General features: G+C 38.3%; 32 protein-coding genes (2 of these 32 running past the window's edge). 18 read left to right on the forward strand and 14 right to left on the reverse strand.

From position 1 onward, the window contains the following. The 5 genes from BM383_RS12475 to BM383_RS12495 all read right to left on the reverse strand — a co-directional run. Nucleotides 1-1,049, reverse strand: partial view of an alpha-N-arabinofuranosidase gene (locus BM383_RS12475; protein WP_093025473.1) — the 5' portion only. 508 nt of this gene lie to the left of the window's left edge; 1,049 of the gene's 1,557 nt are visible here — the first part of the coding sequence; the start codon lies at nt 1,047-1,049; its stop codon lies off the left edge, out of view. Nucleotides 1,050-1,109: 60 nt separating this feature from the next. Then, complete coding sequence (locus tag BM383_RS12480) at nt 1,110-2,693, reverse strand: RagB/SusD family nutrient uptake outer membrane protein (RefSeq protein ID WP_093025474.1); 1,584 nt, start codon at nt 2,691-2,693, stop codon at nt 1,110-1,112. A 12-nt stretch (nt 2,694-2,705) separates the two neighbouring features. After that, a complete protein-coding gene (locus BM383_RS12485; RefSeq protein WP_093025475.1) occupies nt 2,706-5,828 on the reverse strand; it encodes a SusC/RagA family TonB-linked outer membrane protein in 3,123 nt (1,040 codons plus the stop codon). A 294-nt stretch (nt 5,829-6,122) separates the two neighbouring features. Beyond that, entirely contained in the window at nt 6,123-7,688 is a 1,566-nt protein-coding gene (locus BM383_RS12490) for a RagB/SusD family nutrient uptake outer membrane protein (protein WP_093025476.1), read from the reverse strand. A 22-nt stretch (nt 7,689-7,710) separates the two neighbouring features. After that, nucleotides 7,711-10,785, reverse strand: a complete 3,075-nt coding sequence (locus BM383_RS12495; protein ID WP_093025477.1) for a SusC/RagA family TonB-linked outer membrane protein — start codon at nt 10,783-10,785, stop codon at nt 7,711-7,713. A gap of 231 nt (nt 10,786-11,016) precedes the next feature. Between BM383_RS12495 and BM383_RS12500 the strand changes: the two genes are divergently transcribed. The 3 genes from BM383_RS12500 to BM383_RS12510 all read left to right on the forward strand — a co-directional run bounded on the left by BM383_RS12500 (nt 11,017) and on the right by BM383_RS12510 (nt 13,116). Further along, complete coding sequence (locus BM383_RS12500) at nt 11,017-11,712, forward strand: NUDIX hydrolase (RefSeq protein WP_093025478.1); 696 nt, start codon at nt 11,017-11,019, stop codon at nt 11,710-11,712. Nucleotides 11,713-11,792: 80 nt separating this feature from the next. Continuing rightward, nucleotides 11,793-12,503 (forward strand): SDR family oxidoreductase, encoded by a 711-nt coding sequence (locus BM383_RS12505; RefSeq protein ID WP_093025479.1) that lies wholly within the window; start codon nt 11,793-11,795, stop codon nt 12,501-12,503. A gap of 28 nt (nt 12,504-12,531) precedes the next feature. Beyond that, entirely contained in the window at nt 12,532-13,116 is a 585-nt protein-coding gene (locus BM383_RS12510; protein WP_093025480.1) for a PhnA domain-containing protein, read from the forward strand. Between the two features lie 35 nt (nt 13,117-13,151). Here the strand turns inward: BM383_RS12510 and BM383_RS12515 are convergent, their stop codons facing one another. Then, a complete protein-coding gene (locus BM383_RS12515; RefSeq protein ID WP_093025481.1) occupies nt 13,152-14,423 on the reverse strand; it encodes a DUF2254 domain-containing protein in 1,272 nt (423 codons plus the stop codon). A gap of 240 nt (nt 14,424-14,663) precedes the next feature. Here BM383_RS12515 and BM383_RS12520 point away from each other — a divergent pair, with 240 nt between their 5' ends. Further along, entirely contained in the window at nt 14,664-15,677 is a 1,014-nt protein-coding gene (locus tag BM383_RS12520) for a T9SS type A sorting domain-containing protein (protein ID WP_093025482.1), read from the forward strand. A gap of 71 nt (nt 15,678-15,748) precedes the next feature. Here BM383_RS12520 and BM383_RS12525 read toward each other — a convergent pair whose 3' ends face one another. The 4 genes from BM383_RS12525 to BM383_RS12540 all read right to left on the reverse strand — a co-directional run bounded on the left by BM383_RS12525 (nt 15,749) and on the right by BM383_RS12540 (nt 28,893). Further along, the gene (locus BM383_RS12525) at nt 15,749-22,126 is read right to left on the reverse strand and encodes a lectin-like domain-containing protein (RefSeq protein WP_093025483.1); all 6,378 of its coding nucleotides are present in this window, start codon (nt 22,124-22,126) and stop codon (nt 15,749-15,751) included. Nucleotides 22,127-22,358: 232 nt separating this feature from the next. Then, the gene (locus tag BM383_RS12530) at nt 22,359-26,567 is read right to left on the reverse strand and encodes a T9SS type B sorting domain-containing protein (RefSeq protein ID WP_093025484.1); all 4,209 of its coding nucleotides are present in this window, start codon (nt 26,565-26,567) and stop codon (nt 22,359-22,361) included. A gap of 157 nt (nt 26,568-26,724) precedes the next feature. Continuing rightward, nucleotides 26,725-28,278 carry an L-piperidine-6-carboxylate dehydrogenase gene (amaB, locus tag BM383_RS12535; RefSeq protein WP_093025485.1) on the reverse strand — a complete coding sequence of 518 codons (1,554 nt, stop codon included), beginning with the start codon at nt 28,276-28,278 and terminating at the stop codon, nt 26,725-26,727. A 69-nt stretch (nt 28,279-28,347) separates the two neighbouring features. Further along, on the reverse strand, nt 28,348-28,893 hold the full coding sequence (locus BM383_RS12540) for a 3-hydroxyanthranilate 3,4-dioxygenase (protein WP_093025486.1): 546 nt from the start codon (nt 28,891-28,893) through the stop codon (nt 28,348-28,350). Nucleotides 28,894-29,037: 144 nt separating this feature from the next. Between BM383_RS12540 and BM383_RS12545 the strand changes: the two genes are divergently transcribed. Together BM383_RS12545 and BM383_RS12550 are read left to right on the forward strand one after the other, a co-directional pair. Next, nucleotides 29,038-29,703: a hypothetical protein gene (locus BM383_RS12545; protein WP_093025487.1), complete on the forward strand. Its 666-nt coding sequence runs from the start codon at nt 29,038-29,040 to the stop codon at nt 29,701-29,703. A 72-nt stretch (nt 29,704-29,775) separates the two neighbouring features. Then, the gene (locus tag BM383_RS12550; protein WP_093025488.1) at nt 29,776-30,813 is read left to right on the forward strand and encodes an isoaspartyl peptidase/L-asparaginase family protein; all 1,038 of its coding nucleotides are present in this window, start codon (nt 29,776-29,778) and stop codon (nt 30,811-30,813) included. Between the two features lie 13 nt (nt 30,814-30,826). Here the strand turns inward: BM383_RS12550 and BM383_RS12555 are convergent, their stop codons facing one another. Beyond that, nucleotides 30,827-31,732 (reverse strand): carboxypeptidase-like regulatory domain-containing protein, encoded by a 906-nt coding sequence (locus BM383_RS12555; RefSeq protein WP_177229117.1) that lies wholly within the window; start codon nt 31,730-31,732, stop codon nt 30,827-30,829. 193 nt (nt 31,733-31,925) lie between these two features. Here BM383_RS12555 and BM383_RS12560 point away from each other — a divergent pair, with 193 nt between their 5' ends. Both BM383_RS12560 and BM383_RS12565 read left to right on the forward strand, forming a co-directional pair. After that, nucleotides 31,926-32,621, forward strand: a complete 696-nt coding sequence (locus BM383_RS12560) for a peptidase associated/transthyretin-like domain-containing protein (protein ID WP_093025490.1) — start codon at nt 31,926-31,928, stop codon at nt 32,619-32,621. A 148-nt stretch (nt 32,622-32,769) separates the two neighbouring features. Beyond that, a complete protein-coding gene (locus tag BM383_RS12565) occupies nt 32,770-33,567 on the forward strand; it encodes a hypothetical protein (protein WP_093025491.1) in 798 nt (265 codons plus the stop codon). 3 nt (nt 33,568-33,570) lie between these two features. On the opposite strand, the gene BM383_RS12570 is transcribed toward BM383_RS12565, so the two are convergent. Beyond that, on the reverse strand, nt 33,571-36,039 hold the full coding sequence (locus BM383_RS12570; RefSeq protein WP_093025492.1) for a S8 family peptidase: 2,469 nt from the start codon (nt 36,037-36,039) through the stop codon (nt 33,571-33,573). 13 nt (nt 36,040-36,052) lie between these two features. Beyond that, nucleotides 36,053-37,042, reverse strand: a complete 990-nt coding sequence (locus BM383_RS12575; protein WP_093025493.1) for an AAA family ATPase — start codon at nt 37,040-37,042, stop codon at nt 36,053-36,055. 461 nt (nt 37,043-37,503) lie between these two features. Here BM383_RS12575 and BM383_RS12585 point away from each other — a divergent pair, with 461 nt between their 5' ends. From BM383_RS12585 to BM383_RS12605, 5 genes are all read left to right on the forward strand, one after another. Next, on the forward strand, nt 37,504-44,097 hold the full coding sequence (locus BM383_RS12585) for a PKD domain-containing protein (protein WP_093025495.1): 6,594 nt from the start codon (nt 37,504-37,506) through the stop codon (nt 44,095-44,097). Between the two features lie 6 nt (nt 44,098-44,103). Further along, nucleotides 44,104-45,108 (forward strand): PorP/SprF family type IX secretion system membrane protein, encoded by a 1,005-nt coding sequence (locus BM383_RS12590; RefSeq protein ID WP_093025496.1) that lies wholly within the window; start codon nt 44,104-44,106, stop codon nt 45,106-45,108. 688 nt (nt 45,109-45,796) lie between these two features. After that, nucleotides 45,797-51,346 carry an alpha-2-macroglobulin family protein gene (locus tag BM383_RS12595; RefSeq protein WP_093025497.1) on the forward strand — a complete coding sequence of 1,850 codons (5,550 nt, stop codon included), beginning with the start codon at nt 45,797-45,799 and terminating at the stop codon, nt 51,344-51,346. Nucleotides 51,347-51,353: 7 nt separating this feature from the next. Further along, nucleotides 51,354-51,896, forward strand: a complete 543-nt coding sequence (locus BM383_RS12600; RefSeq protein WP_093025498.1) for a hypothetical protein — start codon at nt 51,354-51,356, stop codon at nt 51,894-51,896. Then, nucleotides 51,877-52,194, forward strand: a complete 318-nt coding sequence (locus BM383_RS12605; protein WP_093025499.1) for an antibiotic biosynthesis monooxygenase family protein — start codon at nt 51,877-51,879, stop codon at nt 52,192-52,194. The genes BM383_RS12600 and BM383_RS12605 overlap by 20 nt, the downstream gene beginning before the upstream one ends. A 30-nt stretch (nt 52,195-52,224) precedes the next feature. Here the strand turns inward: BM383_RS12605 and BM383_RS12610 are convergent, their stop codons facing one another. Further along, complete coding sequence (locus BM383_RS12610) at nt 52,225-52,581, reverse strand: DUF983 domain-containing protein (protein WP_093025500.1); 357 nt, start codon at nt 52,579-52,581, stop codon at nt 52,225-52,227. A gap of 85 nt (nt 52,582-52,666) precedes the next feature. On the opposite strand from BM383_RS12610, the gene BM383_RS12615 reads away from it, so the two are divergent. From BM383_RS12615 to BM383_RS12635, 5 genes are all read left to right on the forward strand, one after another. After that, complete coding sequence (locus BM383_RS12615; protein ID WP_093025501.1) at nt 52,667-53,545, forward strand: AraC family transcriptional regulator; 879 nt, start codon at nt 52,667-52,669, stop codon at nt 53,543-53,545. A 2-nt stretch (nt 53,546-53,547) separates the two neighbouring features. Beyond that, complete coding sequence (pbpC, locus tag BM383_RS12620; RefSeq protein WP_093025514.1) at nt 53,548-55,902, forward strand: penicillin-binding protein 1C; 2,355 nt, start codon at nt 53,548-53,550, stop codon at nt 55,900-55,902. Nucleotides 55,903-55,967: 65 nt separating this feature from the next. Continuing rightward, nucleotides 55,968-56,465 carry a GbsR/MarR family transcriptional regulator gene (locus tag BM383_RS12625; RefSeq protein WP_093025502.1) on the forward strand — a complete coding sequence of 166 codons (498 nt, stop codon included), beginning with the start codon at nt 55,968-55,970 and terminating at the stop codon, nt 56,463-56,465. A gap of 14 nt (nt 56,466-56,479) precedes the next feature. Continuing rightward, the gene (locus tag BM383_RS12630; protein WP_093025503.1) at nt 56,480-57,613 is read left to right on the forward strand and encodes an efflux RND transporter periplasmic adaptor subunit; all 1,134 of its coding nucleotides are present in this window, start codon (nt 56,480-56,482) and stop codon (nt 57,611-57,613) included. A gap of 19 nt (nt 57,614-57,632) precedes the next feature. Continuing rightward, nucleotides 57,633-57,671, forward strand: the 5' portion of a protein-coding gene (locus BM383_RS12635; protein WP_093025504.1) for an efflux RND transporter permease subunit. Its footprint extends 3,105 nt past the window's final position; 39 of the gene's 3,144 nt are visible here — the first part of the coding sequence; the start codon lies at nt 57,633-57,635; the stop codon falls past the right edge of the window.

A 57,671-nucleotide genomic window follows, 5' to 3' on the forward strand; every position in this document is an offset into this window, starting at 1 on the left:
ATCATTGCATCTCTCATGGTATTTTGTTGGTACAAAAATCCAGGGTTTGTTCCGTCCATAACATCATACCATCCGCCCCATTCATCTACTACTAATGCTACTTTTCCACGCGGATCATATTTATCCATAATGGCAACGTGTTTGGTAACCAGCTCTTCCATTTTCATGGCTGTTTGCATGGTTGAAAAATATTGCGCTTCGTTAAAATCTACGGAAGATCCTTTTTCATTCCACTCAACATAAGAGTATGAATGTAAAGCAACTCCTTCGATCAAGTTTTTTGGAATATCTCTCATTAAAACCTCGGTCCAATGATAATCATCCACATTAGCACCTGAAGCAATTCGGAATAAATTTTTCTCATTATCCCAGGATGTCATAAAAGTTGCATATCGTTTGTACAGATTTGCATAATATTCTGGAGTCATGTTTCCTCCACAACCCCACATTTCATTACCAACTCCCCAATATTTAACTCCCCATGGAGTTTCTCTACCATATTTTTTACGTAAATCTGCCATTGGACTTGGCCCAATATGATTTACATACTGAAGCCAATCTGCAAATTCTTTAACCGTACCACTACCAACATTTGCTGCCAAATATGGCTCGGTGTCTAGTTCTTCACAAAGATTCAGGAAATCGTGTGTCCCAAAGCTATTATCTTCGGTAACGCCACCCCACCAAGTATTTACAATAGTTGGCCTGTCTTCTTTAGGACCAATACCATCTTTCCAATGGTAGGTGTCTGCAAAACATCCTCCAGGCCAGCGCAGATTAGGAATCTTAAGTTCTTTCAAGGCTTTGATAATATCTTTACGAACTCCGTTCTTATTAGGAATGGCACTGGTGTCACCTACATAAAAACCATCATAAATACATCGTCCTAAATGCTCGGCAAAGTGGCCGTAGATGTGTTTACTAATGGTTGGTGCATCTGTAGATTTTTCAATAGTAACGTATGACTTTTGCTGAGCAAAAGCTACGCCCGAAAAAGACAACGCAGATAGCGTAAGTACTTTTAAAGTTTTGCTTACTTTGTTTATCATTTTAATATTTGTTATAAAACGGCTATAACAAAAGTGCCATAGCCGTTTGTATTGATACTCTTAGTTTGAAGAGTTTGGAGACAAGTTTGAATTTACATCCAATTCTACTTGCGGAATTGGCAAGTACTCGTTACCCTCGGTCCATGTATCGAACTCACTATCATGAGCTCTTAACTCTTCTAGTTTTTCACTATCATATAACCATCCCCATCTTTGGATATCAAAGAATCTGATACCTTCTACAGCAAGCTCTAAAGCTCTTTCGTGTGCTAACTGCTCTCTCATTTCTGCTTGAGTCATGTTAGGCATTTCTGTAGCCAAGTCTGGTAAATTAGCTCTGTCTCTTACCTCTTGAATATAAGGGTATGCAGCGTTAGTGTTTCCTAACTCATTTAATGCTTCTGCATATAATAATAATACTTCTGCATAGCGCATTACTCTATAGTTAATTGTAGAAGCCCCTAAAATACCATCACTTTCTATAGTATATCCAGGAATTCTAGCATAGGTATATTTACCAATGTAAATTTCGTCTGTAGACAATACTCCAGATTCCCATGGATTGGTTTCAAAAATAGTATTGCTTCTACCGTCTGTATAAGTATCGTATTCTTCTTCGTAAGAAACAATGGTAGTATACATTCTAGGGTCTAAGGTACCATCTACACATCTTTCTTGTTGGTATTCTTCATAGATCCATTCAGAAATATCTAAATCTGTATAGCCACCGAATGCTCCAATTCCGTAGTTAAAGTTGATAGCACAACCTTGTCTCCAGTTACTTGTAGAAGCTCCTACCCAGTTACCATCTGTACCAAAGTTACCGAACTGAATTTCGAATAATGACTCAGAATTATTTTCATTATTCATGGTAAAGTTATCTGCATAATCTGGCACTAAACTGTACACACCTGACTCTATTACTTCACCTAATACTTCTTCTGCATCTGACCATTTTTCCTGGAACATGTACACTTTACCTAAAAGTCCTGTTGCAGCTCCCCAGGTTGCACGACCTAATTGGCCATTATCGGCACCTGAAACACCTACATAGGTTTCTGGCAACAACTCTTTAGCATTTAATAAATCTGATTCAATTTGAGCCCAGGTTTCCTCTGGGGTAGCGGTTTCTGGGTAATATTCGTCTCTAGATAATGCAGGTTCTAACACTAAAGGCACTTGCTCGTAATTATTAATTAACGTAAAATATGCCAAAGCTCTAAGAAAATACGCTTGCCCTACTTGTCTATCTTTATAATCCTGATCTTCAAACTCAATCTCAGGAGCATAATATAAAACCGAATTAGCCTTATCAATTAAATCATAAAAATCTCTCCATGGCCATTGTAATACATCATAGTCTGCCTGTACAGTAAACTTTGCTGTTAATGGATAAATGGTCCAAGGTGAAGCAGAAGTTATATCATCTCCACGCCCATCTTGCAAAGAAGGTAAGGTTCTCATATAAGCACCATCTCTTAACAAACGGTTATAGATACCTGTAACACCATCTGCTAAATCTTCTTCTGTTTGCCAATATTGGTCTGAACCAATTTGGTTTTGGTTTACTTGCTCTAGGTCTTTTTCACAAGAAAAAGAGAAAGCAGCTGTTAACCCTATTAATATATATTTTGAAATTTTCATTTGTCTGCTTTTTTAAAATCCTAAATTAACTCCTAACATAAACGTACGTGCAACTGGATACGACCCTGCATCGTAACCTGGGCTATAAGCATCTCCATTACTGTATGCCGGGTTATACCCTTTATACTTTGTAAAAGTGTATAGGTTTTGACCTGTTATATAAACTCTAGCAGAACTAAACACTTTTTTGATCATTTCTTCTTCAAAGTTATAACCAATAGAAACAGTAGCCAATCTTAAGTAGTTACCATTCTGTAACCATCCTGGTCTGTTTGAGTTTCTATCGTTACCATTGTCATCTGCCCATTTTACAATAGGAATATTAGTATTTGTGTTATCTGGTGTCCAGCTATTCAAAATATCTTCGTGCCAGTTAGCCAACCCTGCTGTGTGCATGGTAGATCTGTACACATTACTATTAATTAATAATCCTGAAGCTCCTGTTGCAAAAATGGTAAAATCCCAGTTTTTGTAGTAAGCGCCAATATTAAATCCGTAGGTAAAATCAGCAAGTCCACTTCCTAATTCTGTTCTATCGTTAGAATCGATGGTTCCATCATTATTTAAATCTTTAAACTTGATATCACCGGGAACTGCTCCATCTTGAGCTGCATGCGCATCAATCTCACCTTGATTTTGGAAAATTCCTTCATAAACATACCCATAATGCATACCTACTTCTTGCCCTTCACGAGTAATACTACCTGTTCCATAAATAGGGCTTCCGTTTTCTCCTAATTTAATGACCTTATTTTTTAAGGTAGTAATGTTAGCAGAAATATCAAATCTTAAATCGTCATTTACCATTGCATGGTATGTAGATGACAATTCAAAACCACTATTTTCTAAGGTACCTGCATTGGTTGTAATACTTGTGTTAACAGAACCTACAGTATAAGGAACAGTAACACCCACCAAAATATCTGTACTACGAGAATTGTAATATTCCGCAGAAAAATCTAAGGTATTGTTAAACATGGTAGCATCTAACCCAATGTTTACAATGCGCTTAGTTTCCCACTTAATGTTTTCGTCGACCTTATCATCTTGTGCTGCACCATACTCTACCCCTGCAGTAGAAGAACTACTGCCTCCAAAGTTATACACCGTAGATCTGTTTATATAGGATGAGTATCCATACTCACCTATATTTTCATTTCCTAATTTACCCCAGCTCGCTCTTAGCTTTAACTGGTTGAAAGTATCTTCATTTAAGTTCAAGAAATCTTCGTTATGTAATTTCCAAGCTACTGCCAAAGAAGGGAAGTTACCAAAACGGTTATCACTACCAAATCTTGAAGAACCATCACGTCTGATGGTTGCTGTGAACGAGTATCTGTCACTATAATCATAGTTAAATCGTGCTAAAAAAGACATTAAAGTATGGTGAGACTCGTAGCTACTACCAGACAACTCTTCACCTGCTGAAATTTCTTTGATGTAAGGCTCTGAAAATCCTTGAGCAGAAGCAGCAGTGGTATAATAGTCGTTCCTTTGGAACATATATCCTCCTAACACATCAAACTTATGTTCTCCTATTTCGGTTTTATAATTTACTGTGTTTTCTATTAACTGATCAGTATAAATTCTATCTCCCTCATTTAATTTAGCTACTGTATTGGTATAGAAGTTACTAAAGTAAAACTCTGGTACCCAGTTAAAATCGTGTGCATGAATTTTGTTATAAGAAAGGTTTAACTTGTAAGTTAAACTACTATCATCATTCAAGTTTAATGCATCACCAAGGTTCACTTCTGTCCAGCCATTGGCTAAAATTCTGTTTACCTCCACGTTTTGCTCCATCATATTATTAACTGCAATAATATTTAGGGAGTAACTTTGGCCTTGTGTATCTAAATCATACGTACCCCAACCGTTTTCGGTTGTATTATCGCGAAGTTTCATGGTAGGAATCAATTGTAATAATTTAACTACCATAGGAGGATTCCCCCCAGCAAAACTTCCGTTATCTGTACTGTTCAATGAATTTTGATTGGTATGCGTATAGGTAAGTGATGTACCTATTTTAAAGATCCCTTTTTCAAAAGTATTATTTGCTTTTACAGAATATCTTGTATAATCTGGTCCCATACCTTCTAAAGTACCTTTTCTATCAAAATAGTCTAAAGAGTAGTTATAGGTATTATTGGTACCACCACCAGAGAAGTTTAAGTTATGGTCTTGCCTAATTCCCATTTTATAACCGGCATCTTGCCAATCTGTATCTACGTCATCAATGTAATACTCAGAGTTAGGATCATTAGCAGGATAAATAGCAGAATCACTATTTGTCATTACTAAGTTTGCCATTTCTTGGTATTGAGATCTCCCTAATACCGGAATTCTTTGGTATACATCATCTACACCATAGTATCCCTTATAGTCAATTTTCAAAGGCATTTCTTTTCTACCTTGCTTAGTGGTAATAATTACAACCCCGTTAGCTGCTCTAGAACCATAGATAGCCGCGGCAGAAGCATCTTTTAATACCTGAATAGACTCAATGTCGCTTGGTGAAAAGTCTCTAATAGAAGTACCTACCGGTACCCCATCAATAACGTACAAAGGAGAAGCGTCTCCAAAGGTAGATACCCCACGAATTCTAATCGTAGGATCGGCACCTGGCTGACCATCGGCCGTTACATTGATCCCTGTCACTTTACCTTGCAACATAGAGCCTACGTTAGAGTTAGATACTTTTTTCATTTCATCTACATCTACTACGGCAACAGAACCTGTTAAATCAGATTTTTTTCTGGTACCATACCCAACAACTACTACATCTTCCAACGTTGTAGCGTCTAATTTTAAAACTACGTTAATTGTAGTTTGATTTTCTACTGTGATTTCTTGTGTTTGAAACCCTACGAAAGAGTATTCCAAAACATCACCACTTTCTACACTTAGCGTATAGTTTCCATCAAAATCTGTAGAGGTTCCAGAGGATGTTCCCTGAATCATAATACTGGCGCCTGGTAAGGGCATTCCATCTTCTTCGGAAGTAATGGTTCCTGTAACCTCAATCGTTTGCGCTTGAACTGCAAGAACAGATACAAACGCAAAAATCACACCTAAGAGCCTCTTATTTTGTAGGCTCTTAAATGTGATTCCCAATAAGCTGGTTATTGCGATCATAATAAATAAATTTGATTAGCTTAATAAATGTGTTTTTTACACTTCCAAAGTAATTAAACATTTTCTAATAAAACAAATATTTTTTACAAAATATTAACTTTTGGTTTTTGAGAATTGTTAATATGGCAATAGATAGTCCATTACACTATCTACAACGTTATAACACACCTATAATTTAATTTTCAAAGGTCACTTAATTCGTCCTTATGATAAAGAAGCAAGCCATTAGGCTTGCTTCGATATAAAAAACACATTACCTAATCAATATAATTATTGATAGATTCCTCTCTAATCCTAGTATCCAGGATTTTGTTCTATATTGTTTGGATTGGAGTCTACTTCTAACTGTGGAATAGGGAAAAATTCTCTTCCTGCAACGTATGATTGTAACTCATCGTCTCTGTCTGCTAACCAAGCCAATTTAGCACTGTCTTGTAACCAACCCCATCTTCTAATATCATCGAATCTGTGACCTTCTAAAGCAAACTCCAAATAACGCTCATGCCCTATTTGTTCTCTCATTTCTGCTTGAGACATGCCAGGCATTGTAGTTGAAAGATCTGGAAGGTTTACACGATCTCTAACCATTTGAATGTAAGTGTATACATCTGAGGTTTGACCCAATTCATTTAAACACTCAGCATACATTAATAATACATCAGCATAGCGCATTAATCTTTCATTGATACCAGAACGCCAGTCAAATTCATTTACCATTGTTTCTGTATTTTGATATTTTTTACAGAACAAATCATTTAAATCTGATGGGCTACCCGCATAAAACGTTGCAAAATCTTGTCCGTAAATGGTCATTCCACCATCTTTATTATAGGCAATTGTTGCATCTAATCTTGGATCTACTTCTCCATCAACTGTTAATTCTTCTTGGAATTCATTGAACAATGTCCATGTTGGTTGTACATCTGTCCAACCAAATCCTCTTGGAGCATAGGTAATAGCTCTTGCAGATGTTTTACCCCAAGATGCAAGTGGTGCTCCACCCCAACCTAAAGCAACTCCACCAACTTCACGATCAAACTGAACTTCAAAAATAGATTCTGAATTGTTCTCATTTGCTTCTGTAAAATTATCTGCATAATTAGCTACCAAGGCATATTCACCCGAGTTAATTACTTGTTCAAAAGCTGTTTTTGCTGATTGATAATCATAGGTAAATAAATAAGCCTTACCCAAATAACCATAAGCAGCTCCTTTAGTTGCTCTACCTTTTGAATTACCGTCTGCACCAGAAATTCCATCGTACGACCATGGTAATAAATCTACTGCCATTTGCATATCGGACATTACTTGTGCCCATCCTTCTTCTTGAGTTGACTGTGGGTAGTATAAATTCTCTGTATCTAGAGGTAGCGGAACGTTTTTAAACATATTTACTAAGTGGAAAAAGTATAGTCCTCTTAAAAAATACGCTTGTCCCAGGATACGATCTTTCAATGCTGTATCTTCAAACTCAATGTTTGGTACATTTGCCAAAACCTGATTACAACGATACACACCCTGATAGTAAGTTTCAAAAGCCCATCCATAGATAGCAGCATTAGATACGCTACTATTAAATCTACCTACATTGTACATAGCATCCCATGGACTATAACTTCTGGCATCATCACTTTTAAGATCTAGTAAAAGTGGTGTACTTCTCATGTACGTACCATCTGTTAATAAGCTACTATATGCTGCATTGATACCCAAAAGAGCATCTTCATCGTTTTGCCAAAAAGAGGCTTCTGTTTCAAAATTTGGGTTTACTTGATTTAGATCTTCCTCTAAAACACAGCTTACCGAAACTGTTGCTAACGCAATTGTACAAGCAACTAATTTTATATTTTTAAATACCATTTTCTTTCGTTTTTAAATTTGATTAAAATGCTACTTCTACTCCAAGATAGAATGTTCTTGGGTTAGGGAAAGATCCTAAATCATATCCTTTAGAGAAGATTCCTGCACCTTTAAAATCTGGATCATATCCTTTGTAACCACTAAGAGTCACCACATTTTGCCCACTTACATATACTCGTGCATTTGAAAGTGCAGCAGTTTCTTTCATAGGAATTGTATATCCTAACTGAATATTTTGAAGTCTGATATAACTTGCATCTTCCACAAATCTGTCTGAATCTCTAGAGTTTGCATTTGGATCTCCAATTACTGGTGCCGGAATATTGGTATTCGTATTATCTGGAGTCCAGTAGTTCATAATATCTGTGTGATGGTTGGTATATTGACCAATCATTAAATTTCTATAAGATGCATTGAAAGCACTATGACCTGCAGCTCCTTGCCAAAAGAATGAGAAATCCCAATTTTTGTACTGACTGCTAAAGTTGAATCCGTAAGTGATTTTTGGAATTGATCTTCCTAAGAATACACGGTCATCATCTGTAATTTGTCCGTCACCATTTACATCTCTAAACTTCACGTCACCAGGAGATGCATTTTGCTGGAATGGAGAAGAAGCAACATCATTTGCATCTTGGAAAATTCCTTCCATTTGATATCCAAATAATTCCCCAACAGATCTTCCTACTTCTGTTTTTGAAGCAGCACCATAAATTGGAGTATTGTCAGCTCCGATACTTAAAACTTCGTTGTTTACGGTTGCTGCATTGGCTGTAATGTTATAACTAAAGTCTTCACTTGAAGCATCGCTATAGCTTAAGATAAATTCTACCCCATCATTTTTAACAGCTGCTGCATTTGTCGTGATACTCGCAGGAACGGAACCTGTAGAATATGGAAGCGGAACTTGCGCTAAAAGGTCTGTTGATTTCTTTTGGAAATATTCTGTAGTCAACTTCAATTTATTGTTGAAGAATTCAAACTCTGCTGCAATGTTGGTAGTTTCTGTATCTTCCCATTTGATGTCTGGATCTAGCAAAGTAACTACCGTAGTACCGTTTGCCAATTCAGTTTGCCCAGTAGAAGTATTGAAGAACAAGTAACTTGCAAAAGGATTTACTGTTGGAGAATACGCGTATGAACCAACTGTATTGTTACCTAACTGACCATACCCACCACGAACTTTGAATACATTCCACCATTCTGGAAGTGTAAAATCATTATGTATTTTCCAAGCTCCTGAGAAAGAGAAATAGCTACCTGTGTTGTTTTGCTCAGCAAATAATGATGATTTATCCTGACGGAAATTAGCTGTTAAGAAATAACGATCATCATAGCTATAGTTTACTCTAGAAAGTAATGAAGAAGTTGTAACAGTTTCTTCAAACTCGCTTGCTGCAAAATCGTCTGCATATTCTATATGTGAAATTTCGCCATAGTCAAAACCAGTTCCGTTTGAAAAATTATTTTTTCTATAGTTTTTCTGCTGAATCCAACCTGCTAAAACATCTAAATTATGCTTCTCTTTGAAAGTTGTTTTATAGGTAAGCAAATTGTTTACCAATGTTTGCGTTTCATAACCACTGTTTAAATTTAACAATGCTTCTTCTGGTGTATTAATGTAATACCACCCCAATTCACTTGGTGGATTGAAATATTTGTCAAAATAAGAAAGTTGATCTCCACTCACACTTAAGCGGTAACTTAATCCTTTCAAGATTTCATATTCTCCCCAGATATTTCCTAAGAATCTATTTCTTCTTGTGTTGTTCTCAATTAAATTATTGAATCCAATAACGTTTAAGGTTATAGCACGTTGTGTAGCTTGGTAAGAACCACCATAACCACCTAACCAGTTGTCGTCATAAACCGGCATTGTTGGAATAGCTCCTAAAAGATCTGCTACAGAAGAAGTTCCTGCTAAATATTCATTAAAAATCTCTTTATCAGATTTTGTATACGCTAATTTAGCTCCATACTTAAACTTCCCTTTAGAACCTGTAAGGTTTAAGTTTGTAGACAAACGCTCATACATCTGTGGTGTTACAAAGTATCCAGAATCTTTAAAATAATCCAAGTTTAAACTATAGGTCATAGCCTCTGCTCCTCCACTTAATGTTAAAGAGTGATTTTGCTGAATTCCTGTTTCGTAGAACTCATCTTGCCAGTCGGTATCCACGTCATTAATATAGTCTGCACTCTCAGGATAGTTACCTGTTGCAATAGCAATACTATATCCTCTATCAATAGCATTTTGCTCTGCAGTTCTCACTACCTCTTGATACTGAGATCTATTAGTCAATGATAATTTTTTAGGTACAGACTCAAAACCTACTAACGACTTGTAACGTACACGTAGTTCACCTGCTTTACCTTTTTTGGTAGTAATAATAACTACCCCATTTGCTCCACGAACACCATAAATAGCTGCCGAAGAAGCATCTTTTAAAACCTGCATCGATTCAATTTCACCAGGGGCAAAATCAAAAGGATCATCCACAATAACACCATCTACCACAAATAGTGGGTTGTTATTAGTAAAAGAGGTTAACCCTCGAATGTTGATACTCACAAAACCTCCTGGTTCACCTGAAGATTGAACCGTAACACCTGGAGCTTGCCCTTGAAGCATCTTTGCAACATCATATGTTACCGTCTTTTTAGCTTCATCTGCATCAACTACCGCTACGGCACCTGTTAAATCAGATTTTCTTTGAGTACCATACCCAATTACAACTACATCGTCCAACGCTGTAGCGTCTATTTTCAAAGCTACGTTTAATGTAGTTTGATCTCCTGCAGTGATTTCAGTATTTTGAAACCCTACATATGAATACACTAAAATTGCACCTTTTTCTGCTGAAATAGTGTAGTTCCCGTCAAAATCTGTAGACGTTCCAATAGAAGTTCCTTTGACCATTACACTTGCTCCAGGAAGTGGAGAACCATCTTCGGATGATGTAATAGTACCTGAATACTCCAACGTTTGCGCGTTTGCGGCAAATAATGTTGTCGCAAAGAAAACAAAACCTAGCACCCACTTATTCTGAAGTAGGCAGCTGTTTGTTACTCCCAATAACCTAGCTATTGCGATCATAATAAATTAAAATTTGATTAGCTTAATAAATGTATCAATTACACTTTCAAAAGAATTAAGAAATTTTTAATAAAACAAGTTTTTTTTTAGTTTTTTTTAGCTATTACAGATTTTTATTACGATATATTCATTATTTAAGAAAATATTTACACTACAACGTTTTATAAAAAAATTCATTTTCGTTGGAAGATATTTACCTTTGTATTATATTGCTACTTTCAAATTAAGTGTATGATTAACAGTTACCAAGACGGCGATAAGTTTACATTGGCCGTGGATTGTATTATTTTCGGGTTTGATAATGAGAAATTGAAAATCCTTCTTATCAAGAGAGATTTTGAACCTGAAAAGGGAAAATGGTCTCTTATGGGAGGTTTTTTGCGCAAAGAGGAAAATTTAGACGAGGCCGCAGATAGAGTACTTCAACATTTAACCGGGCTAGATAATGTATATCTTGAGCAACTTCACGCCTACAGTGCTGTAGACAGAGATCCGCTTGAAAGAACTGTTTCCGTTTCCTATTACGCACTTATCAATGCTTCTACAACTCCAGAAATTAATGATGATGGCGAGCAGTATGCAGCGCATTGGTTTAATATTGACGAAGCTCCAGAACTTATCTTTGACCATAATGCTATGGTAAGGCATGCAATGAACAGACTTAGGTACCGAGCATTAACCAAACCTATTGGTTTTGAATTGCTTCCAGAAAAATTCACCATGCGCCAATTACAATCCTTATATGAAGCTATTCTTGGAGAAAAACTAGACAAACGCAACTTTATCAATAAAATCAATGGTCTTGATATTCTGCACAAACTAGATGAAAAGGACATGAATTCTTCCAGAAAGGGTTCTTTCTTATATATGTTTGATGAACTTAAATATAATGCAAAAGTATCGGAAGGGTTTATATTTAAACTATAATTCTCTTAAGAAAACAATAACAGAATAGATAAGGCGGTTTCCTAGAAATCGCCTTATTTTACGGGCAAAATTTAAATAAAATGAGTTTAGAAAATAAAGTAGTTTATATTACAGGAGGAACTAAAGGTATTGGCTATGGTGTTGCCAAAAAATTGTTAGATGCCGGAATGCGCATTGCTATAAGTGGTAGAAATCTGGAAACTGCAGAAAAAGCTGCAAAAGAGCTAGGAGACTCTTCTAAAGTTCTTGGACTCTCTTCTGATGTGAGCAAATTGGCAGATGAAGAAGCTGCAATAGCAAAAATCATTGAAAAATTTGGTCAGCTAGATGTGGTCTTGGCAAATGCCGGAGTAGGTAATTTTGCTCCTATTGATGAAATGACGGAAGAAGCTTGGCACCAAATGATTAATACCAATTTAAATGGTGTTTTTCATACCTTAAAAGCATCTGTAGAAGCGCTGAAAAAATCTAAAGGGTATTATATCACATTAGCAAGTTTGGCCGGAACCAATTTCTTTGCTAACGGTGCAGGCTATAATGCATCAAAATTTGGTGTAGTTGGTTTTTCGCAAGCTGCTATGCTAGATCTTAGAAAGTATGATATTAAAGTTTCTACCATTATGCCGGGTTCTGTGACCTCCCATTTTAATGATCACGAACCATCAGAAGCCGATGCTTGGAAAATTCAGCCGGAAGATATTGGTCAGATTGTAGAAGATCTGCTAAAAATGCATCCACGTACATTACCAAGTAAAATTGAGGTTCGCCCTACAAGACCAGACAAAAAATAGTATTTTTGCCGTCAAATAGCCTATCATAATGAGTGTACTCGAAAAAAGATTAAAAGATCGCAGTAATAGCAAATGCGAATTATGTGGAAACGAGCACGATTTAAGTGTGTACAACGTTCCGCCTCAAGAGGAAGAAAGTCTAGATAATAGCATTCTTGCTTGTAAAACCTGTATTACGCAAATAGAAGATCCTGAAACCACCGATGCGAATCATTGGCGTTGCCTAAATGATAGTATGTGGAGCGAACATTTACCAGTACAAATAGTTGCTTGGAGAATGTTAAGCAGATTAAGAGCAGAAGGTTGGCCACAAGATTTGCTAGATATGATGTATCTTGACGAGGAATCACTGGAGTGGGCAAAAGCTACAGGAGAAGCAGACGACGATGAAGATAAAATTGTTCACAAAGACAGCAATGGTAATATTTTACAAGACGGAGATTCGGTAGTACTTATCAAAGACCTTGATGTAAAAGGAGCCAACTTCACAGCCAAACGCGGAACGCCTGTTCATCGTATTTCATTGGTTTGGGACAACGCCGAACAAATTGAAGGTCGCGTAGAAAATCAACATATAGTTATCCTCACGCAATACGTGAAGAAGACAAAATAACTTAAATTAAACTCCTGAACTTTGTTCGGGAGTTTTTAGTTTAGACTATTTTCCACCACACGCTTATCCGCTTCGTTTACCAATTTTCCCAGAGCTTCTGTTTTTAATTTATGAACTTCTTTTGTAATCGCTTTTTGATATATAGAAGTACAGTGAGCTTGTTGCTGTAAATACTGAAGTAATTCATTCATTTTTAATATCATTACCAAATCTTCACTGCAATAGCGTCTAAATTCCACAAACATCAGACTTAGAATATCTTCAAAAGAAATGGTAGTTTTCAACAGATATTGATCATCATAGCATTCAATATTCATATCATTTGAAAGTTGCATTCGCATGTTTAGCAATACCGTCAAATAATCAAAACACAACACCGCCGTTCCGGGATCATTGATTCCCGGAGACATTGCTTTTACCGCAATTTCGGTAAGTTGTTTGAATGCCAACACGTAGTTTTCGTTCACAAATTCGCCATCTGTGTATTGAAAACAACTCAATATTTCGTTCACTTCTTCCCTTTCTAGTGATTTATTGGTAGCAAAAAGAGGTTCTTCTTTCTGAATAAATTTTCCCTTATACGGAAGCATTTTGATATGCAAATCTTCCTTCTCTTTCATTAATTTCCGAAGGCTTCTATCGTTCAAACCACCATAATAACCTATTTCTTCTGCTTTATAAGTATGCCATTCTTCAAAATTGAAATTGGGAACCTGCTTCTTTTCTGCATCTATTAATAATTGTATGCGATTGCTTGCGGCCAAATAAATTCGCTTTACAATATTATTTACTTGAATGGCCTGTGAGATCGAGTGAATAAAATAAATGAACAATGCCAAGCAAAGAATCGTAAACAAAATGGCCATGAGAACTGAAAAAATAGGTAACTGATTTTTATCGGAACCCGATTCAACCGAAAGAAATATAAGAATACCATATACAATGGTAGCCAAATATATTCCTAGAACGTATTGGTGATTTTTGTTTGAAATTAATCCTGGGAGTAATCGTGGTGAAAAATTAGATGAAGCTTGATTTAGCACCACCATTACCATTGAGAAACTAAATACCATGAGCGAAATGAGTACGCCAATAATGGTACTCAATAATGTCTTGGCCGTATCGGGATCTTTAATTTCCAACTGAGGTATGACAGCTACAACCCAATTGCTTACATGCATACTTTCGGCATAGAACATCACTCCGGTAAACAAAATTCCTATGAGTGTGATTACACTGGGATAAAACGCAATTTTACTTTCGAGATAATAGTAAAGGTGATAGATCTTATTTCTTAACTTGATCATAGCAAAGGATGTAATGTACAAAACTATCAAGTATTGTTGCTTTGATCAGAGTTATTAACAAATAGTAAACTTCAAATTACGTTAAATGTTAAATTTTACACCAAAGAGTAGTTTTATAGACTTTTTAAGGCTGTTATCTTAGAAAAGATGTTAAAGTTAACTCTATTACGGAAAAGCGTATAAAAATATAACTTTTTTCTCTTAGCTTTGTAAAAATTTTCATCAATTAATACCAATGCTATGAAAAAAAAACTACTATTATTAGGTATGCTAATGAGCATATTCTTTGCAAACGCGCAATGTGAAACATCCAGTTTCATCACTACAAACTATATCAAAGATGCAAAAATACTAGCATTACGTGAGATTTTAAGTGATCCGAACGATGTAGATTATGACAATCCTGAAATTCCTCAAAGCAGATATCAGCCCTATTTAGAGGATTTATCTGTCATCTATTCCAATGTACAAAGTATCGCAGATGTAGATTCTGTTTTTGTTCAATTTCAAATTCATGCCAATCCGGCTTATACCAACATTACTCCATATAACAACTTTAAATTTAGTGTAAGCGCAGATACGGAATGGTTGACTAATTATAAAAACACCGGAGTTTCCGGAGTTGCTGAATTAGATGCATTAATGAACACCTATGACTTCACTATTGACAACTATCAAGATTTTTCTACTTGTAGCTGTACTTGGTTTTCTTTAAAGACAGATGATGTTATAAACATGACTGCCTTAGAAAATGATTTTTTAAATATTGAAGGAATAGAAAATGCAGAAGGTTACATCAGTTTTGATGAAGCTTTTAACTATGACGGAGTTTTATATAGTATTTCGGGTCCTTGGAACGAAGATAACTATGTAGAAGTTGCAGATATTATTTACAACACAGATACAGAAACCTACCAATTTTTCTTGTATGCAGGCGATTGTTTAAGTGGATGCCAACAAAGCAAATCTTGGGATATCCAAATGAACGATAACTGTACCTTCAACTTTTTAGCAAATGATGATTTTGCTTATGCTACTATTGAATGTTATCCCAATCCGGTAAAAGATGTACTGCACATTTCTAGTGATAAGCCAATTGAAAACGTTCGTATTTACAATTTGAATGGAGCATTACTAAAGGAGTCAAAATCATTTGGCGCTATAGATGTTTCTCAGCTCGCTAGTGGTGTATACTTTGTGCAACTAACAGGAGAAACTGGAAGTACTTTAACTAAGAAGTTTATTAAATACTAATATGTATTGAATGCATATATAGCTACAAAAAAGCCTCCATTAAGGAGGCTTTTTTGTAGCTATATTTTTTATTATAGTTTTAAAGAGAAGTGACTTTGAAATTCTCTAACTTCACCTGTACTAGATTCTGTATACACTACCTTAAACCAATAATCATTGGACGGCATTAAAACTCCATTATACATACCATCCCAACCTTGGCTGGTTGCACTCATTTGTTTTAGTAGTTTTCCTTGTCTGTCGAAGATAAATACTATTGCATTTTCCTGACTTTCCAACCCTATGATTCTCCACTTATCATTTACGCCATCGCCATTAGGTGTAAAGTACTTCATGTAATCTATAACGCTTACTTCTATTGAAAGACTACCACAACCATTCACTTCTATAATAGTTACGGTATGTACGCCTGGTTCAACATTAGTAAATATATTAGAATCTTGAGCAATGTTGTCATCCAATTGGTATTCATAGGTTGAAACACCAGCCCCATTTGCTAATACTTCAATAGTATTGTTATCACTAAAGATTTCTGACTGAATAATAGTAGGTGTAACACTTGGCAACGAAGCTTCCTCATAGGTAACTGTATTGGTGGTATAACTACATTGATTAACACTCTCTGATGTTGTAATGGTCACATAATAGTCTCCACCTTGAGTTACTTCTATCGTAGGAGTTGTGGCGCCATTACTCCATAGATAAGTATACCCAAAACCTAAGTCGGTACCAATGACAGGATTATTTGTAGCATCGATACATACAATACCATCATTCACTATTTCTAAGGTTACTTCTGGCATTGGTTCAACCAATAATTCTATCTCTATAGGTTCTCCATTGGTACAACCCGTGGTATTATTAGTGACTACTGCATAAATAAAAGTACTTTCAGATTCATATGCTGCTGCATCTTCATCAGTGATCGGACTTATTTGTGCTAAGGCATTGTCGTAGGTTTCATAAAAAGTTACCGTATATCCGTTTGGATCCTGCCCCATCAAAATAGTAGATTCCAAAGATGTCAAATCAAATATTTCTACACCATCATTATTGTAATAACCATCTTCTGTAAGGCTTTCACAAACTGCATATATCCCGGGAGTTGCTGCCAATGGTGCTTGTTCTATATCCATAGTATAAGCTACCACTTGTATACATCCGGTTTCTAAATCTTCTACACGAGCATACATTTCTAAGGTTCCATAAACATCTACATAAGGACCAATAATCATTGGATAACCAGCTTCAGCAGCAGCTTCTGTAGCGTAATAGCTAATTTCTAATCCGTCCAAGGAACCACCATCTACTACAAAACTATCCATGTCTGTTAATAATACTTTTTCAATATCATTATTATCTAGCTCACAAACATAAAAGAAGTTTGCATCTGTAACCTCTGGTAACGGATGTACTATCAAATCAAAATCTACAATGGTTAAACATCCTGTAACATCATTGGTAACCCCTACATAAATAGTTTGATTGTAGGAAGAAACATTATAATAAGCCTCTGGATTAGCAATAGCATTAGCACCTTCAAAAGCATCTTCGTAACTTTCATAATAGGTTGCTGACACTCCCGATTCTCCATTTAATAATGCTAATTCGTCTTGCATAAGATCAAAAACCACCTGACCGTTATTTTCGTCTCCATCTAAATCATCATCACATGCTTCCAATGGCTCCATAGCTGCTAAAGGTGTAGGATTGTTCAACACACGTAATGTTACAGTTGTAAATGTGGTACAGCCGGTAATTACATCTTCTACACGCACGTATAGGTTTTGAGGATTCGCGTAATTGGTATAAGCCGTATCATCTGGAATTTCATTTACATTGTTTTGAGCATCTGCCATAGATTCAAAGAAATGCACCGAATACCCACCAACATCCCCTGTAATTTCATCTTTTTCCCATGTAAGATCAAAGACCAGCGTTTCATCACCTTCTTCTCCAAAATCATCACACAAGGCTAAATCATAATCATAATTTGGATTGATCACCGGGTTTTCATGCACCAATAAATCAAATGCTCTTACAGTGAAACATCCGGTAGTATTGTTTTCCAAACGTACATAGATTGTTTGTTGATAAGGGTTAACATTGGTGTAATTCAATGGCAACGAGTTTTCTCCCAATACAGCCTCTGCTTCTGTTTGATAATAACTGATGCTAAAATCTGAAGTACTTTGATCTACATACACAGCATCATTTTCCAGAGTTAAATCGAACTCCGCTAAACCATCTACTACACTATCATCACAGATCTCCAAATCTGGTAAATTGGCCGAAACAACCGGCGTATTTTGAACAATCAAATCTAATGGAATAACAGAAACACATGAGTTTACATCCCACGTTAAACGAATGTAAATAGTTTGTAAGTAAGGCACTATGTTATCATACATGCTTGTTAGCTCATTGGTTGCTGTTGTAGCATCAATATAAGTTTCGAAGAAGGAAACCTCATAATTAGCACTGGAATCTGTAATGGCAGCTTCAGCCATACTTTCAATATCAAAAGAACCAAAACCATCGTTATCCGGATCACAATAGGTCAATGCATCCAAAACCACATCATTTGGAGGCGTTGGGTTTACAATAAGTTCTAAAGGTTCTATAGAAAAACAACCCGAAACCGCATGTTCTATTCGTATATAAACGGTTTGTTGATCTGGAGTAATATTCTGATACATACTGGATATTGTATTCACTCCATCTTCAGCATCCTCATACGTTTCGTGGTACGAAATATAATATTGCTGTCCGTTATTTGGTAGTATCCCATTATTGATACTTTCAATATCAAACTCAGCAAAACCATCATGGTCTATATCACATTCTTCTATAGAACCTGCAGCTAAGGTATCTGGTATCTCTGCTATTTTTAACTCTAAAGTTGTGGTATTGTAACACCCAGTAATGGTATTTTCTAATCTCACATAGATTGTCTCATCTGGCGTCTGTGTGTTGGTATACACATCTGGCAACGCACTTGTTGCAGCTTGAGCATCTTCTAAAGTAGAATAATAGGTAACTGAAATATTGGTTTGTCCGTTTAATATTTCAGCATTCATGGTATTCAACTCATAATCGTAGTACCCGTCTTGGTCTTGATCACACCCATAATATGGATAAGGAACTATAACCTCTGGAACTGGATTGATCTGAATATCGAATGAAGCAAAGCTGACACAAGAAGTATCATTGTTATCCAAACGGATGTATATGGTTTGTCCTCCTTCAACGGTATTATTAAAGCTTGAAGGGTTGGCAATAGCATTGTTACTTGCAATGGCATCTTCTTCTGATGTGAAATAAGATATGGTGAAGTCATCTTCATAACCGTTGAAAATTTCCGTTTCATACTGTGTTAAATCAAATGATTCTATACCATTGTTACTACTATCATCACAAACTTCTATAGTATCTAATGAACCTACTTCAAGAGCATGAGAGGCTATCAGGTCAAAAGATACAGAAGCTGTACAACCAATATCTTCTTGTGCCACACAGTAATCTAACACTCTTACTTGTTGCAGGTTATAAGCTGCACCTGTTGCTCCAGTAAACCCCCAGTAAACATAAGGAGAACCATCAAACACTTCATTAGTAATATCTATAGTAGCATTGATAACTAGAGAACCATCAAAAGTTACTGTAAAAGTTTGCGCTTCTACATCCCAATGGAATATGGCGCTATGCCAAGCTCCGTCTTCTAAATTCCCTGCATTATAGTAGGGAGTAATAGCAGAATGTGCCGCTACATTCTGAGGGTTCCCGTCTTGAATAAGAGCTATATGGTCATTACTAATTGGATCTACACTAACTCCATTATCATATGTATCAAACTCCACAGCAAAAGAAGGAGAAATCCCAGCAAATCCAAGTCCGCCACCTAGAGATCCGGCATTTACAGATAGTGGTTGAATTACAAATGCCATTCCATCTGCACCAGCATCATTATTCCCAAAATACATTTCACTTTCCACAGTAAAATCTTCCGATAGATCTAACATGATATCTGCCCAGGCACTTCCGTTTTGACCAGATTGATTTGCAGTTAAACGTATGGTCTCGTCATCAGAAAGCAGTACTGCATCATCATTCAACGTAAAATCTGTTGACTCAAATTCATAACAAACGGAATACGAATCGGTTACATTGGCTGTTATAGTTTGTGAAGCAGATTCATATGGATTTGGCAATTCGTCTCCAATTAAGTTTCCGTCTTCATCAAAATACTGAATAGAAACGCCTTCCATATCACCAATAATACTTTCGGTAACTCCCGAAGTATCAAAAGATGCAATTCCTGAATCATCTGATAAACATTCTAAGATATCTTCTGGTTGATTAATTACAGGAGTTGAATAGGAATTTACCGTAAAACTTGTGGTTGCATAACAATCGCTATTAATTGTATTTTCTACCCTAACATATAAGGTTGCTACAGATTCTGAAGGAATTTCGTATGCATCAATACTACTAATTGCATTGGTTGCCGCAAGGGCATCTGCTTCGTTCTCATATACTGAAGCCGTAAAATCGTCTGTACTTTGTCCGTTTAAAATCTGCGTAAGTTGAGTATTCAAATCTAAAGTTACCGTTCCGCTACCATCATCACAGATATATAGATCTTCTATTTCGGTTACCTCCGGAAGCATATTCACCACAATATTAAAACTCGTAGTACTGTAACAACCAGAATTTGTTTCTTCTAAACGAACATAGATGGTTTGCTGAAATTCTTCTTCGTTTTCATAGGTCTGAGGAACTGAAAAAGCATCGGTTGCATTTTCTGCATCTTCCGCTGTGTAATAATACGTTACCTCTACCCCAGTTTGTCCATTTAAAATTTCGTCTTCTTTAGAGGTCAGATTGAAATTTGCATACCCTTCATTGGGTGTTTCTCCACATAAAAGATAATCTTCAATAGCTGAAACTTCAGGAACTGTACCAATGGTAATTTCATAAGAATTAGACGTGTCACATTCTGTTTCTACATCATCTGGAGGTACAATGGTATAGGTTATATTGTAGGTTCCGGGAGTACTATCTGTTACATTTACTTCACCCGTTGTTGCGTCTATAACCAATCCGTCTTCCGAAGTAAAAGTTCCACCTTCATAAAAACCATCAGCAAGTGTTGGTATTATGTTTTCTGAACCTTGACAAACGGCGTCTTCACCATAGGAAAAACTCAAATTGAAACCTTGAAATACTACTTCCAGTTCTGACACACAATAGGTTCCATTCCAGGTATAATGATACGTTCCCGGAATACTGAATCCACTAATAGTTGTTGTATTTGAGTTTGGATCGACAATCACTGTTTCACCTGGGTTATCATCGGCAGCAATCCAGTTACCACCACCTGCAGCTTCCACCTCCACTTCAGCATTAGAACAATCTATTGTATATGGGTTTTCAGTAAGAATTCCATTGTTTGCTGTAATACTCACAGCATCCAAAAAGTTCCCCACAGTTGGGTCTCCACCGGCTGTTGAAACCGCTTCAAAAATAAAACGCGTAATGGGTTGGGAGTCTGGCGAAGTATAGTTTCCACTATAATAAACCCATGCTGCATTGTTTGTAGAAAATGTATCTACTACTTCGTAAGGACCGCCGGGAGGCCCTGATAAAATTTGACAAACATCAAAACCTGCAGCTCTTGCTCTATGCGCAAAACTATAGGTAAAAGAGGTTGACAACGGTGTTTCATAATCTTGATAAATCCCTGCATCTTCATCTGCATTCAATTCTACAAATTGACTTCCTGAAAAACCAGGTACATCTTCAAAATTAGGTACCGGCCATACTTCTATCAACCCTGATGTAGCGGTAGTTCTCCAACCTTGCATCATATCTTGATCTATTTGAGGAGGGTATATACCTATAACAACCGGTGATTCAAAATCACTATTGATGGTTCTAATGGCACATGAAAAACTATCTACATTTGCAGGAAGTTCTGGGACATTGACACACAAATCAAAGTTGGTTGCATTAACTGCTGTAGAGTTATCCGTAACTCGTAGTAAATAAGAAATTCCTACTTCAAGATCCGTTGCTAAAATATTATTGAGGCTTGTACAGTACAATTCTGTTAAACTTGAACAAGTACCCGAATACAATGTAAGTACAACCTCGTCAAAAGTGCTTCCTAAATTCCCTCCGTTTGGATTTACAATTTCAATTTGATGTGTATTTGAAGTTGCGGTAAATTGATACCACAAATCGCCACTGTTTGTATCGGCACAACTGTTATCTTCCGAAGAAACTGTTGCATTGGTAAAAGTCACATTGGTTACATCTGTACATTGATCATCATCATTAACTTGTAGTGTCGTAGCGTTTGAACACTCATCATTTGATGTCGTTTGAGAGAAAACAATACACGAGAAAAACACTAAAATTACGGTTAGATAATTTTTGAATTTCATATTGGTTGGATGGTTTTTTTAGTTGGAGCGGAAAATTAGTTATTTTTAAAAGTTTGACCACATTCAAATCATCATAATTTAGTATCACATACGTGTTATGAAGCGAATAAACATACTCATTGATGTACTTTTGTTTGATTTTTAACAGATTTAAGCAACAAAGCATAGAAAACTAAAATCCCAAGCAACGGCTCGGGATTCTTTATTACTTCTCTAAGAGTTTCTATAAAACTTACTTCTTCATCGCAAAGTGATCGGTGTACTCTTTCACTTCTCCAGTGCTTGGTTCGGTATACACAACTTTGAACCAATAGTCATTGGAAGTGAGTATTTTTCCATTGTACGTTCCGTCCCAACCTTCGCTGGTAGCGTTTAGCTGTTTTATTAATTTCCCATAACGGTCAAAAATGAATACCTGAGCATTCTCCTGATTTTCTAATCCGATGATTCTCCAGGTATCATTGACACCATCTCCGTTTGGAGTGAAGTACTTCATATAATCTACAACACTTACTTCGATAGTTAAGCTTCCACAGCCGTTTACTTCGGTGATGGTTACTGTATGAACTCCCGGTTCTACATTTGTAAATAAGCCACTGTCTTGCACAGGATTGTCGTCTAACTGGTATTCATATGCTGAACTTCCGGATCCGTTAGCGGTTACTTCTACGGTGTTGTTACCGCTGAACATTTCTGATTGAATCACTGTTGGCGTTACACTTGGTAGCGATGCTTCTTCAAAAATTACTGAGTTACTAGTATAGCTACATTGATTGATACTGTTGGTATTGGTTACCGTAACAAAATACTCCCCACCTTGGGTTACTTCGATGGTTGGCGTGGTTGCTCCGGTACTCCATTCATACGTGTATCCTGAACCTAAATCAGTTCCGATAACTGGATTATCAGTTGCATCGATACAGATGATTCCGCTATTTTTCAATTCTAAAGTTACTTCTGGCATTGGCTCTACAATCAATTCAATTTCGATTGGTTCTCCGTTGGTACAACCCGTATCATTATTAGTGACAACTGCATAGATAATTTGACCAGCACTTTCGTAAGCCGCTACACCTTCCTCTTCAATAGCACTGATTTGCGCTAAGGCATTATCATAAGTTTCATAGAAACTTACCGTATATCCGTTGGGATCTTGACCGTCTAAGATGGTTTCTTCTAGAGTTGTTAGATCGAATATTTCTACCCCATCATTGTTGTAATAACCATCTTCGGTTAAGCTTTCACATAATGCATAGGCTTCTGGTTGACCCGCTAGTGGCGCTTGTTCTATGTCTATTTCGTAGCCTACGGTTTGTGCACAACCTGTAACAAGATCTTCTACTCGTGCGTAGATAGTCATGGTGCCATTTACGGTGATGGCCCCAACAATTTCGTGGGTTCCGGCTTCTGCGTAGGCTTCCGTAGTGTGGTAGGTGATTTCTAAATCAGTAGCATCTCCACCGTCTAACACAAAGCTATCCATATCGGTCAGGGGAATGGTTGCTACATCATTGTTGTCTACTTCACATAAATAATACATTGGTTCTTCGGTTACTTCTGGTAATGGATGAACGATTAATTCAAAATCGGTAATAGTCAAACAACCCGTTGCGTCGTTGGTGACTGCTACATAAATAGTTTGGTTGTATTGAGAAACATTGTAATAACTTTCAGGATTCGAAATAGCATTCGTACCTGCAAAAGCATCGTCATAACTTTCGTAATACGTTGGCGTTACTCCTGTTTCGCCATTTAAAATAGCCAACTCATCAATCGTTAAATCGAATACCGTTTGGCCGTTGTTTTCATCTCCATCATCATCATCGTCACAAGCTTCTAAAGCATCGATTTCTGATAATGGTGTTGGATTGTTCAATACGCGTAAGGTTACTGTGGTGAACGAAGTACAACCTGTAATAGCATCTTCTACACGTACAAAAACAGTTTGTGGATTTTCAAGATTTGTATAAGCTGTATCTGGAATAATCTGGTTGGTATTGTTCTCTGCATCTGCCAAGGTTTCGTAATATAGCACCATATAACCATCTACGCCACCGGTTACTTCTTCATTTTCTACAGTAAGATCGAATATTAAAGTTTCATCACCATCTTCTCCAAAATCATCACACAAAGCTAGTTCGTTGTCATAATCTGGATTGATCACTGGATTTGGATGTACGATAAGATCAAACTCTCGCACCGTGTAACAACCCGTAGCGTTGGTTTCTAAACGTACGTAAATGGTTTGTAAAAATGGGGTGATGTTGGTATAGTATGTTGGTAAAGGACTCTGATCAGCTATCGCATCATCTTCGGTTGCGTGGTAGCTAATACTAAACTCTGAAGTACTCTGAGTGCCGTAAACTGCTTCGTTTTGAAGACTCAAATCAAACTCTGCTAAGCCATCGGCTACTGAATCATCACAAATTTCCAAAGGCTCTAAATTAACCGGTACTACAGGGGTTGGATGTACGATCAGTTCTAAAGGTGCTACATCATAACAGCCCGTGATAGCATCTTCTACACGTACATACATGGTTTGATCATTTGGATAAATGTTTTCATACATGCTTTCAAAGGCATTGACATTTGTATCGGCATCCGATTCAGTTTCGTGAACCGTTACAATATAGTCTCCGTCATCTGGAACTACTTCACTAACTACTGCATCTATGTCAAATTCGCCATAACCGTCATTGTCCGGATCACAGAATTCCATTGGCGCTGGCGCCACAGCAACGGGTGGTGTGGATACTACTAATTGAAGGGTGGTGGTACTTTGACAGCCCGCTATGACATTCTCTAATAATACATATAACGTTTGTGTGGGTGTTTGCACATTGGTATAAGAACTTGGCAATGGATTTTGTTCATTCTCCAAATCCTCTTGAGAAGCGTAATACGTCACACTAATATTTTGTTGGCCATTTACAATTTCAGCATTCTTTTCTGTAAGCATAAACGTTACCATACCATCCATAGTGGCATCATCACATCCATACAAAGGAGTAGGAATTATAGTTTCTGGAGCACCAAGTACTTCAATTACAAAGGACGCTACATTGTAGCAACCCGTGCTTAATTCCTCTAACCTCACATAAATAGTTTGTTCATTTTCCACCGTATTTGTATACGCTTCTGGAGTTGAAATAGCCAAGGCTGTATCTCCATCAATGGCAGCAGTTTCTGTTTCGTAATACGTAATAGAATAATCTGCTGTTGCTTCATCATCAAGAACATTGGTATCTTGAAGCGTTAGATCAAAGGTTTCAAAACCATCATTGTTTTCATCATCACACAATGAAAGGGGTTCCAAAGTACCAATTTCCGGCGCTGAAACGACTAATTGAAAAGGAACAATCGTAAAACATCCATAGGTATCATCTTCTAGTCTAGCAAATACTTCTTGCTCATAAGCTTGCGTATTGGTATATGCTTCTGGAGTGGTGATAGGACTCACTTGATTCTCAGCTCCGGCTTGATTTTGATAATATGTAATGGTAAAACCGGTATTATCAGAAATCATTTCAGCCTCTACGGCCGTTAAATCAAATGTAGCATAACCATCTAAAGCACCGGAATCACATATAATATAATCCGCAACTTCATTAGCCGCAGGTGCACTATTTACATTGAAGGTAATGTGCTGAATCATAGTAATCGCTCCGTCTTCATTGGTGACACTCGCGTATACATCCATAGGGCTTTCCGATGCATTCAAAGTATAGGGTGTATTTAAATTATCTGTTCCCAATACCTCAGCAGATTCTTGATTATCATAAAAAGTAATACTGATGTCGTCACTACCCGAGGCAATAGCATCTGCAATGGTATCTAGGTCAAACTCCGCACTACCATCTCCATCATTATCACAAGCATAGTAATCTTCACCCTCATAAACACAATCTAACACTGCATCTCCTCCAAAGGATAACGTAAATCCTGATTGTGTACCAGACCACCTATCAATGGCGATCAAAATAATATCTCCAGGTACTACATCATAATAACGAACCAAACCAGGATCTGGCATACCATCTACACCTGCTCCTTCACATAGTTCGGTGGCATCCAAGTCCAATCCAATAGTATAAATCCCAACATTCGTTGGGTTGTTTTGAGAGCCTCTATCTGCTGTACCCAAATTACTCAAATCCGGGTTTTTCCATGAGACAAAATCAAAATCGATATTATTCTCAGGAGTCAATAAAAAAGTAAACGTTGAACCCGACTGTACCTGCACCAGATAGAACGACAAATTATCTGTCAAGGCAGAATTAGAACAAGGAGTGAATATAGTATTAATTCCTGTACTCCCAGGAGATTCCGCTAAGAGATCTTGGTCTGTACATACAAAGTTAACGATACCGGAAACATCCTGAGATCGAACAACTTGAAAAGCACATACCAATAAAAAGGTTATACATAGTTTTATTTTCATGAGCGGTTTGGCTGGTTAAATATGTAAAGAAATGTTATTTAAAAGTTTCAAAGTTAACAAAAATGAAAGTCGTTTGTAAAGGTTTTCCCAAAAAGAAACTCCTGCTTTTTATAAAAACAGGAGTTTTATAATTTTAGTATACATACAAGATTCTCTCTTACAAATCAAACTTAATACCTTGTGCTAAAGGTAACTCTGTAGTATAGTTGATGGTATTGGTTTGTCTGCGCATATATACTTTCCAGGCATCGGAACCGGATTCTCTACCGCCACCGGTTTCTTTTTCACCGCCAAACGCTCCACCAATCTCTGCTCCGGAAGTACCAATATTCACATTGGCGATACCGCAATCAGATCCTTCATGACTTAAGAAACGTTCGGCTTCGCGTAAGTTATTGGTCATAATAGCAGACGACAAACCTTGCGCTACTCCGTTCTGTTGTTCCAAAGCGTTACTCACATCTCCCGAATATTTCATCAAATATAAAATAGGCGCAAAGGTTTCGTGCTGTACAATTTCGTAATGATTTTCAGCTTCAGCTATGGCAGGTTGCACATAACAACCGCTTTCGTAACCTTCGCCCTCTAAAACACCACCTTCCACTAAGATGTTACCACCTTCGGCCTTTACTTTTTCCAACGCATCCAAGTACATTTGAACAGCATCGGTATCGATAATTGGCCCTACATGATTGTTTTGATCTAACGGATTTCCGATCTTCAACTGACCGTATGCAGCTACCAAAGCATCTTTCACCGTGTCGTACACATCTTCGTGTACAATCAATCTACGGGTAGAAGTACAGCGTTGGCCGGCAGTACCTACAGCGCCAAACACAGCACCAATAACGGTCATTTTAATATCTGCATCCGGAGTTACAATTATGGCGTTGTTTCCGCCCAATTCTAACAAGGATTTCCCAAGACGTTCTCCCACAACCGAGGCTACTTTTTTCCCCATTCGGGTAGAACCGGTCGCCGAAATCAACGGCACACGCTTGTCGGCCGTCATCATAGCGCCTACCTCAGCACCGCCATTGATCAAACACGAAATGCCTTCCGGAAGGTTATTCTTTTTCAATACCTCAGCGATCAGTTGCTGACAAGCTACGCCGGTTAAAGGTGTTTTTTCTGAAGGTTTCCAAATACACACATCGCCACAAATCCAAGCTAGTGCAGTATTCCAACTCCACACCGCTACCGGGAAATTAAAGGCTGAAATAATACCCACAATGCCCAACGGATGGTATTGCTCGTACATGCGATGCCCCGGACGCTCGCTGTGCATGGTAAGTCCGTGCAACTGACGCGACAGCCCGACTGCGAAATCACAGATATCGATCATCTCTTGTACTTCGCCTAAACCTTCCTGAAAACTTTTCCCCATTTCATAGGAAACCAATTTTCCTAAAGGCGCTTTGAACTCACGTAATTTATCTGAAAACTGACGTACAATTTCACCACGCTGTGGTGCAGGTGTGGTACGCCAAACTTTGAAAGCAGCGGCTGCGGTAGCTACTACTTTTTCGTATTCTTCTTGGGTGGTCGTAGTAACCGACGCAATAGGCGCGCCGTCTACCGGAGAATAAGAAGTGATTCTTTCCCCAGCTCCAAACCACTCGTTTCCGGTTGCTGTACCGGGATTGTGTTGCTGAATTTTCAGATGTACTAATTCTTCAGCTATGTTATATTTTTCCGCTACTTGTGACATTTTAAACTTTTTTATAAGATTTTGTTATGAACAGTAACGAAGATAGGCATTCTAAACCTGAAAAGAAAACTAGTCTTCCTTAGCTACAAATCTAGGGTCGGCCTCCATAACAGTTCCGCACTGGTCACAAGTACGCAATTCCTCTGAACCATAGAAATGTTTGAAGTGTGGCAAGAAATCTTTTTCAATATCGTGCAACTCAAAACGCACATCGTACAACTTGTGGTTACAATTGTCGCAATGCCACAACAAACCGTCTGTAAAACCTTTGCCGGCACGTTTGCGCTCTACCACCAAGCCTACAGAACCTTCGGAACGCATTGGTGAATGCGGTACGTGCGCCGGATGCAGATACATATCACCTGGACCAAGCTCCATTACTTTCTTTTCACCGTCTTCCTGAATAGCTACTTTGATGGTACCTTCTAGCTGGTAAAACAGTTCTTCAGTTTCGTTATAGTGGTAATCTTTACGAGCATTTGGGCCGCCAACGATCATCACAATATAGTCTTCAGAGATTTCTTTGTATAGATTTTTGTTTCCTACCGGGGGTTGTAGCAGGTCGCGGTTTTCTTCAATCCATTGTTGCAGGTTGAATGGTTTTTGTATCGCCATTTTGTGTTTGTATTTAGACGTATAAAATTACGAATAAATAGCACACCTACTAGTTTCGTATAGAAAATTAGCGGAAAAGGGTAGTTTACACAAATTTAGCAGTTAACTTTAAATGAAATTTCTAACCTCATTAAAAAATTAAATTTGGACAATCAGATTGCATATAAAATAATCAATGTTGTAAATAAATTCCCTCTTAATAAAATTATTGATTCTGAGACATTAATCAATAAAGACAAAAAACAAAGATTAGAGAAAATGTTTCCAATTTTTGATTTAATTCATGAATATTCAATAAGATATAACAAGTCAGTTTTCGAAATAAGAGATGAGCTCAGTAAGAATAGATTATACTTAATAAAAAATAAGCAACAAAAAGATTATTTGGTTCTCAAAAAATCAATTAAAAATTCTGGCTTCTTAATTTATTCAGATTTTCAAAATAATTACCTTGAATACGTCATTGAAAAAGCAAGAATTATTCTATCGAAACAAGTGAATACGAAATACTCAAATCGGCTAGACTATATTTTTTTCTTTAAATCGAAAAGCGATTGCATAAAATACTTAGCAACTACTAATCAACTAGATTTTTATGAAAAAAAAATAATAACTATTGCTAAAATCCAATTTACTTCTGTCGATGAAATCGCATATCTAGACAACAATTTACTTTCAAACTATACGGAAAGTTTCACGGTTCCTGAATATGTTCAAAAAACAATTTCTTACTGGCTAGAAAAACTGTCTGAAGAACCATTAATTGAAATCTTATTCAAAGGTAAATTTAAAATCTTGGAATATCTTTAGGTTCACTGCCCCACCATCTAATCCCAAAAACAATAAAAATCATACCTTTATAAAACCTAAAAAAAGTTCCCCATGAAAAATCCTTTTGTTTCCATAGTACTATTAATGCTTTTGTGTATAAGCTGTGAAACCACTACTTCAGAAAAAACAACTGACCCTGAAACTAATAATGATACTACATTTGCAATTGTCATACACGGAGGTGCGGGTACTATTTTAAAAAAGAATATGAGTGACTCTCTGGAAGTAGCTTACAAAACAAAACTAGAAGAAGCTATACGTACTGGATATCATATTTTGGAAAATGGTGGAAATAGTTTGGATGCGGTGGAAGCTACCATTCATGTCATGGAGGAATCTCCACTTTTCAACTCGGCAAAAGGTGCTGTTTTTACTGCGGAAGGCAAAAATGAACTAGATGCTTCTATTATGGAAGGTAAAACGCTCAATGCTGGTGCCGTTGCCGGAGTCACTACGGTAAAAAGTCCTATTAGTTTGGCAAGAGCCGTGATGGAAAAATCAGAACATGTAATGCTAAGTGGCGCAGGTGCTGAAACCTTTGCAAAAGAGCAAGGCTTGGAAATTGTAGATCCCTCCTATTTCTACACCAAAAAACGAATGGAATCGCTAAAGCGCGTACAAGCCAATGAAGCAGGAACTACGGCAACCTATGATCCGTATATCAAGGATTCAAAATATGGTACTGTTGGTTGTGTCGCCCTTGATAAAAATGGAAATATTGCTGCAGGAACTTCTACCGGAGGAATGACCAATAAAAAATGGAGCCGTATTGGGGATTCGCCTATCATTGGTGCAGGAACCTATGCAAACAATGCTACTTGTGGAATTTCGTCAACCGGATGGGGAGAATATTTTATAAGAGGAGTGGTAGCACACGATATTTCTGCCATGATGGAATATAAAGGTGTGAGCCTACAAGAAGCGGCTAAGGAGGTGATTCAAAACAAACTTACTGCAATGGGTGGCACAGGTGGAATTATAGGATTAGACCAACAAGGGAATATGGTAATCGAATTCAATACAGCAGGTATGTACCGCGCAACAATGAATGCCAAAGGTGAACTAAAAATTGGCATATACAAACAATAATATTACTTACTTCTCACTTCCGATACCGTACTTTTAACTTCATATACGGTACATTATAAAGTTTTGGCTTAAAAACAGACTTGCTTTGTTGCTGTGTCCATTCCTTACCACGGTACCGTTTAAAATAGCGTTGGGTATCGGTATGCGTAAAGAGAATATTGGGCGTGGTAAGATACATGCCTTTGTGTTCTGAGTGATCTTCCGGAGCTATGGTTTCTATCCCTACAAAGAGTCCTGTTTCTGGAAAACGAATGTGGTATGCTTCTAAAGGGATCTTTACGGTATTACTGCCATCAGGCACTATGATTATATTGGCAGAAGACAAGTAGGTTCCAGGAAAACCATTGTTGACTTCGTAAAAAGACAGCCTAAAATATGCCTTAAAAATGGTATAGCCTTCTTTCTCCTTTTCTTTTAGTTTGAACTGTATTGCTTCTAATCGGCCTGCTTTGTGCTGTGGATTGTCTATTAAAGTAGCTACCTCATACCCAAAAGGAACCGACATTGGATACGCTGTTTTTTTATGATGCACCCCTAAATTTTCAGTACCCGCACTGTAGGCGATGGCCGAATTGGTAACGACCACCTCGTCTAAAACAGAGACTTCGGGTTGCAACTTTACCAATAACTCCGTTTGCTGCATAGCATCACTTACTGCAATGGTTTGCGGTTGATAGCCAATAAAGGAAATTACTAGCGAGTCTTGAGGTGTATACGTGGCTATGGACAATAGAAAATGACCTTCTTCGGAAGTAGAAGTCCCTTTATTAGTCAAATTCAAACTCACATTTGCATAGGGCAATCCTTTTTCCGTAAGACTGTCTACTATGTAGCCTTCCAATGACTGGGCTGCTAGCGAAGCCGTGCTAACAGAAAACAACCAACATACCATAGCAAACATAAATGCATACAATTTCATCTCTATGACCAATTTAAGGTTCTGGTTAAAGATATTACTTTTCGATATAAAAACCGAACTTATCATAAATATCCATTCCTTAAAAGGATGTGCTTTTTTTAGCATCTTTTTATGATAACGCTCACACTATCTACGATAGACTTTTCGTTACTTATAAAAAAATTAATATTCATATAATCAAATCTTTATAGCTATGAAAAGATCTATCAAATTGGGAGTAGCAGCCATTGCATTTTTGGCTACAACTCTTGTTGCGCAAGCGCGCAGTATCATTGTTGCCGGACTCGTAGTAGATTCCGAAACCATGCAACCATTGTCCAACGCCAAAGTGTATGACCAGGAAGGCAAATTACTGTCAAAAACAAATGCCAAAGGGTATTACAAAGTCACCTTAAAAGATTTGCCAGATACGGGAGAATTGCATTTTACCCTGCAATTTAAGAAAGCTACGTATGCCGATTTTTCTCAAAAAGAACACTGGGGAAATCTTCCAGATGGGTTTAGCTCATCGTTGTATATAGGAATGAAAAAAGACAATGGCAACAGCAAAGCATTTTCTGAATTGAAAAGCACCGCAGACCTCAGCGTTACCGGGATTCAGAACAACTTTAAGGAAATTCAGGAAAAACAACAATTTTACAAAGCGGTAGACACTGCCAAAAGTGGTAATGAGCAAAGTGTACTCACCATAAATAATAAAACTTACTTGGTAAGTAACACTAGCTATATTGCTTTAAATTCTCCAAAGGATCAAGTGTCAATCAATGGTACCAAAGCAATTCCGGCTTCGGAACTCAACAACAAGTTAAAACGAAAACAAATTACTGGTTTATCACAGTTTGAGAAAAACGGTCGTACCACCTATATGGTGTACACCGCTATGGAATAAGACGCCTACAAAAGAATAATGTCTAAAAAGCACATCTTAAAAAAGGTGTGCTTTTTTAGTTTCATAAACAACTGAAAACAAAATCATTATAAACATTCTATATGATTTTTTAGTATCTTGTAAGAAAAACAACCTAAAAAATGATACTATGAGTAAAAATACCTCTGGACCCCATGATGATGGCGGTAAGTATTCAGTCTACTGGAACAAGGCTTTGAAAAAATATATAAGACGAAAAATTTCAGCTCCTACCAAAGAACAGATTGCCAAAGACCCGACTTATGAGCCAATGCGCTGCAACAGCAAGGAGTTTGGGTTGAGTAGTAAAGTAAGCGGCGTTATTAGAAATACTACCACCAAGCCTGTTTTCAAGGAATTTCAAGATGCCTATATGTCAAGCAGACTCACCAAAGCCATTAGGAACCTATTACAAGAACAAGGCGGAACTGCCGGCCATCGCAATCTTCAGATTCAAAAGCACAACACTCCCTTATACGAGTTTTCCATGCATAAGGAATATCCGTTGCGAAAGTATTTTAGAGGAAACATACATTTTCAATTGAGTGAAGATGCCACTACCTACCACATCAGTACTACCCTTACCAAAGACAAGATTAGCTACAAACCCAAAGACACAACGCATGCCCACCTTACTGTAGTGTTGGTAGCCGTTTCAAACTATACCACCAGAAGCAAAAAAGCAACTTACAAACCTCTTTGTCCCGAACTGAATGGCTGTAGCAGTGTCGCCTATAGCCATTGCATACCCTTAAACAAAACACCCGAAAGCGTTAGCTTTAGCATTACCAACCCTGTACCCAACAAGCCTAAAGACGTAAGTATCATAGCCTTTGTAGGGCTAAAACTAGGCAAAGGAAATCCTGAAGAAACGAGTATGTCTCCCCACACCAAAGGAAGTGCTATGGGCATATGGGATGTTTTGTGATTTTTAAATACTAATATCTATTTGATTTAATACAGGTGTGTATAAATCTACTTCATTATCTGGAGAATCAATTGACACTATTAAACTATACCTTACACTATTATCATACCTCATCAATTTTTTTCGAGATTTCCACCATCCATTGACTGGATAAATAGAAATATACTTTCTAGTAGCTAGATCTGCCCCTGTACCCTTCCAAATATCCTTATGAATAGATCCTTTATCTCTTAATTTACTTCCTAATATCCAATTCTCTCCGGAATATGACTGTCCTTGATTTACCTCACTTCTTGCTTCTTTATTTACTCTCTCTTTAAAATGATCTAGAGATTCTCCTGCATCAATCATTTTAAATCTTAAACCATGTGATTGATAATAATAAGAATTACTATACTGTTTATTTCCTGGATTCGGTTCTATAAAATAGATTAATGTAACCGTTAATTTTACAGGATTTTCAAAAAGGTCCATTAACACATCAGATGGCCAAGGTAATTCATAAAGATGCATCTCATTAGTCTTTACCAAATTACCTTCCAACATAAAAGGCTTAATAGTATTTTGAGAAATTAAAGTGAGTGAATTATTTGCGCTTCTTAACGCAGTTTCCAAATTAGGGACTCCGTAACCTACGCTTCTTAATAAACTTCCTTTTTCCGGACTAGTTAGATCTTCTATAGGTTTATTCCCCCTCATCTCATCAGTCCAAAAAGCAGAATGCACCAATAACCCTTTAATAGTTTCTGCCCATAAATTTGAATATTGATTTTTTAAAATAGCCGCATATCTCGCTGCTAATCCAGAAGCTGCACTTGTATCTCCAAAGCTACTCAACATTTCAGTTTGAAAATTACTATTCGTAGACATCAGTCTTAAAGACTCCGGATCAATAACTCCATTATTTAATCCCCCTAGATTGCCTCCTTCTAAAACTATTTCAGGCTTTATAGCCCAAACCTTATCCCAAGAAATAGACGTACTATTACTTGGAGACATTCCACCAGGATTAGCTAAACAAATTGCACCCTGAAAAAGTGATTGATCTATATTATACTTATTTGTATATGTCCCTACCGTTAATGCATTAAATGCCTGCCCAGGATCATGTATACCTTCTTCAAAATTTTTAACAGGGTAATCCTTAACTGTTAATGTTTCTACATTACCACCTGAAATACAGAAAAGAAATTTATCATTAGAAGTACCATTTTCTCCATAACAAATTTGATCAACAGAACTTGACCAAGAAGAAGGTTTTCCTTTATCTCTTCCATCAGTAGCTGTTACAGCCATCAATAACACCCTTTGATTCTCAGGATTTAGGATAATAGCTCTAGAAACAGCTTCAGATGTAACTGCTCCGTATAAATCAGGATGATGTGGATTATTAATATTAATCAATTTTACAGACTCTAATCTGTGATAGATATTTATTTGTGAAGTATCACCCAAAATTTCACTTAAATCCCCATATAAAGAAATCCCTGCCATTTGAGTCCCATGTCCATCTCTAATAGCGTCTGCTGTACCCCATTCCGGATTAACTGAATCCATACTACTGTCTGAAAGATAATCTGCTAATAACGGATGCTCTCTATTAACCCCTGTATCCAAAATTGTGATTAAGATGCTATTTTCAGATGTATGATTAACAGTTCTTTCTTTAAAATCCTCTATCCATTCATTAGAGTCATCTTTATCTAAACTTAAGAAAAAATCAGCCGTTTCTTTTGGCTTTCTTATTTCTGCAAGTTTGTCTGAATATAACACAGTAGTTGACAACACCTCACCTGTTGTCCTCACTAACCTAACAATATGTTCAGGAAAAACAATTCTTCTATTCGATACTTGTACTCCGCTTGCTAATAAATGAAAAACTAAATCGGAATCTTCATTAACATCTTCACTAATATTATCACGACGAAGCCAAATTTCCCACCAGACTTCATTATTAAAATCAGGAAAATCAATCTCTGATTCTTGCCAAAAGCTCTTCAATGTAGCTCTTTCTATATTAGCTATATTATTTAATAACTTTTGGTTTCTTGGATTACCGTTTTTTGTATTCTTATCTGGATTTAAATATTCTTCTATTTTTCGTAGAAATTTTGAAATACCACGTGTATTCAAATAGACACAAGCTCTGTATCTTTTATGCGCTTCTCCATCTATAGATATTCTCTCTAATTTAGAAGAAACAAAACGATGATCTCCTCTTCTGTTATCCTCAAAACTATCAAATGCTAATAGACAATCTATTTCAGATGTAAACTCTAAATAAACATATTCCGAATCTATTTCCTGTTTAAAAGAATTAATAGCTTCTTGAAGTTCATCTTTTAAATAAGTTCCATGTATGTTTCTATCTCTTCTGAAAGGAGAAACCCTCTCACGACCATTTAAAGGACTAGTATAACTTTCGGATGAAGAATAGCCAGAAATTATAATATGATTTAAATCTCTTGGCATATTTTATTAAATATTAAAATTGATATTTCTTACTTTGTATAAACTTAAGCAATTTTTTGTAAGAAATCTCATTTTCGCCAAAAACTATCATCTCTTTTATTGCATCTTTACATGCATTAGATATATCTGCATAACTTAATCCAATACTTATATCAGCCAACTCTAATAAATAATTATCATCAATTCCTTTGTACCCCTTAAGTTGAGTTTTTAAAAGCTTCATTATTTCTTCCTTAGAAGGAAGAGGATATTGTATAATATCATCAAATCTCCTAAACAAAGCCTTATCTAAAGATTCTGGCAAATTGGTAGCTGCTATAATAATACTTGTAGATTCGTCCTTTTCTATATTCATCAAGAAACTATTAAGAACCCTTTTTATCTCTCCAACATCATTCCCGTAATTTCTATTAGCTCCTATTGAATCAAACTCATCAAATAAATAAACTGCTCTATGCTGGTACATAGAATCAAAAATCAATTTCAATTTGGCTATTGATTCTCCCATATATCTTGAAATCAACCCATCTAAACGAATCAAAAAAAGTGGAATCTTAAGTTCTCCTGCGAGTGCTTTAGCTGTCATTGTTTTTCCACAACCTGGAGGTCCTACTAACAATAGTTTTTTTCTTGGTTGTAGATTATGTTGTAATAATTGATCATACTTTCTCTGCTCATGAATAATTCGATATAAAGACTCTGACACTTCTTCATTAAGCACCATATTCTTTAAACTTATGTTCGACCTATGTAATTCTAATAAGTCATGTAATTCCTTTTGAGCTTCATTTACATGTAGAATTCTAGTCTTAGCAGTATTTAAAGACTCCGTATTCCTTTGTTTCTTAATATCTTCAATTAAAATCTTTAATTCTTGAGCTAACTTAACGTGTCCTTTTTTTGCTTCTGAAGCAGCAATTTGCATAGCTGTGGAATAAAAACGACTCTCATCATTATCACCATAACTTTTTAACAATGCTATTATTTTTTCTGCTGCTGCCATTTTCTTAACTAAAATTTGAGTGCAAATATACTCTCTAACAAAAACATATCACATTTTTAAATTTAAATATTATTTTTTAGAATCAATAAAAAAACCTCCCTTTTTCGTATCTTAGAAAAACACCATTTTGGGCTGTGTTACACTTCCAAAAACAGCCGAAAAAACTCAAAAATTAAAAGAGATGTCCCGTAGATACCCCGTGTTTTCACTAATGGGCAATACTACCGCAACCGAACGGCAACCAATTCGCCACATTGCAAAAACACTTGCAACCCTACTAAACACTAACACTCCCAGCGATATCGCTTTAAAAATGACTAAAGTGATTGCAAATAAGGTTATGAATACAAAACAACATAGATAACTATTAATTCTAAAAAATACCCAATTCTGGATATTTACTTACTCTAAAATTATGCTTTTATTTACAGTTTATTAAAAACCTAAAAACTCAGCTGTAGATGAAAAAACTATACCGGCTCTTAATATTAGCGTTATTGATTCTCGGAACAACACACGTCGCAAGTATACTAATACCTACGGTAGTACTCACAAATATACATGCTACTAATGCTTTCTATAATACTCCAATACCAGAAAATATTTTTACTCAACTAGAGGATGATTTAGAGGTTAGCATTGCTCCTGTTTCACAAAACGAGTGTGCTGGCACTAATCTCAACTTTAGCGCTACTGTTACAGGTGGTACAGCACCCTATACCTATGAATGGAATTTTGGTGACGGAAATACTGCCAATACCCAAAATACTACCCATGCCTTTAATCCTTCCTTTGGTTGTGGTACTCCTTCTTACACTGTTACTGTAACCATTACAGATGCCGATGATACTACAGTGAGCACAACTACCTCAGTGAGTGTATTACAAAAACCGCATGTAGACATAGAAGATGTAGATGTACCCTACGATCCTTTTAGAAATTGTGACAACAATCCAACACTGAATAATCCTGACTATACCATTACGGTTGGTAATATTTCTAACTCTAGTAGCTGTACTAGCAGTTATACTCTTAGTTGGGGAGATGGCAGTGCCAATGTAACCAACCTATCCATGAGCGATTTTCCGCTTACTCATACCTACACAGCTTTGGGCGCTTATAATTTAACCCTTACGGCTCATGCAACAAACGGGTGCGACAACAGTGTTACCTACGTAGTTGCTAACCAAACCAACCCAGCCGGTAGTTTGGGCACCCTTGGCTCTACCACAGGACTCTGTGCTCCGGCTACAGTACCCTTTACCATTGGTAATTGGGAGCTCAACTCTCCGGGGACTGAATATATTTTAGACTTTGGTGATGGAGAATCTACTACACTTACACACCCCTTAAACGATACAAATACTACCCATACTATAGAGCATAACTATTCCACTTCTTCGTGCCCCAATCAAACTTTTACGGCCATCCTTACTGTAACTAATGCCTGTGATGGCACTCCATATACCGCAGGAAATATCCAAATAAGAATTCAACCTGAAGCCGAATTTACTGCACTAGAATATGGTTGTGCTGGCAATAGTATCACCTTTATCAATACTACCGAAGGCGGCTATGTAGGAAGTAGCTGCTCTACCTATGCCGACTATGAATGGGATTTTGGCGATCCTGCTTCTGGTGATGCCAACACCTATAGTAGCTCTGGGCCTACTGCGCCCAATGCAAACCACACCTTTACAAGCGCTGGCACCTATACCGTAACCCTTACTACTACTAACAGCTGTGGTACTAGCAGCTATTCTAAAGATATTTGTATTGATGACGGCGTCCCTACCTCTAGCTTTACACTCAATAATACAGAAGGTTGCGAAACCTTAAGTGTACAAGCTACTAATACCACCGCCAATGCCAACTCTTGCCATACCGAATACAGCTGGTCTGTAGCCTATACGCAAGATAACTGCGGAACACCGCCACCTAGTAATACAAATTACTTTGCAAACGGAAGTAGCAATACCGATGAGCATCCTGAATTTTATTTTCCGAATCCGGGAACCTATGAAATTACCCTTACTTCTGAAAATTCTTGTGGTACTCACCAAGCGTCACAAACTGTTCAAGTAAAAAATCCGCCTGAAGTTACTATTGATGCTATTGCTGATGTGTGTGGTGGTACCGAAGCTACCATTACCCCAACTGCCACTGTAACTAACTGTGGCAATGACGAGGTAAGCTACTTATGGACATTTACCGGCGGAACGCCCAGTAGTGCTATAACTGCTACACCCACCGATATTCTCTACAGCCTTCCCGGTGAATATACTGTAACACTAGCGGTTACCAATGAGTGTGGTACTACAACAGCTACCCAAAATTTTACAGTAGCCCCGGAAGTACTAGCCGATGCTGGGACTGATACTACCATTTGTGAAGGTGCTACAACCACTCTTAATGGTTCTGGAGCTGGCGGAACAGGAGCTAACTATACCTACTCATGGAGTCCGGCAACGGGCTTATCCAATACCGCTATAGCCACACCAACAGCCTCCCCAACCGAAACAACTACGTATACACTTACAGTAGCTAACGGTAATTGTTCTGGTAGCAGTGAAGTAACTGTTTATGTAAATGCATTTGATGTAGGTACGTTAAGCGATGCCCAAGTACTGTGTGAAGGAGATACTCCCGAAACCATTACAGAACTGGCATCCCCTACAAGCGATGGTGCTATTAGCTACCAATGGCAACTTTCTACAGACAACAATACCTATACCGATATTACCGGAGCTACCAATGCCACTTATACCCCTGATAACATTACACAAACTACGTGGTATCAAAGAACGGTTACCAGTGAAGTTAATGGTATTAGCTGTACCGTTAGTAACCCGCCTGTAAGCATCACACTCAACACCCTAACTCCGGGTGTTATTACAGCCGACCAAACCATCTGTAGTGGTGGTACCCCGGAAACATTATCTGCTGCTACTGCTACCGTAGCTACAGGGACGCTTTTATATCAATGGGAGTCTTCTACAGACAATACTATATTTACACCAATAGCAGGAGCAACCAATGCCAGTTATACTCCAACGGCACTAAGCAATGCTACCTGGTTTAGACGGATTGATTATAGCAGTCTTAACGGAACTAGTTGTAGTGCTATGACTAACACAATAGCTATAACACTAACAAATGCGCCCACAATTACCGAAACACCCATAGCCTCACAAATTTTGTGTGAAGGAGATATTCCTGAAACACTCACAGTTGCTACCGATGCCACAGATACTACGTACTTTCAATGGTATAGCAACACAACCAATACCAACACTAACGGAACGCCTATTAGTGGCGCCACCACTGCCAGTTATAATCCGCCCACTACTACAGCAGGTATAGTTTACTACTATTGTGTAGTAAGCACCGATGGTGCAGGCTGTGATACTAATAGTGCTACTGCTACCATCAACGTAATTGGCGCCCCCACGATTACTACACAACCTATGGCTGAAACCTTATGCGAAGGAGTTGCTCCAAGTTCCCTAAGTGTTAGCTACCAAGGTGGAACCGGGACGCCCACTTTACAATGGTATGAAAATACAGCAGATGATACCAGCAATGGAACACCCATTAGTGGTGCTACCAATACTACCTATACACCACCAGCCACTTTAGGCACTGTGTACTACTATGCAGTTATTACATTCCCATCTCAAGGATGTAATGTGTTAACCTCTGTAACGGCAGCGGTAACCATACAGCAACTACCGGTTATTAGCAGTGGAACTACAATAACCGTTTGTAGCAACGAGAGCTTTACCTATACTCCAGATACCAGTAACAATACCGTACCAGAGAATACTCAATATACATGGAACATGCCTACAGGCACAGGGTTTACTGGGGCAACCGCTGAAAATACCCCTACAGACAACTTTAGTCAGCAACTTGTAAATACAACGGCCAATACTGTTACAGCTCTCTACACGGTAACTCCTGTAGCAAATGGCTGTACAGGGAATCCGTTTGATGTAACGGTAACCATTCATCCCAAGGCCAACATCCCTGATACCGCTATTGAAATTTGTAACAACCAAGCTTTCAGTTTTGATCCTGCTACAGTAGCAACGCTGCTTCCAGACAATACCGTTTACAGTTGGGCTATTCCGGAGGGAAATGTTAGTGGTGGAGCTGCAGGCAATAATGCCAGTGTTATTTCTGGCAATTTAACCAATGCTACCACAAACGTAGTAACCACTGTGTATACTGTTACACCTACCAGTCCGCAAGGAGCATGTGTTGGAGCCCCTTTTACGTTATCGGTACAAGTACACCCTAGCTTTAGCGTAAGTAGTACGACCTCTGAATATAACGGCTATGAAATTAGTACCGCAGGTGGCAATGACGGGTTTATAAATCTAACACCAACCGGGGGCACGGGGAACTATACGTACAACTGGACAGGCCCAGATGGCTATACCGCTACTACACAAAACGGCACCAATTTGGTAGCTGGCACCTATACCGTTACTATTAGTGATGGCCTCTGCGATCCCATTATCCTCATCATAGAAATGCACGAACCGCTACCGCTAGTTATAGAAGAAGTATTGGCAGCTCATGTAGATGTAGACTGTTACGGTGATACGACCGGTGTTATAAGCATAAGCATTACCCAAGCGTCTATTAGCCCTTATACCTATGCCATTTACATTGAAGGCGTTACCCTTGTAGAGAGCAGTGCTGAAACTCCTAATGAAAACTATACTTTTGAGAATCTAGCTGCGGGCAATTATACCGTGAGTGTTACAGATGCAAATGGTACTGTAAAATACCTCAACAATTTAGAGATTACAGAGCCTGACAACCCCATTCTTGTCACCGCAACATTAAGTGACTTTAACGGTTTTAACACCAGTTGTTATGGCGCTCAAGACGCTGCTATTAGCACAAGCGTTTCCGGAGGCTATCCTCCTTATAATTTCTCATGGACAGGCCCAGACGGATTCACCGCAAATACTCAAAACGTTGCCAACTTAACTCCGGGGATTTATGAAATTACTGTAACAGACAGTACCAATGCCTGTGCTTTTACTGCTGCATATACCATTACAGAACCCGACACTGTAACTCTTACGGCAACCGTCACAGATTACAACGGCTATGAAATTGCTTGTCAGGGCGGCGATAGTGGCGCAATTAGTCTGACAATGAGTGGTGGTACCGGATATTACACCTATAGCTGGACAGGGCCAGACGGATTTACAGCTACAACAGCCTCTGTTACAGGACTCACAGAGGGCTCCTATGCCGTGACGGTTACCGATACGAATGGTTGTAGTACAGCAGATAACTTTACACTTAGTGAGCCAACAGGACTATCTATTACTGAAAGCCATATAGATGTAATTTGTTTTGGAGATGCTACCGGAAGCATCGATGCTACTGTTACAGGAGGAACACCCGACACTAACGGAAATTACTCCTACTTCTGGACAGGTCCTAATGGTTTTACAGCTACCACAGAAGATTTATCAAATATTGTAGCCGGCACCTATGAAGTAATAGCAACGGATGCCAACGGATGTACTATTAACATTAGTGCTACCTTAACGCAAGAACCCGAAATCATCATTACCCCAACCACTACTCCTATTAGCTGTTATGGTGCCAATGATGCTAGCTTAAGCCTTGAAGTTAGTGGCGGTAACCCGCCCTACGCTATTGTGTGGGCTAATTTTGCAGAAGGCACATACCAAGATAATTTAGCAGCTGGTAATTATACCATTACCGTAACCGATGCTAGTAATTGTGTACAAAGTATCACCGTACCTATACCGGAAGCTCCTGAATTTGCAATCTATCCAGAGGTAGCTCAAATTTCGTGTAATGGAGCTGATGACGGAAGTATTGCTTTGAATCTGGTTGGCGGTATTAATCCGGTTACTTTGGAATGGAGCGATGGAGACGACTCCGGGACTACCCGCAACAACTTAACTGCTGGCACATATACGGTAACCATCACAGATGGTACTCCTTGTGTAATTATAGAAACCTTTGTGATTAGCGAACCAGCTCCATTGGTATTATCCGGTAATGTGACTGACGCATTGGACTGTGACGAACCTGCTAGTGGAAATATCAACCTTTTGGTGAATGGAGGGATGCCGCCATACGTATTTAATTGGTCTAATGGCGCCACTACCGAAGATCTTACCAATATACCCAACGGCAATTACAGCGTGGTGGTAACAGATGCCAACGGATGTACGGCAAATGCAAGTTTTACCATTACCAGACCCGATCCGCTACATCTTGATATTACAGATAACGAAATGGTAGATTGTGATGCCCATACTGTAGTGCATCAGTATACCGCCAATGCCATAGGAGGAATTCCGCCTTACACTTATAGCTGGAGTAGCGGAACCGTTTCTGGTGCTAACAACGAAAACATGACAACCTCAGTTAGCAACGGAACCATTATAGTTACTGTAACCGATGGCTATGGTTGTACTATTACTGAAACTTTTGAATCTACCGTTAATGCATTGGGCGATGCTTATTTTGAACCCTATTCCCTTAGCTATGGTAGTCATCAAGAATATAGTATCTATGATCCCATAACATTCGACAACTTATCTGAAGGAGATTACTTTGTGGTCAGCTGGAATTTTGGTGACGGCAATTATAGTTCTTCTGTAAACCCCGTACATACCTATACCACTCCCGGCACTTATACCGTTACGCTGGTAGTAAACTATGACTACGGATGCCAGGAAACTTACGAAATTACCATTACCGTAACCGAAGGCTATCGCGTTATGATTCCGAATAGCTTTACCCCTAATAACGATGGTATTAACGACTATTTTACTCCTACATATAAGGGGATTGGTTCCATTGAACTTAAGATTTACGACACTTGGGGCAATCTGGTGTATCTGGAAAAAGGTGAAACTATTCAGGGATGGAATGGACTTCGCAACGGCTACGAAGCCGAAAATGGTAACTACCATTACCGCATTACCGGAGAAAGCTTTTATGGCGCAACTTTTAACTACCAAGGAGCATTTACGCTTTTAAAATAAACAAGCATGAAAAAAAATTTACTAATCACCCTACTTTTCATCTATGCATTTGCGAATGCCCAAGATCCTATTTACACTCAATATTACAACATTCCGCAAGTGATTAATCCGGGTGCTACCGCTATTAGAGAATCCGCTTCAGCCGGAATTATTCACCGAAGTCAATGGCCAGAAGCAGATCTTAAAATCAATTCAAACTACGCCTTTTACAATACATATTCTGAAGAAATGAATAGTGCATTGGGAGTTAACATTTTAAGCCAGCGAGAATCATTTTCAAAATACCACCTTACTCAGGTTAATTTTGCATATGCCTACAGAGTTCAATTAAATAGAAATTGGTTTTTTCATCCCGCTATAGAAGTGGGGTACGGAAATAAATCATACGGATTTCAGAATCTGGTTCTAGGAGACCAGCTCAATATAGACTCAGGAACAATTAACCCAACAACTGCAGACCCCACCATCTTAAATGAAAATGTAGGGTATTTTGATTTTAGTGCCGGAGCTATTATTAATACCGATAAATTTTGGTTTGGTATTACCATTAAACATTTAAACCGACCTGAAATTGACTTTACTAATTCAAAAAACATGCGGTTAGATATGTTCTACTCTTTCTCTGGAAGCTACACATTTGGTTTCCAAGAACTACCTAGAATATTGCCTAACAACACCCAGCTTTTGGTATCTGCTAACTATATGCAACAAGGCAGTTATAACCGATTAGATGTTGGTGCCGGAGTTCAATTTAGTTCTATTACCGTTGGTGCCATTGCTGCTACCAATCCTTCTAATATTTCAGACAATGGTATTACCTCTATAAATCCCTACCTAAGCTTTGAGTACGAACATTTTAGAATTGGCTATTCTTATGATATTGTAACTAACGGTATGGGACGTAACGGAGGCGTTCACGAGATCTCTTTTGTGTACCTCTTTGACCTTATTAAAGATTGTGATGGTTGTCCCAGGTACTTTAAACCAAAATCGAAGACGTATTTGTACTAAGAAGATTAGCTACATTATAAATAGATAAATTCAATATCCAATTGGACCCCGTAACTTTCTATAAAAAACAATAAAAAATCCCACAAAAAACCTCCCTTTTTCGTATCTTAGAAAAACACCAATTTGGGCTGTGTTACACTTCCAAAAACAGCCGAAAAAACTCAAAAATCAGAAGAGATGTCCCGTAGATACCCCGTGTATCTCCCGTAGATGTCCCGTGTTTTCACTAATGGGCAATACTACCGCAACCGAACGGCAACCAATGCGCCACATTATAAAAACACTCGCAACCCTACTAAAAACTAACACTCCCAGCAATATCACTTTAAAAATAAATAGTATTTCCAGTGAAACCTTTTTCTTGTCAATATACCCACATACAGGCTAGCCACCACAACCAAATACCTCCTGTAATACTAAGAAAAACAAGGTAGTTACTGTTACTACAAAGAGCAACAGCAAGCACCAGCGTAGCCTACTCAAAAAACACTACTGAAACGGGCATGGCAGCACTATGCACCTAAACATCCCTAGATTCAGGGAGGTCTGGTATACGGAAAACCGTGAAAATTACACATAGGCTTCAATTTCTTATGAAAAGAACTTTAAAACAGGTAATTATTTTTATACCTTTAAAAAAGTTGTGATATCGAAGTAAATTTCCTAACCATTCTTTTGTAAAAATAAAATGAAAAAATTGTTTTCTGCTACCGTTGGCCTCGTGATTGCCATGGTATGCTTGCTCGTTTCCTGTTCCGAAGAAAAACCTACTGTCAAAGAACAAATAGACAATCTATATAATTTTAGGGAGTATGTGAGCAACGTATCCCAAGGGGAGGTTTCTAGCAGGGCCGACATTAAAGTAGTTTTACAAAAACCGGTAGAAGGCTGGGATGCCAACAAAGAGCTCAACGAAAACTGGTTGGAGATCTCCCCGAAAGTACCGGGCAAAGTGGTGGCGCTTAACAACCAAACCATCGCCTTTGTCCCCGAAAAACCATTGCAAAGCAATACAGAGTATACGCTAAAACTTAGTTTGGCCGCCGTGTATCCAAACATTCCTAAAGAATATAAGGAGTTTACGTTTCACATACATACCATACAACAAGACTTTAATTTATTAACGGACAACTTGCAATCCTATTCCAAGGAATGGCAATACGTTACAGGAACCTTGCGCACAGCAGATATCATGGAATTGTCAGATGCCAAGCAATTGGTATCCGCATCACAAAACGGAAATCCATTAAAGATAAAGTTTGATAAGGGAATTACCGAAGGTACCCTGTTTGCTTTTACGATAGACAGTATTCAGCGTCAGGTAGAAAACGATTCCATCACCATCAATTGGTCTGGGAAAGCTCTGGATATAGATAACGAAGGTTCAGAGCAGTTGCTCATTCCCGGTAAAAACAACTTTGTAGTAACCGATGTGTACATTCAAAGTTCGGGCGACCAATATTTGGGCATTTATTTTTCAGACCCAATCATGAAAAGTCAAAACCTAGAAGGGTTGGTGAGCATCTCCGGAGTTAGCGGGCTCACCTATTCTATAAAAGGGAATGTGCTGCGGGTATATCCAAAAGAAACCCTCAAAGGTTCTGCACTGGTAGAAGTATTTCAGGGGATTAAAAGTGTGGATGGCTACAAACTGAAAGAAACCTTTTCGCAAAACGTAGCGTTTGAACAGCTAAAACCCGAAGTAAAACTACTTTCCAATGCTACCATACTTCCGAATTCCGATAACCTGAAAGTCAATTTTCAAGCCGTCAACCTGAAAAAAGTAGATGTTTCGGTTACAAAGATCTATCAAAATAATATTTTACAGTTTTTACAGTTCAACGACTTGCAAGGGTCTAGCTACCTGCGCAATGTGGCGCGCCCTATTTCCCGCAAAACCATTACGCTGCAAAACAACCTGAATCCGTCTAACGCATCGCACTACCGCGCCTATGCTATTGACCTGAAAGATTTGATTACGCCAGATCCCGGCGCCATTTACCGGGTAAGCATCAACTTTAAACCTAGCTATAGCATGTATCATTGCGACAGCACTAATTTTGATACGCTGGAAACCGAAGAAGAAGATTTTGATGACACCGAAGAAAGCAGTTCTTGGGATGGTATAGAAGATTACTACTATTACGAAGATGATTATTACTATGACTACGACTATAACTGGCGTGAGCGTGACAATCCTTGTCATACTTCCTACTACCGCAACAAAGGTGTGGCCGTCAACGTGTTGGCCAGCAACTTAGGCTTCACGGTAAAATTAGGAGAAAACAAACGCTACTTTGTCAGTGTAAACAACTTGCTTACCACCGCACCGGAACAAGGCGCGAAAGTAACGTTTTACAACCTGCAACAACAAGTATTGGGGTCGGTGACTACAGATGCCAAAGGTTTTGCCAATTACAACAGTGAACACCCTGCTTATTTTGCCATTGCTGAAAAAGGAAGTCAGAAAACCTACATGAAACTAAACGATGGAAATGCTTTATCCGTTAGTAAGTTTGATGTAGCTGGAAATAAATTACAAAAAGGACTCAAAGGCTATATCTACGGAGAACGTGGTGTATGGCGTCCGGGCGATACACTGTTCTTATCCTTCATGCTGAACGATGCCAAAAAAAGCTTACCTAAAGAGCATCCGGTAAAGTTTGAATTGTTTGATCCCTACGGAAAACTGGTGCAACGAGAAGTACAGGGCAATTCGCCTAGTCATTTCTACAAGTTCATTACCCAAACGGATGCCAACGCACCTACCGGAAACTGGAGTGTAAAAGTAAGTGTTGGTGGAGTTACCTTTAGTGAGCGTGTTAAAATAGAAACCGTAAAACCAAACCGCTTAAAGATCAAAGCTGCTTTTGATGAAGAAATTCTATCAGGCTCCAAACCTATCTTAGGCCATCTAGAAGTATTGTGGCTACACGGAGCAATTGCCAAAAATTTAAAGGCCGACATGAATGCGAAGTTCTACGCAACCAAAACCGAGTTCAAGACCTTTCCGGGGTTCATTTTTGACGATCCGTCTCGCAATTTTGGAATGGAAGAACAAAAAGTATTTGATGGTAAAGTAGATGCCTACGGAAAAGCTAACTTCAGCTTAAAACCGGAACTGGAAAAGAAAGCACCGGGAATGTTGAAAGCATCGTTCATTACCAAAGTATACGAAAACGGAGGTGATTTTAGTACCGATGTGTTTAGCAAAACCTATGCACCTTACAGCACTTTTGTAGGTTTGAATGTACCCAAAGGTGACAAAACCCGTGGCATGCTGTTGACGGATACCCCACACAAATTTGAAGTGGTAACGGTAGACGAATACGGCAAACCAAAAGCGGTAGAAGATTTAAAAGTCACCATTCACAAAGTAAGCTGGCGTTGGTGGTGGGATACCTCTTCAGACAATATATCGTCCTACAACGGTAGCAACATTCACGAAGAAGTATTTAGTCAGCACTTATCAACCGGAGCAAACGGAAAAGCTACTTTCAATTTTGAATTAAAATATCCTAATTGGGGACGCTACCTGGTACGTGTTGAAGACACCAAAGGAGGCCACGCCACCGGAAAAACCATGTATATCGACTGGCCGGGATGGGCAGGAAAATCAAGAAAGAACGATCCGTCTGCAGCGACCGTATTGGCGTTCTCTACCGACAAAAAAGCCTATCAGGTAGGCGAAAAAGCAGTGGTTACCTTCCCTAGTAGTGCTCAGGGTCGTGCGCTAGTCACTATTGAAAATGGTTCCGAAGTACTCGATGCGCTATGGGTAACGCCATCTAAAGGAGAAACCAAATTTGAATTACCAATCACAGCAGCTTTTGCACCCAATGTGTACATTCATATTTCGTTATTGCAACCGCATGCCAACGCAGCAAACGACTTGCCGATACGTATGTATGGCGTAATGCCAATATCGGTAGAGAATCCGAGTACCAAATTGCATCCGCAAATTGCGATGCCGAAGGTACTACGCCCGGAAGAAACCGTGACGGTAAAAGTCAACGAGCAATCGGGCAAAGCCATGACGTACTCACTTGCTATTGTAGATGAAGGTTTGCTAGACCTTACCCGTTTTAAAACGCCAAATCCATGGGATGAATTCTATGCCCGCGAAGCCTTAGGCGTGAAAACCTGGGACGTATATGATGACGTAATTGGCGCTTACGGCGGTAGAATAGATCAGGTATTTGCCATTGGGGGCGATGGTAGTTTGGCCGGCGCTAAAAACAAAAAAGCCAACCGTTTTAAACCCATGGTCATCTACAAAGGTCCGTTCACCTTAAAAGCAGGGGAAACCAAATCACATCAATTAAAAATTCCAAAATACATAGGTTCGGTACGTACCATGGTAGTTGCCGAAAACGAAGCCACACAAGCCTATGGAGAAGCCGAAAATACAACGCCGGTTCGCAAGCCTTTAATGGTCTTGGCATCGTTACCGCGCAAAATTACATCGGGAGAAAAAGTGACCTTACCAGTCACTGTTTTTGCCATGGAAGACAAGGTGAAAGATGTAAAAATAAAAATACAACCAGATGCTGCTTTTATGGTTACCAGTAGCGACACACAAAGCTTACACTTTGACCAACCAGACGAGCAAATGGCCTATTTTGAACTGGAAGTTTTCGATTTTCAAGGAATTGGAAAAGTGATTGTGGAAGCTTCCGGCAACGGAGAAAAAGCATCGTATGAGGTAGAAATAGATGTGGTAAACCCTAATCCGGTAACCACTGAAGCTACAGATTACACCTTGCAACCTAACGAAAAAACAACCCTAAATCTGGAAACCTTTGGCGTTATGGGTAGCAACGAAGCACAGCTAGAACTGTCTACCTTACCACCAATGAACTTTACTGGACGTTTGCAATACCTTATCCGCTATCCGCATGGATGTGTAGAGCAAACTACCTCCGGAGCCTTTCCGCAGTTATACTTATCAGATTTGTTTAGTTTGCCTGAAGATAAGAAAAACAGAACACAACAACATATTGAGCTTGCTATTAAACGTCTGGGTAGCTTTCAACTTCCGGGAGGCGGTCTATCGTATTGGCCGGGACAAGGTAGCGCCAGTGACTGGGGCACCTCGCATGCAGGGCATTTTATGTTAGAAGCTGAGAAAAAAGGCTATGTATTGCCTATTAGCTTTAAAAGCAACTGGATTCGTTACCAAAAACAAGCCGCTAAGCAATGGCGCCAACAAGCCAACAGAAACGACCTGGCACAAGCCTATCGTTTGTATACGCTGGCACTGGCAGGAAGTGCAGAAGTATCTGCTATGAACCGTATGCTCGAAACTACTGGAATTAGCAACGAAGCTAAATTCCGTTTGGCAGCTGCCTATGCATTGATTGGTCAGACCAAAGCCGCTAAAGAATTGTTGAAAAACACGAATATTGATTTTAAGCCTGCAACCTATGATTACTATACCTATGGCTCGGTAGACCGCAACCGAGCAATGGCTCTTGAAACGTATCTTTTATTGAACGATAAAACTGCAGCTCAAAAACAAGCGATGACCATTGCAAAAGAGTTGAATAGCAAACAATACATGAGTACACAAACGACTGCCTATAGTCTATTAGCTATGGCTAAATTTGCCGAAATGGTGGGTAGCAAAGATTTTTCTGTGGAACTACACCTGAACGGAAAAACGGAAACCCTGAGTAGCGGTAGCAAAACCTTGCTGAACAAAACACTGAACATTAAAGACGGTAGCAATGCTATAAAACTCAACAACCAAAAAGATCAAACGGTATTTGTGAAAGTAATTGCTTCCGGAATTTTACCTGTGGGGCAAGAAAAACCCCTGCAAAAAAATCTATCTGCTGTGGTAAGCTTTAAAGATGGCGAAGGCAAATCGATCTCGGTAGACAACCTGCAACAAGGCACCAACTTTGTAGCTGAAGTGACGTTGACCAATACCTCGGGAGAAAACATCAAAGATGTGGCGTTGACAGAGATTTTCCCAAGTGGTTGGGAGATCATCAATACGCGCTTTACCGATTTTGGTAAATTTGGAAACAATGAAGTTACTTATACCGATCTAAGAGATGACCGAGCGAATTTCTATTTTGATTTGAAAGGACACGAAAGCAAAACCATCCGCATTCTGCTAAACGCCTCATATTTAGGCACCTTCTATTTACCGGGAATTCAGTGTGAAGCCATGTACGACAATAACTATGTAGTACGTACCAAAGGAAAATGGGTAAAAGTAATGCAGTAGTTTTGATATGAATTTGAAAGAACTCATGAGTTTGGGAATGGATCTTGAAAAACAAGAACAGTATTTCAAAACCGAACAACAAGAAGATCTATATATATTAAAAACGCAGATGCAATGGGAAACTAAGCATCTGCTTTTCTCCATGATTCCTATTATATCTTTAAGCTTCATAATAGGAATCGTTAATAGAAATCTTGTTACCACATTGATCATAACATCGCTCATTGCTATCTTTTTTGCAATTGGTTACGGACTGTTTAGAGTAGCGGCTTTTCAGATGTACAAAGAGATAATCTTCAACACCAAAAGTCAACAATGCTATATTCAGAATACATTTTTTGGAAAAAAGTCAAACCCTACGCTCATCGACAAAAAGTATAACTTAGAAAAGCTTTCGTATCAACCTTTAACCCGAAGTGGAAAAACGCGTTATTCACTAAGATATACTACCCATAAAACGTATCATCTAATGGTTATTAGAACTGATGAAGACAAACTCATTATTGAAAACTTCATGCAAGATATAGACTATGAAAAATTCTCCAACTAATTCACCTTATTACGCGGTGATCTTTACCTCGGAACGCACATCTACCGATGCTGGTTATGCCGACATGGCACAGGCTATGGATGCATTGGCGGAAAAACAACCCGGTTATTTAGGGATGGAAAGCGCCCGTGATGCTATGGGGATTACCGTGAGTTATTGGGAAAGTCTGGAAGCCATTCAACATTGGAAACAACAGAGTGAACATTTGGTTGCTCAACAGTTCGGAAAAGAAAAATGGTATCAGTGGTACAAGGTGCGCATTTGCAAAGTAGAACAAGAATATGATTTCTCAAGGTAACCCGCATCCTATGCAACATGTCCTGCCCGTTTAGGACGTTTTCTTATGAAACATGTAAATCCATATGGTTCTGGACCACTTAAAATTTTTGATACTGAGCAGCAAAGCCAGAACCACAACGCCAGCAAAAATAGAACGCAAAGACCAATGACCAACGAAATAGGCCAAGATAAAAAAACCGATGAACTCTGCTACTGCCAAAGCATAACTTACAAACATGGCTCCAAAGAAAAAACCGGGTTCTTTATCAAAAAGATAATTGCACTTTAAACACCTGCTATGCATTTTCGGATAGCTAAAAAGGCTACCCTTACCAGTAGTTTTGAATATAGCACCTTCTTGACAACGGGGACATTTACATTTAAAAACAGCAAATAATGGTATCATACTTCATTTAATTACGCGACAAAACTACAGGAAGCCAGTGAAAAAAACATTAGACCTAAATTGCATTTTTTTGTACTTTTAAGACATGGAACACATTCCTACATTACATATAGAAGCTTTTGAACAAGAGGTACTCTCTACTGAATTTTACTGTAATGAGTTGGCTGCCCATCTTGAAAACAATCGATCTCTTATACACAAGCCGCATAGTCACGATTTTTATCTATGTGTCATCTTTACAGAAGGGAGCGGGTTTCACGAAATTGATTTTAACCGCTACACTGTAGCACCCGGTTCTGTATTTTTTCTAAAACCCGGACAAGTTCATTTCTGGAATTTCAGCAATCCTCCGAAAGGATATATCTTTTTTCATACCAAAGAATTTTATGAATTAAGATACAGCCATGCTGCAGTAAGTAACTATACTTTCTACGCTAATAACTATAACCCTCCCAAGTTACAGCTATCTGACACAGCTATTGCGCCTATTGCCCAAAGGTTTGCTGAACTCTACACTACCCAAACCAAAGACTTTCAGTTTAAGGTAAGAAAACTGGTTTCTTTGATCGCTCTTATTTACATTGACTTAAACACCCTTTACAACGCAAACACCCCTTCCGGAAATGTATATGCTTCTAATTATTTGCAAACCTTTTATGAGTTAGAACACTACATCAATCAATACTACAAAACAGAGAAATCTGCTCAATTCTATGCAAATCAACTTCATAGAACCACTAAACACATCAACCGAATTAGCAAAGAACTCGTTAACAAAACAACCACACAACTAATTACAGAACGTGTCATTTTAGAAGCAAAACGTCAGTTAGTACATAGCGATAATTCTTTAACAGACATTTGCTTTGACCTAGGTTTTGAAGACTATGCCTACTTCTCAAGGCTGTTCAAAAAATATACTGGCAACACGCCCAGTAGTTTTAAAAAAGATTACAATCTATGAGTATGGCTCCCTTATCTACAAAAGCCTTCGTTAAAAGAAATCGTATCAAACTCATCGGGCTTACACTTTTACTTATAGCTTATTATTGTTGCTTGCCTCAACCGCTCTTCACTACGCCCACCGCAACCGTTATTGAAAGTAGTGACGGAACCTTACTAGGCGCCAAAATAGCGAGCGACGGGCAATGGCGTTTTCCGAAAATGGATACCGTTCCAGAGAAATTCAAGCAGTGCATTGTTCAGTTTGAAGATGCTTATTTTTACCAACATCCAGGTATCAATCCGGTTTCTATGGGGAAAGCTTTGGTGTCCAATATTAAAGCCGGAAAAACCGTGAGAGGCGGTAGTACGTTAACGCAACAGGTGATTCGACTTTCCAGAAAAGGAACATCACGTACCTATTTAGAAAAACTATGGGAATCGACACTCGCTACTCGGTTAGAGTTTCGATATTCAAAAGATGAAATACTGAATTTCTATGCTTCGTATGCCCCTTTTGGCGGTAACGTAGTAGGATTGGATATGGCTTCCTGGCGCTATTTTGGGGTGCTACCGCAACAACTCTCCTGGGCCGAGAGTGCTACACTGGCCGTTTTGCCCAATGCGCCCAGCATTATCTATCCGGGGAAAAATCAGGAAACACTTCATCAAAAAAGAGATCAACTGCTACTCAAACTAAAAAATGAAGGAATTATTGATGACACCACTTATCAACTTGCCTTGGCTGAAGACTTGCCACAACAGGCATTTCCTATTCCCAGAACGGCATCGCACTTAACAGAATACATTGCCAAAAAACACAAAGGCGAACGCCTGCAAACTACCATTGACCAAAAATTGCAACATCAGGTAAACACTTTGGTAGCACAACATCACCGTAAACTAAAACAAAATCATGTATACAACGCCAGCGTATTGGTGCTCGATGTGGCCACTAGAAATGTGTTGGCCTATGTTGGGAATGCTCCCACGGACAATGCCCACGAAAAAGATGTAGACATGATGCACGCTCCCCGAAGTACCGGAAGTGTATTAAAACCGCTGCTCTATGCTGCGATGCTTGATAATGGAGAATTGCTACCCCAAATGCTCATACCCGATGTACCCACTGAAATTGCAGGGTATCAACCAGAGAATTTTGATGAAAGTTATAGCGGTGCTGTTCCGGCAGATGAAGCCTTAGCCAGATCGTTAAACATTCCGGCAGTACGCTTGCTACAACGCCATGGATTGGAAAAATTCAGGGACGAACTGGATGCTTTCCACCTAAAAAACATTAACAAACCTGCCAATCATTATGGACTTACGCTTATTCTGGGAGGCGCCGAAAGTAATTTGTGGGATTTGTGTAAAACCTATGCATCACTTGCAGCTACTCTGAACCACTTCAACGAAACCTCCAGTGAATATTATACCGATGAATTTCAGGAACCCAATGTGTATGCAAGTCAAAAAAAAGACTTCGGAAGTAAAAGCACTCAGAAAACTGTTTTCAATGCTGGCAGTATCTATTCTGTCTTTGAAGCCATGAAACAAGTAAACCGCCCAGACAGTGAAGTGAGTTGGGAATATTTTGATTCTTCTAGAGAAATTGCGTGGAAAACCGGCACCAGTTTTGGAAACAAAGATGCCTGGGCCATTGGCGTCAACAAAAAATATGTAGTAGGCGTTTGGGTAGGGAATGCCGATGGCGAAGGTCGACCACAAATTACAGGAACCAGTAGTGCCGCTCCGTTATTGTTCGATGTATTTAATGTATTACCTAAAAGCAGTTGGTTTGAAATGCCTTATGATGAAATGATGGAAGTGCGTGTTTGCGCGCAAAGTGGTTATTTGGCTTCGGATATTTGTCCTGCCAAAACACAATGGGTTCCTAAAGCGGGTGCGCACGCTAACCTTTGCCACTACCACCATACCATTCATGTAGATACACAACATCAATTTCGGGTAAATTCTTCTTGTGAAACTGTAGACCAAATAGCGCATGTTTCTTGGTTCACCTTACCTCCACTCATGGAATTCTTTTATAAAAAAACACATGCCAACTATAAAACCTTACCTCCTTTCCGAACTGACTGTACTACTTCGGAAGAAAAAATGATGGAATTTATCTATCCTAAAGATTATAGTACAATCACCTTAGCCAAAGATTTTGACGGAAAAATCAATGAGCTTGTTGTAAAAGTTGCACACCGAAAACCGGCAACTACGCTCCTTTGGTATCTTGATGACAGCTTTCTAAAACAGACTACTCAATTTCACGAGGTAAGTATCAATCCACCTACAGGTCAACACCTTATAACGGTTACCGATATAGACGGCAACACTATTGCTTCACATATAATCATTAACAAATAATTAACTTCTATTTAGTTCGGTATTTACCGAACTAATGATACTTTTGTATGGTTAAATGAATTTAAATGCAAAAAGACGATTTAATAGAAGAGAAGAAATTGCTTGTGGAAGAGATGGGAGTCTACTTCGAAACTTGCGATACACTGTCTCCTTTGTCTTCACGAATCTTTGCTTATTTGGCCTTGTCGCTAGATGAAGGAGTTTCTTTTGAAGAACTTCAGGAAGCTTTGGAAGCTAGTAAAAGCTCTATCTCTACCAATCTTCAGTTGTTACAATCCATGCGTAGAATAGGGTATTTTACCAAGCCTGGAGATCGTAAACGCTATTTCAAGATTGATGATGAACAAATCATTAACCGTCTTGATGATAAGATTGAAACCTGGAAGCACGAAAAGAAAATCCATCAAAAAGTATTGTGTTACAAAAAAAGAATATTTCAAGATGTAGAAATTGATAGTGAAAATCTCTTGAGAATTCAGTACAACGAACACTACATCACCTTTGTAGATTCTATGATTCAAAACCTTGAAAAACTAAAAGAAAATTTAATCCAATTAAAATAACGAGAAATAAATAGATGAAAACAATTCCATTCGCACGCATATTTGTAATTGCCACAACACTAGCCTTATTCAGTTGTGGAAACAAAGAAGAAAATGCACAGCAAGGAGCCGCGCAGGCACAGGCAACTCCGGCAACGGTGATCACTATTCCTTCCAAAACGGTAATAGGGTATAACTCTTACCCAACCAGTATAGAAGGTATTGTAAACAGTGGTGCTCGTGCTAAAGTACAAGGCTACATCCAAGATGTTTTGGTTGATGAAGGTCAAAAAGTACGTAAGGGTCAGGCGCTATTCAAACTAGAAACACAGAGTTTAACACAAGATGCAGGTGCTGCAAAAGCAAGCGTTAATGCTGCTCAAGTTGAAGTAGATAAATTAAAACCACTTGTTGAAAAAAATATCATTAGCAACGTACAGTTAGAAACTGCCAAAGCTAATTTGGAACAAGCTAAAAGTAATTATGAAAGTATTATAGCAAACATTGGGTATGCGACTGTAAAAAGTCCGGTTGACGGTTATGTAGGTGCTATTCCTTATCGCCAGGGAGCTTTGGTAGGCCCAAGTGATACTACTCCATTAACCACGGTTTCAGACATTACCCAAGTCTACGCATACTTTTCTATGAGTGAGGCTGATTATTTAACCTTTTTGCAAACAGCGGAAGGTGAAACCAGAGAAGAAAAAATTAAAAACTTCCCAGAAATCACTTTGGTATTAGCCAATGGCGAAACCTATGCTGAAAAAGGAAAAATTCAAACTGTAACAGGGCAAGTAGATCAAAATACAGGAACGGTAAGTTTCCGTGCTATTTTTGACAATCCAAACCAGTTGATTACCAACGGAAATAGTGGTACTATTAAAATCCCTGTAACATACAAAGATGCTCCGGTTATTCCACAAAATTCAACTTTTGAACAACAAGGAAATATCATTTCATACAAAGTAACCAGCGATAACAAAACCGAAACTGCCAAAATAACTACCAAAGCTACTGTGGGTAATTTATATGTGGTTGCTTCCGGTTTAAAAGCAGGTGACAAAGTAGTAGCGCAGGGCGTTAGTAAACTTCGTGCAGGAACTGAAATTCAACCTAAAGAAGTTGCTTTTGATAGCATTGCAAAACCTGTAAAACAATTGTTCCAGTAAAAAATACAGTAAAAGAATCATGTTAAAAACCTTTATAGAAAGACCTGTACTTTCCACC

Source organism: Pustulibacterium marinum (genome assembly GCF_900116665.1).
In the GTDB taxonomy this organism is placed as follows: domain Bacteria; phylum Bacteroidota; class Bacteroidia; order Flavobacteriales; family Flavobacteriaceae; genus Pustulibacterium; species Pustulibacterium marinum.

Bases quoted from the DNA above. Each gene is read 5' to 3' on its own strand.
- BM383_RS12480 (WP_093025474.1), bottom strand. From the start codon at position 2,693: ATGAAAATTTCAAAATATATATTAATAGGGTTAACAGCTGCTTTCTCT.
- BM383_RS12485 (WP_093025475.1), bottom strand. From the start codon at position 5,828: ATGATCGCAATAACCAGCTTATTGGGAATCACATTTAAGAGCCTACAA.
- BM383_RS12490 (WP_093025476.1), bottom strand. From the start codon at position 7,688: ATGGTATTTAAAAATATAAAATTAGTTGCTTGTACAATTGCGTTAGCA.
- BM383_RS12495 (WP_093025477.1), bottom strand. From the start codon at position 10,785: ATGATCGCAATAGCTAGGTTATTGGGAGTAACAAACAGCTGCCTACTT.
- BM383_RS12500 (WP_093025478.1), top strand. From the start codon at position 11,017: ATGATTAACAGTTACCAAGACGGCGATAAGTTTACATTGGCCGTGGAT.
- BM383_RS12505 (WP_093025479.1), top strand. From the start codon at position 11,793: ATGAGTTTAGAAAATAAAGTAGTTTATATTACAGGAGGAACTAAAGGT.
- BM383_RS12510 (WP_093025480.1), top strand. From the start codon at position 12,532: ATGAGTGTACTCGAAAAAAGATTAAAAGATCGCAGTAATAGCAAATGC.
- BM383_RS12515 (WP_093025481.1), bottom strand. From the start codon at position 14,423: ATGATCAAGTTAAGAAATAAGATCTATCACCTTTACTATTATCTCGAA.
- BM383_RS12520 (WP_093025482.1), top strand. From the start codon at position 14,664: ATGAAAAAAAAACTACTATTATTAGGTATGCTAATGAGCATATTCTTT.
- BM383_RS12525 (WP_093025483.1), bottom strand. From the start codon at position 22,126: ATGAAATTCAAAAATTATCTAACCGTAATTTTAGTGTTTTTCTCGTGT.
- BM383_RS12530 (WP_093025484.1), bottom strand. From the start codon at position 26,567: ATGAAAATAAAACTATGTATAACCTTTTTATTGGTATGTGCTTTTCAA.
- amaB (WP_093025485.1), bottom strand. From the start codon at position 28,278: ATGTCACAAGTAGCGGAAAAATATAACATAGCTGAAGAATTAGTACAT.
- BM383_RS12540 (WP_093025486.1), bottom strand. From the start codon at position 28,893: ATGGCGATACAAAAACCATTCAACCTGCAACAATGGATTGAAGAAAAC.
- BM383_RS12550 (WP_093025488.1), top strand. From the start codon at position 29,776: ATGAAAAATCCTTTTGTTTCCATAGTACTATTAATGCTTTTGTGTATA.
- BM383_RS12555 (WP_177229117.1), bottom strand. From the start codon at position 31,732: ATGAAATTGTATGCATTTATGTTTGCTATGGTATGTTGGTTGTTTTCT.
- BM383_RS12560 (WP_093025490.1), top strand. From the start codon at position 31,926: ATGAAAAGATCTATCAAATTGGGAGTAGCAGCCATTGCATTTTTGGCT.
- BM383_RS12565 (WP_093025491.1), top strand. From the start codon at position 32,770: ATGAGTAAAAATACCTCTGGACCCCATGATGATGGCGGTAAGTATTCA.
- BM383_RS12570 (WP_093025492.1), bottom strand. From the start codon at position 36,039: ATGCCAAGAGATTTAAATCATATTATAATTTCTGGCTATTCTTCATCC.
- BM383_RS12575 (WP_093025493.1), bottom strand. From the start codon at position 37,042: ATGGCAGCAGCAGAAAAAATAATAGCATTGTTAAAAAGTTATGGTGAT.
- BM383_RS12585 (WP_093025495.1), top strand. From the start codon at position 37,504: ATGAAAAAACTATACCGGCTCTTAATATTAGCGTTATTGATTCTCGGA.
- BM383_RS12590 (WP_093025496.1), top strand. From the start codon at position 44,104: ATGAAAAAAAATTTACTAATCACCCTACTTTTCATCTATGCATTTGCG.
- BM383_RS12595 (WP_093025497.1), top strand. From the start codon at position 45,797: ATGAAAAAATTGTTTTCTGCTACCGTTGGCCTCGTGATTGCCATGGTA.
- BM383_RS12600 (WP_093025498.1), top strand. From the start codon at position 51,354: ATGAATTTGAAAGAACTCATGAGTTTGGGAATGGATCTTGAAAAACAA.
- BM383_RS12605 (WP_093025499.1), top strand. From the start codon at position 51,877: ATGAAAAATTCTCCAACTAATTCACCTTATTACGCGGTGATCTTTACC.
- BM383_RS12610 (WP_093025500.1), bottom strand. From the start codon at position 52,581: ATGATACCATTATTTGCTGTTTTTAAATGTAAATGTCCCCGTTGTCAA.
- BM383_RS12615 (WP_093025501.1), top strand. From the start codon at position 52,667: ATGGAACACATTCCTACATTACATATAGAAGCTTTTGAACAAGAGGTA.
- pbpC (WP_093025514.1), top strand. From the start codon at position 53,548: ATGGCTCCCTTATCTACAAAAGCCTTCGTTAAAAGAAATCGTATCAAA.
- BM383_RS12625 (WP_093025502.1), top strand. From the start codon at position 55,968: ATGCAAAAAGACGATTTAATAGAAGAGAAGAAATTGCTTGTGGAAGAG.
- BM383_RS12630 (WP_093025503.1), top strand. From the start codon at position 56,480: ATGAAAACAATTCCATTCGCACGCATATTTGTAATTGCCACAACACTA.